Source organism: Polaromonas sp. YR568, from assembly GCF_900116715.1.
Taxonomy (GTDB): domain Bacteria; phylum Pseudomonadota; class Gammaproteobacteria; order Burkholderiales; family Burkholderiaceae_C; genus Polaromonas.
In genome coordinates, this window is the sequence record NZ_FPBM01000017.1 from 1 (window position 1) to 42,533 (window position 42,533).

A 42,533-nucleotide genomic window follows, 5' to 3' on the forward strand; every position below is an offset into this window, starting at 1 on the left:
CGCTGTTTCCGCGATTTTGTTGCCTCAATTCCCAGCCATGTGGCCAGCTTCTCGGCATAGGGATCGAGCTTGCTTGAGCTGACCCGCCTTGGATACTTGGGCTCGCTCTCTTCTGATCGCAGGTGCTTCTTCACTGTGTTGCGAGCCAGGCCTGTACGCCTTGAGATCTCGCGGATGGACATCTGATCTCGCAATGCCCAACGTCTGATGACATTCAATGTCGCCACGTCTATCACTCCTAATTTCCCTCCGCTTTTAAAACAAGCAGAGTAGTGCCTACGTGGGTCAGATTTGGATGGAAATTACTGCGCTAACTGGATCAGATTTCGATGAAATTCAACATGTATGGCCCAAAAATGCTAAATCAATCTGAACAAGCTCTCACGACACCCAATTACGAGGCTTCCGTTTCCCCGGTTAGCCGCTACAGGGGGCACATCCTCGTCGTTGGCTATGGGAATGTTTGCCGCAGTCCCATGGCTGAGCAGGTCATCGCCCGGAGAATGCCTGAGCTGACCGTGGTCTCTGCAGGCTTGAACACGGTGAATGGCCAGATGGCCGATCTCAATTCACGGCAGATCGCGAAGGCTAACAGCTTGAACCTGGAACACCACCGGTCAAAACGGGTCAGTTACTCCCTCTGCAAGAGTGCGCAACTTGTTCTTGCCATGGAAACCGATCTGGCAACGACGCTGAAGTGGCTCTTTCCGATGGCGCACACCAGGATCTTCCGGATTGGCGAATTCCGGGATATCGACGTCGTTGATCCTTACTGCCAGACACGCGATATGTTCGAGCTGGCGTTTCGCCAGATTGAACTGTGTGTCGATGGGTGGATTCCGCACCTTGAAGCCCTGCGCGGCCGCAGCCGTGAGCGGTAAGGCTTCAACCGGCGCGGGCATGGCTTTGTTCCACCAAAAGCACTGCTTCCCGCTTGATCGTTAGTTGATCGTTAGTTGAGCGTTAGAGCGTGTTCCCACCCTCCGCCCGCATTTGCCGCGGGGTGTTGACTCGCCCAATACCGTGTGAGTCTCAAAAAAACTGGCCGCAGCCGCAATCTTGTGCGCGTTCGGCTTCGAGTTTCGAAAATCCGGCCGCCCATGCTCCATGGCGGGCGATAAAACCAGAAAAGGAAAAGGTGTGAAGTTCAGTACGTTCAAGGCGCTCGTTGATTCAAACCGGGTGCAGACGCCGCAGTATGCGCAAGATGAATTGTTGAATCTGATTTCGGCGTGTTTTACCGCTCAACAGAGCGACCTGGCGCGATTGATAGTGCGTGACTTCATCGTGGATGTGGGCTTGCGGCATCTTTGCGATCAGGCGCCAGCGGAGCCTTATCTTGGCGTGGCCGAAGTGCTTCAGGTTGCCCTCAATGAGCGCGGTCGCTCTCAGCAGGAAAACAGTGACTGGGCGCGTGCGATCCAGCTTGCGGCCTTGCACGCCTCCTTGTATCCGTCGCCTGTTCCAGTCAGGGAGAAGCTGGAGAGGGACACCCGTGTGAATCTGCTCGCAAAGTTCATCCGGGGCTTGAGAAGCCGGGGCTATACCGTCACGTTGCCGGATACCGATGGATTGAATGCGGACAACGAAATTGCCCGTATTGCCGCGGATATCGAAAAGTTGTGGAGTAATGCCCTGTGAGTTTCAGAAAAACCCGGCCACCCATGTGCCCTGGGGGGCGGTAAAACCAAAAAAGGAGAAGGTGTGGATTTCAGTACATTCAAAGCGCTCGTTGATTTAAACCAGGGGCAGGTGCAGGGGCAGGGGCAGATTCCGCAGCACACATCAGACGAATTATTGAGCCTGATTCTGGCGTGCTTTACCGCCCGGCAAAGCGATCAGGCGCGATTGATGGTGCGTGACTTCATCGTTGACGTGGGCTTGCGGCATCTGTGCGATCAGGCGCCGGCGGAGCCTTATCTCGGCGTGGCTGAAGCGCTTCAGGCTGCGCTCAGGGAGCGCGGATGCTCCCAGCAGGAAGACAGTGACTGGGAGCGTGCGATCCAGCTCGCATCGCTGTACGCCTTGTTGTATCCGTCGCCTGTTCCGGTCAGCCAGAAGCTGGAAATGAACACGCGTGTGAATGTGCTCGCGACGTCCGTCCTGGGCTTGAGAGGCCGTGGCTATACCGTCACGTTGCCGGATACCGGTGGGGTGGATGCGGACAGCGAAATCGCCCGTATCGCCGCAGATATCGACAAGCTTTCTGCTTCGCTGGGAAGCGCACTGGCGGACAGCGCAGTCGGAGCAATGGTTCGAAGCTATAGCGAGGTGGCGGGCCGCTTTGCAATCGGGCGTCCGGGGCAAACCGTTCAGTTGGGTGCAAAGCCTGATGTCACTCTTGCCTACCTCTATCAACTGGGGTTGCGGTATTTTGACAAGGAGCCGTCGGCTCTCAACCCGCAAATGGCGCTTCGCCAGCTCCAGGATTTACTGACCTGGGCGTCGGCCTTGCATGACCTGACGCTTGGGACATTGGAGTTGATCCATGCGCGGCCGAACGACATCATCGGCATCATTCAGAAGTCGGTGATGTATGACGCCGTGTTCCTGGTCACCCAGGTGAAGCCCGCACATGCGCGGGAATACCTTTTGTGGTTGATGAGCCAGGATGAGCTGGCCAGGCTCAAAGACGCACAAGGCCGCACAGCGGCGCAAGTGCTGGCTGTTGCATTGATGTTGCTGAGCCAATGCGAACGGGTAGCTCCGGATGCATTTACGCCGATAGACGTGCTGGAGGCGGCATATGCCTGCGGGCTTGATCGCGACGAAGCGGCCAGGCTGCTTCAGGACATCTTTATGCATGCCAAAGGTGCAAACCAGGAGCTCAGCTATCCGCCCAAGGACACCCATGTGGACGCCGCGTTTCGGCCCTTACTCGGAGCCGGTGGCCGGCTTTGGATGCAGCCACCTCCCATGGCTGCCAGGGCTATCGTGAATGCCGCGCTGAAATGGTGTGAGGGTAAAAACAAGAACTTTGATGACAAAGTGCTGGGCCCGCTCTTCGAATCATTCGTGCGTGAGAAGCTGAAAGAGCATGGCGTTAACGTGATTCATGGTGACTACAACGAGGCCGGCTCGCAGAGCAGCGAATGCGACGCCCTGGTGGAAACAAACGATGCCATCATGATTCTGGAGCTGAAGACCAAAATGCTGACAAGGCGCGGGCGCGGCGCAGATGGGGTGGTCACTCTCGCGGATCTTTCGCAAGCTATCGTCCGGCCTCAGGCACAGGCGATGGAGCGGCACGCCGTGCTCCAGGAGCGTGGGAGCATGACCCTGAGGTCGAAAGACGGCAAGTCAGTCACAAAAGTCCAGTTGGGGCCGCGCGAAGTCCTGAGGGTTTCTATCACCCGGGGAGATTTGGGAAGCCTTCACGACCGGGCGTTCCTGCAACATTTCTTGCGGGCCGGGTGTGTTTCAACCTTCCAGGCAACGGATCCCAAGCGGCAGGCCGACCTGGACGATTTTCACAAGTACTTCAAGAAATTTGACGCAGCCGCGCTGCGCGCCGGCGAGCGTGATTTAAGCAAGGTCTTCCCTTTCGAGCGCTCGTGGAGTCTCTCGGTGTTTCAGCTGCTACTGCTTCTCGAGCGCACTACCGACAGCGAGAGCTTCTCCCGCGAGCTGCAGCGCAATCGCCGTGTCTTTACACCTATGCGTGACTTCTACACGGAATACGAATTCGCCCTTCAGCTCAGCCAATACCGGGCGAATGCGGCGCCGGCGCCGTGACGGACCCATCGCGCTTCCGTTTCCGCCCACGGCCACCCTAACCGGGCCGGCATGGCGCCGGCCCACTCATGTACGAACAGGTGCTCAGCCCTTGGGCGCCGCCAGCCCGATGATGGCCGACACATTGGGCGCCTTGCCCACGGCCCAGCAGGCGCTGATGAGCTGACTGGTCTGCGCTGCGCCCAGGATGGGGTCCGACAGGCCGTGGAACTTGCCTTCCAGCAGGGCGTCGGTCATGGGGTTTTGCAGGGAGCCGATGGCGTGTTCGACAAACACGTGCACGCGGCGGCCGTCTTTTAAGACCGCCGTTACGTCCACGCTGGCTTCGTCGATGGAGTCGTCGACAGTGGCGACCACCTTGCGGCGCAGCGCCACCATGTCGGGGCGGTTGACGACTTCGTCGGAGAACTCGTCTTCAGCGGCATAACCGAAGGTCAGGCCCGCGGCGCAGCCGTGGTACACGCTGAACTTGGCCTGCAGGCCGTCGGCGGGCTCTTTCTTGCCGGTCAGCTCCAGCACCAGCGAATGCACCTTGAGCTCGATGCGTTCGACCTGGTCGGGCGTGACGCCCTGGCCGCGCAGCTGCGCGCAGGCGTCGATGCTGGGGTGGATCACGATGCCGCAGGCAAAAGGCTTGTAGCTGTTGAAAGAGATTTCAAAACGCTGGCCCAGCTCGCCGGTGATTTCGTTCCAGTCGTTTTTGGTCGAGACGGTCTGCATCATGCCGCGCGGCGCTTCAAGCGCCTTGGGGCTGGCGGTAAAGCCTTTGCTGGCCAGCAGCGCCGACATCAAACCCGCGCGCGCCGCGCCGCCGGGGTGAAAGGGCTTGGTCATGGTGCCGAACTGCTCACGCATGCCGACAGGCTGCGAGGCGGCAATGCCCAGCGCCATGGCGGTTTTTTCAATGTCGAGTTTTAGCAGGCGCGCGCACGCGGCTGCCGCACCCAGCGTGCCGGTGGAGCCGGTGATGTGCCAGCCGCGGTCGTAGTGCTCGGGGTACATCGCGTTGCCGACGCGGCAGGACACGTCGATGCCGATCACCAGTGCGTCAATCACATCGCGCCCGCTGGCGCCGGTGTGCTCGGCCAGAGCCAGCACGGCCGAGGCAACAGGGCCGGCCGGGTGGATGATGGTTTTGAGGTGGGTGTCGTCAAAGTCAAAGGTGTGCGAGGTGATGCCGTTGACCAGGGCCGCGCTGGCCATGTCGACCTTGTCGCTGCGGCCCAGCACGCTGGCCTGCGCCGCCGGTTGCAGCATGTTGACCGCCGCCAGCGCCGCGTCTGCCGCTTCGTGTTTGGCCGCGCCCACGGCGCAGCCCAGCCAGTTCATGAAGGTGCGGTGCGCCTCGTGGTCGACCGCATCGCTCCAGCCGCGTGAGGGATGGGTGGCGACGAACTTCGCGAGGATTTGTGTGACGGGAGGGGCGTTGTGGTCGGCGGCGACCTGGGTATTGCGGGCCATAGATTTCTTCTTTTAGCAGGAGGTCCTGCAAAGGGGTAAGGGATGGTGAAGCGGGGAGGGCGCTGGCCCGCGCCGCAAAGGGCGGCGCAGGCGCGCGGGCGTACCGGCGAAAAAGGGGCGTTAGCTCTCGAGCTGGATATTCCTTTCCTTGGCAAGCTTGGTCCAGCGGGCGATGTCGATCTGCATGAAGGAGCCGAAGAACTCGGGGCTCATCTGCACCAGCTCGATGGCTTCGCTGGAGAGTTTGGTTTTCATGTCGGGCTGCGCCAGCACCTGGGTGAGCGAGTCGCTCAGCGTCTTCACGACGGCCGGCGGCATCTTGGCGGGGCCGACCACGCCGTACCACTGGATGGCGTCAAAGCCTTTGAAGCCGGCCTCTTCCATCGTGGGCACGTCTTTGAGCAGCGGGTGGCGTTTGCGGCCCGTCACGGCCAGCGCGCGCATGCGGTCGCCCTTGAGGTGCGGCAGCGCGGCGGCCAGGCCCGGGAACATGGCCTGGGTTTGTCCGCCGATGAGGTCGTTGATGGCCGGCGCGATGCCGCGGTAGGGAATGTGCACCATGAAGGTGTCGGTGGCCTGCTTGAAGAGCTCGGCCGTCAGGTGGGTGAGCGAGCCGGGGCCGGCTGAGCCGTAGCTCACCCTGCCGGGGTTCTTCTTCAGGTAGTCGATGAATTCCTTGACGGTTTTCGCCGGCACGGCGGAGTTGACGACCAGCACATTGGGCGTTGCGCCAATCATGCCGATGGGCGTGAAGTCCTTGATCGGGTCATAAGGCAGTTTGCGCGTGGCCGGGCTGGTGCCGTGCGTGGCGACGTAGCCCTGCATCAGCGTGTAGCCGTCGGGCGCCGAGCGCGCCGTGGTCTGGCAGGCGATCACGCCGCCGCCGCCGCCCTGGTTGTCGACGACAAAACTCTGGTTGAGGATCTTGCCCCAGCGCTCGGTGACGGTGCGCCCGACCAGGTCGCTGCCGCCGCCGGCCGCGACCGGCACGATGTAGCGGATGGGCTTGTTCGGAAAAGCCGTCTGGGCCAGGGCCAGGCCGGGGGCGTAAATCAGGGCGGGTGCTGCTTGCAGCAGGGTGCGGCGTTTCATGGGTCTTGTCTCCAGGTTGATGCGTGTGAATCAGGAAGGCCGCTTTGCCGGCTTGGGCCGGTCTTCGGGGCGATTTCTGTTCGCGGTGTTGATGAATGGTTAAAAGGTCAGGGTGTTACGGGTTCAGATTCAGAGGTGGCAGAAGTGGCTGTTGTGGTCGTTGTAGGGGTGGCACCTGTGGAGCCTGCGGCGGCCAAGACACCGGCCAATGCGCCGGCTTGTTGCAGCCGCTGGTAGGCGTCGCTCACGTGATGAGACAGCAAGGCCTCGCAGCGCGCGGCATCGGCGTCGCGCAGCGCCTTGGCGATCTCCACGTGCTCGGCAATCGACACCTTCATGCCGATGTCCTTGGAAAGATTTTTCAGGCGCGACAGGTGCAGCTTTTGCACGATGCCGCGGTAAGTCTCAGACAGCTGCCGGTTGCCGGCGGCTTCGACGATGGCCCAGTGAAAGCGCAGGTTCTCCGAGTAGTACTGCTGCACCTCGTGCTGCGAGGCCGCGGCCTGCATGACCTGGTTGGAGGCGTCCAGCAGCGTGGCCAGCGCATTGCGCTCTGCGGCCGGCAGGCGGGCTGCGCAGGCGCCGGCAAAACCGTCGAGCAGGCCGCGCATTTGATAGAGGTCGCGTATTTCGGCGGCGTCGAGCTGGCGCACAAACACGCCCGAATGCTTGCGCGAAATCACCAGGCCCGAGCTCTCCAGCTCACGCAAAGCCTCACGCACTGGCACGCGCGAAACCTGCAGGCGGCTGGCTACGTCCGGCTCGTTGATGCGCTGGCCCGGCACCAGCACGCCCTTGAGGATCATGGCCAGCATGTCGTCGCGAACCAGCTTGGACAGCGGGATGTCGCGCACGGTGTCAAAGTGCCCGGCGGGGGATTCGGTCAGCCAGGGGAGGGTAGCGGTCATGAACGGCATCCGTTATTTCGTATACGAAAACGGGATTTTGCCAGTAAATCGAGCGTGCAAGCCTGTTTGGCCGCATTTGGCGGGCGGCTTTTTGCCAAATCCGGGAAATCGCGCCGAGCATTATTGCAATAGAGAAATAAAGAAGTGCGATATCAGTACTTTATTGAATGAGGCGTAACTTCTAAAGTTGGCGCTCATTTCATTCATATATGTGTTGGCCCGGCTTCACCGGCCGCTCACCCCCACTGTTCAACCTGACTGCCCGCACTTCCATGCCGTTTGCCCTGTTACCTATCCTGTTGCTCTCCGCCGCCGGTTTTACCGTGCTCACCACCGAGTTTTTGATCGTCGGCCTGCTGCCGGCCATGGCGCTGGACCTGCGCGTGACGATTCCGCAGGCCGGCCTGCTGGTCACGCTGTTTGCCTTTACCGTGGCTGCGGCCGGCCCGCCGCTGACGGCATGGCTGTCGGGCGTGGAGCGCAAGCGGCTGTTTGTGGGCGTGCTGGTGGTCATCGGCTTTGCCAATGCGCTGGCGGCAGTGGCGCCCAATATCGGCGTGATGGCGGTCGCGCGCTTTATCCCGGCGCTGATCCTGCCGGTCTTCTGGGCACTGGCCAGCGACACCGCCGTGCAGCTGACCGGCCCGGCGCGCGCCGGCAAGGCGATTTCGATGATCGCCTTCGGCATCGTGGCGGCCACTGTGCTGGGCATTCCCATCGGCACGCTGATCTCTGACGCCTTCGGCTGGCGCAATGCTTTTGCCGCGCTGTCGCTGGTGGCGTTTGCCAAGGCCATGCTGTTGCTATTTTTTCTGCCGCGCATCGCGCAGCCCGATCACAAGTCCTCGATGGCCAGCCAGATCCGCATCCTGCGCGACCCGGTGGTCGTGGGCCATGTGCTGCTGTCGGTGCTGGTGTTCACCGGCATGTTCACGGCCTATACCTATCTGGCCGACATCCTGGGCCGGCTGGCGGGTATTTCCAGCGCGCATGTCGGCTGGTGGCTGATGGGTTTTGGCGCGGTGGGCCTGCTGGGCAATTCGCTGGGCGGGCGGGTGGTGGACCGCAGCCCGCTGGGGGCGACGCTGTTCTTCAGTGTTGTTGTGGCGCTGGCCATGGCGGCCATTCTGCCGGCCCTGGCTTCGCAGTGGGGGCTGGCTGCGGCGCTGGGCGCCTGGGGCATCGCGCAGGCGGCGCTGCTCATCATCTGCCATGTGCGTGTGATGAAGGCGGCGCCTGAAGCGCAGGCCTTTGCGGCCTCGCTCAATATTTCAGGCGCCAATGTGGGCATAGGCCTGGGCGCGCTGGTGGGCGGGCGTGTGATTGACGGCTACGGCCTGGCGCCTGTGGGTGGTGTGGCGGCCGGCGTGATGGTGCTGGCGACGCTGGCCGGGCTGCTGTTGCTCGCGGCCATGGCGGTGGCCCGGTCACGCAGCGCGGCAGCCGTAGCGTGTATCCGTTCGTAAGTGTGCGTGGGATTGGGGCGACAAAGCGCCTGAAATTCAGTGAACAAGTTGGCGTTTTTGGGGACGTTGCCGCCTGTTACAACGGCGCCCCAAGGGCAGGCCGTATTCTCCCGAAAGTTTTTAACCAGAGGAGAAAAGCGCATGTGGATTCGTAGCTTGTTCATGGGGGCCCTGATGGTGGGCGCAACCGCCGCAACGACAGGAGCGGCCGCGCAGGATGCCAAGGGCGGCAAAGACAGTTCGCTCATTTCACGCTATGAAGGCTCGCGGCTGATTGCCTGGCGCAACACGCCGTTTGCCGAGATCAAGCCCCTGAAGCTGTTGACGGAAGACATCGCCAAAGAGAAAAAACTGAACCCCGCGCTCACCGTGGAAGGTGAAGTGCAGGAGCTGTTTTACCTGTCACCCAAAGGCCGCAATGCACTGGAAGTGCAGCGCAACTACGAAGCCGCCCTCAAGCAGGCCGGCGCCGTGCTGGTCTATACCTGTGTGGACGGCGCCTGGGGCTGCCACCGCAGCGGCGGGCCTGCCGGCGACATCTTGCTGAACGGCCCCATCCCTGATTCACAGCGCATCAGCAGCGGCGTGTATGAGGCTTTTGGCGCGCTGTCTACCAACCTGCGCTTCGCGTTGTTCAAGCTGACCCGCGGTGGCGCCGACAGCTACATCACGGTTTATTCGGTGGATGCGCCCACGGACTCCAAACCCTTCGCGGGCTCCGCCGCGACGTATCTGCAGATCGTGCAGCCCAAGGTGGTGGAGACCGGCAAGGTCAGCGTGCTCAACGCCAAACAGATCAGCAGCGGCCTGAGCGCCGAGGGCAAGATTTCGCTTTACGGCATTTACTTCGACACCGGCAAGGCCGATATCAAGCCTGAATCAAAACCACAACTGGTGGAGATGGCGAAACTGATGAAGGACAACGCGGCGCTGAAGGTGTTCATCGTCGGCCACACCGACAATCAGGGCGTCTTTGATGCGAACCAGACACTGTCACAGCGCCGCGCGGAAGCCATCGTGGGCGCGCTGGTCAAGGAGTACAAGCTGGATGCCAAACGGCTGTCGGCGCGCGGCGCAGCGAACATTGCGCCTGTGGCCAGCAACGCCAGCGAAGCCGGGCGCGCGAAGAACCGCCGCGTGGAGCTGGTGGAGCAGTAAAGAAAAAGAGGAGAGAGGAGCGGCGAGGGCGGAATGCCTCGCCGCTTCAGCGCAAAAGGTCGTGTTTACGGCAGACGCTTGTCGTCACGTACTTCGCGCACTTCAACGTCCACCACGTCGCCTGCACGCTGGTTAGCGGCGTTGCCCTGTGCGGGCCCGCCGGGCCACATGCCCTGGGGTGAATAGCGCTGGAAACGGCCAAACACCATGGCGGGCGCCGGCTTGCGGCCGGTGATCAAAGACTTCAGCACGCTCAGCACCACAACGATCAGCGCCGCGGCCAGCAGGCTGAGGGCAAACACGGCGGCAAAGATGCCCAGCACGAGTTTGAGGAAGAAACGCAGAATTTTGCTGATCAAGCGAGGCACCTTTGAAAAGGTTTAAACCTCTCAGATGGAGGCAAAGAGCGGGTTTTCAAGCGGCCTGATAGCTGGATGAATCACCAGCCAAATCACCAGCAAAATCACCAGCAAAATCACCAGCGGATGTGCAGCTTTTCAAACAGCTTGCTTAATACAAACAGCGGCCCGACCCAGAGGTACTGGATGTCTTCAAAAAACGATGGCTTCTTGCCTTCGATCTTGTGGCCGATGAACTGCAATATCCAGGCGCCTACAAAAATCGCGATGCACACTGGCAAGACCAGCGGGCCCATGGCAAACACCACAACCATAAAGGCCGCCGACAGCACCGCCATGGTGATCAGAAACACCACCGACAGCCGGGCGTAGTACACCATGCTGGCGGCGATAAAGGCATAGGCCACATAGGGATGTAGCGCGAACATCATGCCGACCAGGCTCAGCATGATGAGCGGAATGGCGATGAAATGGATCAGTTCGTTACGCGGGTTCTGGTGGCTTTCACCGTAGTGGGCCAGCAGGATATCTACCCGGCGTTCGCCGCCCACCGGGCCGGAGGGGGGAGTGGAGGAATCGGTGGCTGTAGTCATGGGGTGTCTCCTGTGGGCCGGCTCCAGGGGGCCGGCGGGTTCACCAAAGACTTTAATACAGCGCCCGGTTTGTGCAAGGCCCTGCTTTAGGGTGTTTCCCCTTGTTTACTGTCGCCTGGGCAACAGGAAGCAGGGCGTCAGGCCAGCAGCGCCTGGGCAAACTCGCGCGCGCTGAAGGTTTCCAGGTCTTCAAGCTTTTCACCCACGCCGATGAAGTACACCGGCACGGGCCGCAAGCCGGGCGACGCCAGCGAGCGCTCACGTGCCCAGAGCGCGATGGCGGCCAGCACGCCGCCCTTGGCGGTGCCGTCCAGCTTGGTGACGATCAGGCCGGTGAGCTGCAGCGCTTCGTCAAAGGCCTTGACCTGGGTGAGTGCGTTCTGGCCGGTGTTGCCGTCAATCACCAGAAGTATTTCATGGGGGGCTGTTGAGTCTGCCTTTTGCACCACGCGCTTGATCTTGCGCAGCTCTTCCATCAGGTGCAGCTGTGTGGGCAGGCGGCCGGCGGTGTCGACCAGCACTACGTCTTTGCCGCGCGCCTTGCCGGCGCTGACCGCGTCAAAGCTCACGGCGGCTGGGTCGCCGCCTTCCTGGCTGACGATCTCGACGGTGTTGCGGTCGGCCCAGACGCTGAGCTGCTCGCGCGCCGCGGCGCGAAAGGTGTCGGCGGCGGCCAGCAGCACCGAGGCGCCTTCGCTGGCGAGGTGGCGTGTGAGCTTGCCGATGGATGTGGTCTTGCCGGCGCCGTTGACGCCGGTCACCATGATCACGGTGGGCTGGTACTGGCCTATCACCAGGGCTTGCTCCAGCGGCTTGAGCAGGTGGGCGATCGAATCGACCAGGGCGTTTTTGACGGCGACAGGGTGCGTCATGCCGCCTTCCTTGACGCGGCGTTTCACGTCGGCCAGCAGGTGTTCGGTGGCTTTGGTGCCGGCGTCGGCCATCAGCAGCGCGGTTTCCAGGTCTTCATAGAGCGCATCGTCGATGCGGCTGCCGGTGAACACGGTCGAGATGCTGGAGCCGGTCTTGCGCAGGCCGTCCTGCAGCTTGCTGAGCCAGCGTTCGCGCTCAGGCGGCGCGGCCCCGGGAACCGGGATGGCAATGGGGGTGACCAGCGCGCTGCCGATTAATCCGCCACCGGTGGGCGCCGCCTTCGCAGCCGTATCAGATGCCGTAGAGGGCTCCGAAGCAGGCGATGGGGCAGGGGGTGGGGATTTTTTCTTGAAAAAACTGAACATTGGGTATGCTTTGGAGTCCTAGTGGGCTGTTGCACAGTTGCAAAGCAAGGTGCGGCGCCACACAGCTATTCTATGAAACACCCCAGGCAAGCCCTTTTGACCTCCCCAGTACCCCTTTCCCTGTCTTTTTTACGGCTTTCCCGCGCCCCGGCCGCCTTGCTGGCCTTGTGCCTGGGTGCAGCCGCCTTTGCGCAGGCGCCCGCACTCCAGCCGGAAGTCGAGCAGTTCACCCTCGCCAATGGCCTGACGGTCATCGTCAAGCCCGACCACCGCGCGCCCACGGCGGTGCACATGCTGTGGGTACGCGTCGGCTCCATGGACGAGGTCGACGGCACCTCGGGTGTGGCCCATGCGCTGGAGCACATGATGTTCAAGGGCACGCCCACGGTCAAACCCGGTGACTTTTCCAAGCGCGTGGCCGCGCTGGGCGGGCGCGACAACGCCTTCACGGCCCGCGACAACACCGGCTACCACCAGCAGATCCCGGCTGGCAAGCTCGAGGACGTGATGCGGCTGGAGGCTGACCGTTTCGCCCACATGCAGTGGCCCGACGAGGAATTCACGCGCGAGATCGAAGTCGTCAAGGAAGAGCGCCGGCTGCGCACCGAAGACTCGCCGCGCGCCATGCTGTTTGAGCAGGCCACGGCGATCACCTTCCTGGCCGCGCCTTATCGCCGCCCCATCGTCGGCTGGATGAGTGACCTGGACGCGATGACACCCAATGACCTGCGCGAGTTCTACAAGCGCTGGTATGTGCCGGCAAACGCAGCGGTCGTGGTGGCCGGCGATGTGACGGTTGCGCAGGTCAAAAAGCTGGCCGAAAAATACTATGGCGGCATCCCTGCCCGACCGGTGCCTGTGCGCAAGCCGCGCACCGAGCCCGAGCAGGACGGCATGCGCCGCCTGGACTACAAGGCCCCGGCCAGCCAGGCTTATGTGAGCATGTCCTTCAAGGTGCCCAAGCTGGAGCCGGCGGATCTTATGCAGCCAGCTTCGCCGGCCGCCGGCGCACAGCCCTCGCCAACTGCGGCGGCCAGCCGCGATGCATTGGCGCTGACAGTGCTGTCCGCCGTGCTGGACGGCTACGGCGGAGCCCGCCTGGACCGCGCACTGGTGCAGGGCCAGGGGCAAGGCAACGAGCGCGTGGCCGACAGCGCCGGCGCCTCCAGCGGCCTGATCGGCCGCGGCCCGCAGCTCTTTGTGCTCGACGGCGTGCCCGCCGAAGGCAAGACCACGCAGCAGGTGACCGAAGCGCTGCGCCGGCAGGTGGCCTTGGTGGCGCGCGAGGGCGTGAGCGAAGCCGAACTCAACCGCGTCAAAACCCAGTGGGTGGCTAGCGAAACCTACAAGCTCGACTCGGTGGCCAGCCAGGCGCGTGAGCTGGGCTCGAACTGGATACAGGGCCTGCCGCTGGACGGCAGCGCGCGCCTGATCGCCCAGCTGCGCACTGTGACTGCCGCCGAAGTGCAGGCGGTGGCTGCCAAATATTTTGGTGACGACCAGATGACCATGGCCACCTTGCTGCCGCAAGCCGTGGACCCGAACCGCAAACCCCGCAAACCGGCCGTCACCATCCGGCATTGAACGGCCCCGATACCAGAACCTCTCATGACGATTGCTATTAAAAAAAGAGCTGCTTACGCTCTATCTACATGGCTTGCAGCCACTTTTTGCCTGACTTTTCAGGTGGGAGCACTGGCCGCCATCCCGATCCAGCAATGGACGCAGCCGAACGGCGCGCAGGTCTACCTGGTCGAAAGCCCGGCCATTGCAATGGTCGATGTGCAGATCGAGTTTGACGCCGGCGCCCGGCGCGACCCGGCGGCCCAGGCGGGGCTGGCCAGCGTGATGACGGGCATGCTGGAAAAGGGCTTGCTGGCCAAAGACGGCGCACCGGCGATGGATGAGAACGCGTTGAGCGAAGCCTGGGCCGATCTGGGCGCGCAGTTCGGCGCCGGCGCCTCGGCAGACCGCATGTTTTTTTCACTGCGATCGCTCACGGAGCCCGACCTGCTGGACAAGGCCGTGGCACTGGCCGCGCGTGAACTGGCCGAGCCGGCTTTCCCCGACGCCGTCTGGCAACGTGAACGCCAGCGGCTGCAAGCTTCCATCAAAGAGTCCTACACGCGCCCCGGCAGCATCGTCGCCCGGGCCTATGCGCCGGCGGTTTACGGCACGCACCCCTATGGCCAGCAGATCACCGAAGAGACGCTGTCCCGCATCAGCGTGGACGACATGCGCAAGCTTCACGCCGCCAGCCTGGTAGCCTGCCGCGCGCACATCAGCATGGTGGGCGCGGTGACGCGCGCGCAAGCCGACGCGATTGCCACGCGCTTGCTGGCACGGCTGCCGCAAACTTCCTGCGCCAGCTTGCCGGCTATGGCTGAGGTGCCCGAAGTCGCGCCGCTGGCCCAGGCGGATGAAAAACGCATTCCCTTTGATTCGGCGCAAGCGCATGTGCTGATCGGCCAGCCCGGCTACAAGCGCGCCGACCCGGATTACTTTGCGCTGACGGTGGGCAACTACATCCTGGGCGGCGGCGGTTTTGTTTCACGCCTGACGAAGGAAGTGCGTGAGAAGCGGGGGCTGACTTACGGGGTGTACAGCTATTTTTCGCCGGGGCTGCATGCCGGCGCCTTCACCGTAGGCCTGCAGACGCGGCCCGACCAGGCGCCCCAGGCTGTGGCGCTGGTGCGCGACGTGCTGAAAGACTTTGTGGCCAACGGGCCGACCGAGGCCGAGCTGAAGGACGCCAAAGACAATCTCATAGGCGGCTTCGCGCTGCGCATCGACAGCAACCGCAAGCTGCTCGACAACATTTCCGGCATCGCCTGGAACCGCCTGCCGCTGAACTACCTGGACACCTGGACGCAAGAGGTCGACAAGGTCACGGTGGCCGACATCAAGGCCGCGTTCACACGCAAGCTGCAACCCGAAAAAATGGTCACCGTCATCCTGGGCGCTGCGCCATGAAATACACACCTGCATCTGCCCCTGCTAAAACCGTCGCTGCCAAACCCAAAGGCGGCAAGGTGGTAGCCCGCAAAACCGTTCCGCCGGGCGAGATCCGCATCATCGGCGGGCTCTACAAACGCACCAAGCTGCCCGTGCCCAGCAAGCCCGGCCTGCGCCCCACCCCCGACCGCGTGCGCGAGACGCTCTTTAACTGGCTGGGCCAGGACCTGACGGGCTGGCGCTGCATCGATGTGTTTGCCGGCACCGGCGCGCTGGGTTTTGAGGCCGCCTCGCGCGGCGCCACGGATGTACTGCTGTGCGAGCAGGACCCGGCCCTGGCACTGCAGCTCAAGGCGGTGCAGGCCAAGCTCAAGGCCGATATGTGCCGCATTGAGCGTGGCGACGGGTTGAGCGCCCTGAAGCGCGTCTCGCCGGGCAGCCTGCAACTGGTGCTGCTGGATCCGCCGTTTGAATCGGCCTTGTTCGAATCCGCCCTGAAAGCCGCCGCCCAGGCCATAGGCCCGACCGGCGTGGTCTACCTGGAGGCGCCCAAGCCCTGGAACGACGAGGAACTGGCGCCGCTGGGCCTGCAGGTGCACCGCAGCGGCAAGGCTGGGGCGGTGCATTTTCATTTGCTGGCCAGGCCGGGCGCGCTGGAGGGTTAAAACGCCCTGGCCCTCCGCCAGCCTTGCCTGCCTCGTGGTTACAGCAGCGCCCACGGCGCGGAAAAGGGCGGGGCGGGCATAATTCCCCCTATGGCTACCCCCCGCATCGCTGTTTATTCCGGCACGTTTGACCCGTTCACGCTGGGCCACGACGACGTGGTGCGCCGCGCGGCAGGGCTTTTTGACCAGCTCGTTATCGCGGTGGCCGTTGCCCATCACAAGAAAACCCTGTTCACGCTCGACGAGCGCGTCGCGCAGGTGCAAGCCGCCACGCAGGGCATCGCCGGCGTCAAGGTGCTGCCGTTTGACGGCCTGATCATGGATTTTTGCGCCGCCCAGAAGGCCTCGGCCGTGGTGCGTGGCATCCGCAACATCACCGACTTTGACTACGAAGCGCAAATGGCGGCCATGAACCGCAAGCTGCGTCCGGAAGTGGAAACCGTGTTTCTGCTACCCGACGCGCCGCTGCAATGCATCAGCAGCACGCTGGTGCGCGAAATCAGCAAGCTGGGCGGCGATGTCGGCCAGATGGTGAGCCCGGCGGTGGCGTCGGCCCTGGCGGCGGCGCACAAAGCGGGTCAAACCGGCAAAGGGGGCTGACATGGCCCTGATGATCACCGACGAGTGCATCAACTGCGACGTCTGCGAGCCCGAATGCCCCAACCAGGCGATTTACCTGGGCAAGGAAATCTACGAAATCGATCCGCATAAATGCACCGAATGCGTCGGGCATTTTGACGAACCGCAGTGCGTGCAGGTCTGCCCGGTGGCCTGCATTCCCCTGAACCCGCAGCACATCGAAACGCGCGAAACCTTGTGGGAAAAGTACCAGCGCCTGCAGACCGTCATCCCGGTCATCGCGGCCCGGTGAGGCTTGGTTAGCGGCTGGAGGCCTTAATCCTCCGCGTCGGCCTCTGGTGCGGCTTTGCGCGGTGGTTTGGGCCGCGGCGGCGCGCTGGTGTGGATCATCATCGTGGCCTTTTCCATCTCGCCCTTGAGCAATTCCGGCACAGCCTTGATGCAGCGGGTGATGCAGTCCTCAATCGCCACGCGATGCTCCTGTGAGGGCTTTTTCAGCACCCAGTTGACCACCTCGGCCTTCACGCCCGGGTGGCCCACGCCGATGCGCAGGCGCCAGTAGTCGGCGGTGCCCAGTTGCGCATGGATGTCGCGCAGGCCGTTGTGGCCGGCATGGCTGCCGCTGAACTTGAGCTTGACCTGGCCGGGCACGATGTCCATTTCGTCATGCGCCACCAGCACCTCGTCAGGCGCGACCTTGAAAAAACGCGCGAGCGCCGCCACCGATTTGCCGGAGACATTCATGAAAGTCAGTGGCTTGAGCAGCCAGACGTTCTGGCCGTTGATGGTGGTGCGCGCCACCTGGCCGTGGTAGCTCCTGTCCAGGCTGAGCGGGGCTTTGAGCTCATCTGAGAGGGCGTCAATAAACCAGAAACCGGCGTTGTGGCGGGTGGCTTCGTATTCAGGGCCGGGGTTGCCCAGGCCGACAAACAATTTGATCATTTGGAGATTTCCATCCGCCCGATTCTAGGGGCGCGTGTCCTCGGGTCTTTGCAAGCGTGCGGTTCGGGTTCAAGACGAGTCACCCAAGAAAAACGGCCCTTGTCCTGCAAGAGGACAAGGGCCGTGAGCCTTTTCAGGCCTGTGCCGAAAGTGAATTACTTCTTGGCGGCAGGCTTGGCAGCGTCGGCCTTGGCGCCGGCTTTGGCTTCCTTGGCGGCAGCGGCTTTAGCGGCTTTCGGGTCCACCGGTGCGGCTGCGGCAGCGGCTGCTGCGGCATCGGCCTCGGCTTCTTCGGAAACAGCAGACACCGACACCAGAACCGGGTTGTCCTGGCCCTTGGCCACGAACTTCACGCCCTTTGGCAGGGTGATGTCCTTGATGTGCAGCGGCGAGCCCTTCTTCAGGCCCTTCAGGTCGACGGCGATGAATTCGGGGATGTCTGCTGGGAAGCAGGACACGGTCAACTCGGTGATCACGTGGTTGACCAGGCAGTTTTCGGTCTTGACGGCCGGAGACTCTTCTTCACCGCTGTAGTGCACGGGCACTTTCACGGTCATCTTGGTCTTGGCTTCCACGCGCTGGAAGTCGATGTGCAGGATCTGCTGCTTGTAGGGGTGCATTTGCAGGTCGCGCAGCAGAACCTTGTGTTCTTTGCCGGCCAGTTCCATCTCGAGGATGGAAGCATGGAATGCTTCTTTCTTGATGGCGTGGAACAACGCGTTGTGATCGATTTCGATCAGCGTGGGTTCACCGGTGCCACCGTAAACAATACCGGGCGTGCGGCCGGTGATGCGGAGACGGCGGCTCGCACCCGTGCCCTGCTTTGCGCGCTCAAAAGCGACGAATTTCATAATCAACTCCAATAAAGAACGGACCGCGACCAGTCTCGCTCTGCTTTAAAAAGCTGCTTTTGTTTCATGACGAGTCACGAAACGGGGCAGCCGCTTTTTGTTTCAGCTCAAAACAGGTTGTCCTGGTCTGAAAACAAACTCATGACCGACTCTCCACGGGCGATGCGCTGGATGGTTTCAGCGATCAGCGGCGCCACGGAGAGCTGGCGAATCTTCTTGCAGCCTTCTGCATTGGGGCTCAGCGGAATGGTGTTGGTAATCACCACCTCATCGAGTGCGTCGCCCTGGGCGATGCGGTCGATGGCCGGGCCCGAAAAAATCGGGTGCGTGCAATACGCATAAACTTTCTTGGCGCCGCGCTCCTTGAGCACTTCGGCCGCCTTGACCAGCGTGCCGGCCGTGTCGATCATGTCGTCCATGATCACGCAGTTGCGGCCTTCGATGTCGCCGATCACGTGCATCACTTCCGACACGTTCGCCTTGGGGCGGCGTTTGTCGATGATGGCCATGTCGCAGCCCAGCTGCTTGGCCAGCGCCCGGGCACGCACCACGCCGCCCACATCGGGCGACACGACCATCAGGTCGGCGTAATTCTTCTGGCGCAAATCGCCCAGCAGCACCGGCGACGCATAAATGTTGTCGACCGGAATATCAAAAAAGCCCTGGATCTGGTCGGCATGCAGATCCATCGTCAAAACACGCGACACGCCCACGGCCTGCAGCATGTTGGCCACCACCTTGGCCGTGATCGGCACACGCGCCGAACGCGGGCGGCGGTCTTGCCGGGCATAGCCGAAATATGGAATCACCGCGGCGATGCGCTCGGCCGAAGCCCGTTTCAGCGCGTCCACCATGATGAGCAGTTCCATCAGGTTGTCGTTGGTCGGTGCGCAGGTGGACTGCACCACAAACACATCACGGGCCCGGACGTTCTGCTGGATCTCGACGGTCACTTCACCATCCGAAAAACGGCCGACATGGGCTGCACCCAGTGAAATGCCCAGATGCTGGGCGATGTCGGAGGCCATGCTCGGATTGGCATTGCCGGTGAAAACCATGAAATCGGGGTGGTGCGTTTGCATGTGGGGCCCAGCTGCTACAAGGACTTGAACGTGGCTGAAATTTTTATCGAAGCAATATACGCACGGGGGACAACACGTTGCAAGGGGGCTTGGCAGTGAGCGCCGCTTGCCTGGCGTGTTTCCAAAAACACACAGACCCGCTGATACACATCACGCGGGTCTGTCAGGAGTCATGCGGAACCGCTCCGGGCGGTACCGCAACACCGGGGCTTGGCCCTCGGTGAGTAATTTGGCAGGGGTGGAAGGATTCGAACCTGCGAATGCCGGAATCAAAATCCGGTGCCTTAACCAGCTTGGCGACACCCCTACACAGGACAGTTGTTGTTGCCAACAACAGACCTATAAACTTTTCAATTAGGTCGCTTGGAAACGCATTTTCAAGAGCGGTTATTTTACCAACCGGCCAGTGGATGCGCCTCCAAATTACTGCATTTGCGGATTTTCCAGCCATCAGGCAAACCTGATAAGTCCGGCAAATCTGCCTCGTGCAGCAGTTGCGCAAATACAGCACTTCCGGAGCCGGTCATGCGCCCTTGGAGTCCCTTCGTTTTAAGCCAATCAAGCGACTGGCCAATCTGAGGGCATATCTCCTGCGCTACCGGCTGCAAGTCGTTGCGGCCAAATCCGAAATCGAATGATTTCAGCGGGCCTTCAGCATTTGCAGCAAAGCCTTGGATTGTAGCAGTTTCTGTGTCGCGTTTGAGCCCAGGCGCACTGAAAATACCTTGCGTCGGGAGTCCCACGGGTGGTTTGACCACCACGAAGCGGGCCGGCGGTAAGGCCAGGGGCGTGATTTTTTCACCTATGCCCTCGACCCAGGCGTGGCCGCCCGAGAGGAAAAAGGGCACGTCCGCGCCCAGCGACAGGGCGATAGCCTGCAAATCTTGTGGCGGCAGGTTGACGCCCCACAGCCTCTGGAGCGCTAGCAGGCAGCTGGCCGCGTCGGATGAGCCGCCGCCCATGCCCGCTTGCGACGGGATCCGCTTTTGCAGGCCGATATGCACCCCCAGCGAGGTGCCGCATGCGGTCTGCAGCGCCCTGGCAGCCCGCACGGCGAGGTCTTCGGCCGGCAGCAGGTCCGTGCCGGCTGTTTGATCGGGGTCGCCGAGGTCTTCGCGGCTGATTTGGCCATCGTTGCGCAGCTCGAAGTGCAGGGTGTCGCACCAGTCGATCAGCATGAACACCGACTGCAGCAGGTGGTAGCCGTCAGGCCGGCGGCCGGTGATGTGCAGGAAGAGGTTGAGTTTGGCTGGCGCGGCGACGTCGTAAAGAGCTTTGAGCGGCCGGGTGGCGCTTGAAACTGGCGCAGAGAGGGGCGCAGAAAAGGTCATGACAGGACGGCGGAACTAGCGGCGGGCGACGACAAGCGGATGCGAGGCGGGATTATTGGTCGAGCACAACACGCAGGTCGGCTTGCGGGGCGGGCTCGGTTCTTTTGGCTGAAATGCGGCCTTCCTTGTGGCGCGAAAGATCGGCGGACCAGCCGCTGGCGCTGGCGGGCTCGCCCTGCAGCCAGGCAAACAGCGCCGCCACCGGAACGGAGGCGCCTGTGGCCCGGGCCATCAATTCATCCACCGAAGAAAAGCGGTGCACCTTGCCGTTGCCTGAGTCCAGCACGGCTTCGCCGGGCGACCAGCGCAGCACGCCCAGCACGCTGCCCAGCGGGCTGATCAGCGAGAGTTCGCCCTGCTCGGGCTTGCCCTTGAGCTCAAAACTGGCGGAAAAAGACTGGGGGGGCTCGCTTTGGACCTGCAGGCTGATGCGGCCGGTCCAGAGCTCATTTTGCAAGTCATTTTGGCCTGTTGCCCTCGGCACTTGTGCGCAACCAGCTATCAAAAAAATAGCAAGCATGCCGGCGCATGAAGAGGCCCATTGCGCCAGGCGCACGCGAAAAAAGATCGGCAAGGTATGACTTCCGGTTTACAGCTTTACGCGCAGGCGCTTGAGCGTCTCGAGCAGCGTTTCGTTTTCAGGGTTGAGCAGCCGGCCTTCTTTCCAGATGACGAGGGCGCGGTCGCGCTGGCCCATGGCCCAGAGCACTTCACCGAAATGCGCCGCGATCTCGGCATCGGGCTTGGCCTTGTAGGCGGCCTCAAAAATCTGCACCGCTTCGGCGTTGTTGCCCATGCGGAACTCCACCCAGCCCAGGCTGTCACGGATGAAAGGGTCGGCGGGGGCGAACTCGAGCGCCTTCTTGATCAGCTCGCGCGCTTCCGGCAGGCGCACATTGCGGTCTGCAAACGAATACCCCAGGGCGTTGTAGGCGTGGTGGTGGTCGGGCTTGACCTGGATAACCTTTCGGAGCAGGCGTTCCATGCCGTCCAGGTCGCCAATCTTTTCAGCCATCATGGCCTGGTCGTACAGCAACTCGGTATCGTCCGGGGCTTTAACCAATGCTTGTGCCAGCACGTCGTGGGCCAGCTTGTATTGCTTGAACTCGCGCAGCAGGCCTACTTCCGCGTTCAGTTTCAGCCTGGTATCCGCCGGGCTGCGCTCGGGCAGCGCCTGCAGCAGGCGGCGGCCTTCTTCCAGCTTGCCCTGGCTGGCCAGGATGGAAGCGCGGCGGGTTTGCGCCATCGCCAGGTCGGAGGAGTTTTCGATTTTGGCCAGCCAGCTTTCGGCCGCCGCGAAATCCTTGCGCTTTTCGGCCACCTGAGAGAGCGAGAGATAGGCCTGGGCCAGGCCCCGGTTGCGCTCGCCATCAGGGGATTGCTTCTGGGCCAGCGCGACATACCGTTCAAGCGAAGCCTGCGCCGGCGCCAGCTGGTTGTCTTGCAACTGCAGGGAGCCCAGCACCAGCCAGCCCTCGGGCAGATCAGGCTTGTCGCGCGTGACTACCAGCAACTGGGCGCTTGCCTCGGCGTAGCGCTGGCTGTCGAGCAGGGCCCGGGCATAGCCCATGCGGATCTCGGGCATGGCTTTGGGGTTGCCTTCAAAGTAATTGCGGACCACGGCCTCGGCTTCGGGCAGTTTCGGGTCCATCAGCTCCAGCGCCACCAGCGCGGGGCCTTCCGTACGGGGTGCGGCTGTCTGGCCGCGCTGGGCGGCGGCCAGTGCGCCGTTGCCGTCGCCTGCTGCCAGACGCATGCGCGCCACGGTCGTCCAGGCGGCGCCGGCGGTTGCGGGGTTGCCCAGGTAGTCCGTCAGTGCAGTTTCAACAACCGTGCTGGCCAGTTTTTTGTCTGTGACCCGGGCATAGGCGCGCGGCACTGCGGCAAGGACCGCGGCCCGTTCGATGTCGGGTGCGAGCCGGATTTCGGTCTGCAAGGGCTCGGCCGTGTCGGCGATCCGGTTGAGCGCCACCAGGATTTGCAGGACATAACGGTTGGCTTCGCGCGAATTGGGCTGGTCCTGCTTCCAGGCCCGGGCCGCCTGCAGGGCGGCTTCGCCCGAACGGGACTGCAGGGCGATGTCCGTGGCGCGCTGGTAAAGCTGGGCGTCGCCTGTTTTGCGGGCGGCATCCAGCATGAGCTCGAAGCCCGCAGCGGGCTCGCCGTCCTGCAAGGTCATTTCGCCGACCAGCAACTGGTAGAAAAGGGCGCCGTCCAGCATCGAGGAGGGCGCTGCTTCCTGGGCCGCTTTGGCCTCGGCGAGCGTCGAAGGCGCCGCCAACAGGGGCTCGGCTGGTTGCGCCAGAGCCAGGGGTGCCGCGAGCCACAGGGCGCTGAGGCCAAAGCCAAGTTTTTTCTTCATCGAACCATGATAATTGATGCTTCCCGGCGATGCTCCCGCTTTACGCTGCGGGCTGTATGCCCTTTACCGGTCTTTTACCGCCTGTGGCCGCCGTCACCCCCGATTCAGGCGGCATTCAGAGTCTCAGGGGCTTGTGTGGACTGACCGGGCCCCAATTTGCGAACCTATGCCTGAACTGCCAGAAGTTGAAGTCACCCGCCTGAGTTTTGCGGACCGCATCGCGGGCGCCCGCATTGAGAGCGTCCAGATGGGCAAGCCCCTGCGCTGGCCCCTGGGCTGCCAGCCCGCGCTGCTGGTCGGCCAGCAGGTGCTGGCGGTGCGCCGGCGCGGCAAGTACCTGCTGGTGGACCTGAGCGAGGGGCTGCTGATGATTCACCTCGGCATGTCCGGCAGCGTGAGTTTTGGCGCTGGCTTTCCGGCGCTGGGCAAGCACGATCACTTTGAAATGATTACCAGCCTGGGAACCCTGCGGCTGAACGATCCTCGGCGCTTCGGCGCGGTGGTCTATGCCCGCGATGAAAACACCCCTGGCGCCCAAAAACTGCTGGGCCGGCTGGGCGTGGAGCCGCTGAGCGACGCTTTTGACGCCGCCGGCTTTCACCAGGCGCTGAAACTGCGGAACACGGCCATCAAGCAGGTGTTGCTGGGCGGCGCGGCCGTGGTGGGCGTCGGCAATATTTATGCGTCCGAGGCGCTTTTCCTGGCGGGCATACGCCCCACGACCCGGGCCAGCAAGATCAGCAAACCGCGGGCGGCCTTGCTCCATGGCGCCATCCGGCAGGTGCTGGCACAGGCTGTTACAAAAGGCGGGAGCACCCTGCGGGACTTTTCGAATGCGCAGGGCGAATCGGGCTATTTCCAGCTGGAGGCCATGGTGTATGACCGCGCGGGCCAGCCGTGCCGGGTGTGCGCAACCCCCGTCAAAAGCATCCGCCAGGGCCAGCGTTCGACGTTTTATTGTGTGAGTTGCCAGAAGCCCTGAGCTGATGCTACGTACACGCTCCAATGGCTCTTTCGGGTGCGCGATGCTATATTGACCGACCAACACGACGGACCACCGATGTCTTTTAACGAACAATTTGACCAGCACGGCGCATGGCGGCGCGAATTTGCACTGCGCCTGAAGCTGCTTGCCGAGTGGATGAAAGATCACGACTTGCTTGATGCGGCAGTCGAGGAGCGTCTGCAGCGGCTTGAGTCCCAGGTGCGTTCCGACAAAGTCATGGTGGCTTTTGTTGCCGAATTTTCGCGCGGCAAGTCCGAGCTGATCAATGCGATCTTTTTTGCCGGCTACGGCCGCCGCATCATGCCGGCCAGCGCCGGCCGCACGACCATGTGCCCGACAGAGCTGGGTTACGACGCGGACGTGCCGCCTTGCCTGCGCCTGCTTCCCATCGAAACGCGCCTGCAAAAGCAGGCACTGATGGAATGGCGCGCAGTGCCCGAGAAATGGACGCGCCTGGACCTGGACGTCAACGACCCGGCGCAACTGGCGCAGGCGCTTGAAAAGGTAGCTGAAGTCCGGCACGTCACCAAAGACGAAGCCCGTGCGCTTGGTTTCTGGCATGACAACAGCCCAGAAGACAACCCGCTGACCGGCGCCGACGGTCTGGTCGAGGTGCCCAAGTGGCGCCATGCACTCATCAACATCGCGCACCCCTTGCTCAAGCAGGGCCTGGTCATCCTCGACACGCCCGGCCTGAACGCGATCGGCGCGGAGCCTGAGCTGACCGTCAGCCTGATCCCGCAGGCGCATGCGGTGGTGTTCATTCTGGCCGCCGATACCGGCGTCACCAAGTCCGACCTGTCGATCTGGCGCGAGCACCTGATCACCGATGGCGACGGCACGGATGCGCGCCTGGTGGTTTTGAACAAGATAGACACCCTGTGGGACTCCCTGAGCACGCCGGAGCAGATACAGGCACAAATCGACAAGCAGCGCGCCACCTCTGCCGAGATTCTCGGCCTGCCTGAAAGCCAGGTCATTCCCGTTTCTGCCCAGAAGGGCCTGGTGGCCAAGGTCACTCGCGACAAGAAGCTGCTGGAAGCCAGTCACTTGCCGGCGCTTGAGCTTGCGCTCGGGCAAGGCGTCATGGGCCAGCGCCAGAAAATTTTGCGTACGGCGGTGGCCGGCGGTATTGGCGAGCTCAGGACGGAAGCCGGACGTGCCATGCATATCCGCCGGCGCGACCTGGCCGAGCAGATGATCGAGCTGCGCGGTTTGCGGGGCAAGAATATCTCCGTGATCAAGCACATGCGCAGCCGCATCGAGCAAGAACAGTCCGAATTCGACACCAGCGGCGCGAAGATTCAGGCGGTGCGCTCGGTTCATCTCAAGCTCCTGCGCGAAGTATTCAACCTGCTCAGCACGCCGACCCTGAAAGCCGAACTGGCGGAGTTGACGAATGCGCTGAAACAGCCGGGCATCAAGCTGGGCGTCAAAAAGGCCTATGGCCAGACTTTCTCGCGCCTGCGCGAGGGCTTGCAAAAAACCCAGATCCTCAGCGGCGAAATCCAGTCCATGCTGACGGCTTCTTTCCGCCAGCTCAATGCGGAGTTCAGTTTTTCGCTGCAGGCGCCCAAAGAGCCTGAGCTGGTTCGCTACGAACACGACCTGGAATTGATAGAGCGCAGCCACCTCCAGTACCTGGGTGTCGGCAATGTGCTCAAGCTTTCACAACCCGAATTCTCCGAGCGTCTGGTGCGCGCGCTGGCGACGCGCCTGCGTGTGGTCTACGAAACCGCCCTTGGCGAAGTAGAGCTCTGGAACAAGTCGGCGGCATCGCAACTGGATGCGCAGCTGCGCGAGCGGCGCCGCAATTTCGGGCGCAGGCTGGAGGCCATTGAGCGCATTCAGCAAGCCGCATCGGGGCTGGACGAGCGTATCGCCGAGATCGACCAGCAGGAGAGCGTGCTCAATGAGCTGGATACCAAGCTCACCGAGTTGACCGCGCACCTGATGGGTGGCCCTTCAGCGCAGGACAACGCGCAGAGCGCCAGCAAGGCTGCCGCTGAAGCCGCGGCCCTGCCCGAGGCCGCCTGAGCGTTGCCGGCAGGACTCCCAGTTTTCCCGCGTCTTCGTCCTTCCAAGGCGCAGAGCCGGCGATGAAGCAAGCCGCCCCACAAACCCTGTCCGGTTTCTCCTCGGAGATCGTCCGCTGGCAAAGCACACACGGGCGCAATACCCTGCCCTGGCAGAACACGCGCGACCCCTATCGTGTGTGGCTGTCCGAAATCATGCTGCAGCAGACCCAGGTCGCGACGGTTCTCGATTACTACGCCCGCTTTCTTGCGCGCTTTCCCACGGTCGCTGAACTCGCCGCCGCGAGCGAAGATGAGGTACTCGGTTTGTGGAGCGGGCTGGGCTACTACAGCCGCGCGCGCAACATGCATCGCTGCGCAAAAGATGTCATGGCCCTGCATGGAGGGCGCTTTCCAGGCACCGCCGAGCAGTTGCAGACTTTGCCCGGCATAGGCCGCTCAACCGCCGCCGCCATTGCCTCTTTCTGCTTCGCGGAGCGCGTCGCTATCCTCGACGGCAACGTCAAGCGGGTGCTCACGCGGGTGTTGGCGTTTTCCGCCGACCTTGCGCAAAGCGCCAATGAAAAAGCGCTGTGGAACGAGGCGACGGAGCTGCTGCCCAGGCGGGATTTGGCCAACGCCATGCCGCGCTACACCCAGGGGCTGATGGACCTGGGCGCGACGATTTGCGCGGGCCGCCAGCCGCAGTGCCTGCTCTGCCCCGTGCAGAAGCTGTGCAGCGGTTTTGCCGAGGGCGACCCCGGGAAATACCCCGTGAAGACACGCAAGCTCAAGCGCAGTGCGCAGGGCCTGAGCCTGCTCTGGGCGCAGCGGCCCGACGGTTCGGTGTGGCTTGAAAGACGCCCCGGCCGCGGCGTCTGGGGTGGCCTGTATTGCCTGCCCGTTTTTGACAGCGACGATGAGTTGAAGGCGGTACTGCCCGCTTCCTTGCAATCGCGGCTTGACCCTTTGCCGCAGTTTGTGCACGTGCTCACGCACAAAGACTTGTACCTTTCGCCGTGGGTCGCGGGTTTTGGTGCCAGCCAGGCCCTGCCAAAGACCATGGTGTCGGAAGAACGGCCCGGTGCCTGGTTCGGCCCCGACGCCTGGCCCGCTTTGGGCCTGCCGGCGCCCATACGCAAGCTGCTTGCCGCCTAGGCTCCGGGCGGTTAGCCGGCGTCCAGTTCGCGGTGCCGCTTCAGCGTGCGCCAGTGGGGGCTGAAAGCAGCCGCAAGTTGTTCAACCAGGTAAACCGAGCGGTGCTGGCCGCCGGTGCATCCGATGGCGACCGTCACGTAGCTGCGGTGATCGCGCACCAGCGCATTCAGCCAGTGGTTGAGAAACTGCTCGATGTGCCTGAACATGTCGCCGACCTCGGAGTGCGCTTTGAGGTAGTTGGCTACGGGCTCATCCAGCCCCGTCAATTGGCGCAGGCCGGACTCGTAGTGCGGGTTGGGCAGCATGCGCACATCGAAGACGTAGTCGGCGTCCAGGGGTACGCCCCGCTTGAACGCGAAGGACTCGAACACCAGTGTTAGCTGCGTGATGGGCGCGGAAATCAGCGATTTCACGTAGCCCTGCAGCTGCGAGGACCGGATCATGCTGGTATCGAGCACATGGGCCTGCTCGCGCATTTCGCCGAGCAGCTCGCGCTCCAGCTCGATGGCGTCGACCAGCGCGCGGTGCTGGTCGGAGGCATCGATGCGCGACAAGGGGTGCAGCCGGCGCGTTTCCGAAAAACGGCGCACCAGGGTTTCCGTGTTGGCATCCAGGAAAAGCGACTGCACCACCACGCCTGAATCGCGCAACTGCCGCAGCTGCTGGGGAACGAGGGGCAGCGAGGTCGCGCTTCGCACATCCATCGCAATCGCTACCTTGGAGGCGCCATGTTGCTGCTCCAGTGCGACGAAGGGAGTCAGCAGTTCGGGGGGGAGGTTGTCGACGCAGTAATAGCCGGCATCCTCCAGCGCATGCAGGGCCACGGATTTACCGGAACCGGACATGCCGGTGATGAGGACCATCTCCAGGCTTGCCATCACTCGCCCAGCATTTCCTTGGCGTGCGCCAGTGTGGTGCCCGAGAGCCGCTCGCCGCCTAGCATACGGGCTACTTCAGCCACGCGCTGCTCTCCATTGACATGGTCTACTGTGCTGAGTGTGGCGCCGTTTTCGGCCCGTTTGGCGACCACAAGGTGCTGGTCGGCGCACGCCGCCACCTGGGGTAAGTGAGTCACCGCCATGACCTGGCGGTCTTTGCCCAGCTGTTTCATCAGGCGGCCGACGGTCTCTGCAACCGCGCCTCCAACACCCGAATCGACCTCGTCGAATATGAGTGTCTGCGCCTGCCCCAGCTGGCTGGTGGTGACTGCAATGGCCAATGCAATGCGCGACAGCTCGCCGCCGGAGGCGACTTTGCCTACAGGCCGTGGTGTGCTGCCGCTGTGGCCTGCCACCAGGAATTCGGCTTGCTCAAGCCCATGCTGGGCCGGTTGTTCAAGTTTGCTCAGGGCAACGTCGAATTTTCCGCCCTGCATGCCCAGGCCTTGCATGGCCTGGGTAATGGCCTTGGCAAGCTTGGGTGCGGCCTTGCCGCGCGACCTGGATATCTGGCCGGCTTCTTCAAGGTAGGCTGACTTTGCCTGGTTCTCGTTTCTTTCCAGTTGCGCCAGGTCAGCCGCCTCGTCGAGTTTTTGCAGCTCTGCCAGCCAGGATGCAAGCAACTCGGGCAGTTCTGCCGGTGTGCGTTTGTAGCGGCGAGCCAGGCTGACCCACAGGGAAAGACGCTCGTCCAGTTCCGCCAGGCGCTGGGGTTCCAGTTCGGCGTGCCTGGCGTAGCCGTTCAGCGAATGGACTGCGTCTTCCATCTGGGCCATGGCGCTGTTCAGCACTTCGACGATTCCCTTGAATTCGGGCTCGATGTGCTCCTGGCTTTGCAGTGAAGTGATGGCTCGTCCCAGCAATGCGGTGCCGTTTTCGTCGGCGTCCTGCAATGCGTCGACGGCGGTTTGCACGGCATCGCGCAAGGCTTGCGCATTGGACAGGCGTCCGTGCTGGGCATTGAGTTCGTCCCACTCGTCAGCACCGGGCGCCAGCTTGTTCAGCTCGCCGATCTGCCAGGAGAGGCGCTCGCGTTCGCGTTGCAGGTTGTCTTGCGCATCGCGCGCGTCGCTGAGGGTTTTTTGGGCCAGGCGCCACTGCTGCCAGAGGCGGGACAGCTCCGCGGTGGAGACGTCTGCATAGGAATCAAGCAGGCCGCGCACCGCATCGGGCCGCGTCAGGCTCTGCCAGGCGTGCTGGCCATGAATATCCACCAGCTGATCGGCGATCTCCTTGAGCTGGCCTGCGGTCGCTGCGCTGCCGTTGATCCAGGCGCGGCTTTTGCCTTGCGCATCAATGGTTCTGCGCAGCAACAAGGTATCGCCGCTGTCGAAACCGGCTTGTTCCAGCCAGGGGGCCAGGCCTGCCGGGCTGTCGAATTCCGCGCTGATTTCACAACGCGCAGCACCCTCGCGCACCACGCCGGCGTCGGCACGGGCCCCCAGGGCGAGCTGAAGGGCGTCAATCAGGATGGACTTGCCTGCCCCGGTTTCCCCCGTGAGCACCGTGAATCCGCTGGACAAGTCCAGTTCGAGTTCATGGACGATCACAAAATCGCGAAGTGAAATGCTTTTTAGGCTCATAACTTGGATCCGGGCCGTTCAGGCCCCGCCTTCATTCCAGTGAAGCTTTTTACGCAGCGTATCGAAATAGCTCCAGCCCTTGGGGTGCAGGAAGCGCATCTGGTGTTCCGAGCGCCGCACAGTAATACGGTCGCCGTGCAGCAGGCTGGCCAGGGATTGCATGTCGAAGTTGGCACTGGCGTCCCGGCCCGCCACCACTTCAATCGTGATTTCCCCGGAGTCCGACAGCACGATGGGCCTGTTGGAGAGGGTATGCGGGGCAATGGGCGCCAGCACCCATCCTGCGATGGAGGGATGCAGCAGTGGGCCGCCGGCAGAGAGCGCATAAGCGGTGGAGCCGGTCGGCGAGGCGATGATCAGGCCGTCCGCGCGCTGGTTCGCCACAAAACGGCCGTCTACCTCGACACGAAGCTCCACCATGCCGGCAGTTGCGCCGCGGTTGACGACAACATCATTCATGGCGGTGGCGCTGAAGACGCAGCGGCCGTCCCGCACCACCTTGGCCTGCATCATCCAGCGGCGGTCTTCCTCGTATTCGCCGCGCAGCATGGGGATGAGCGTGTTCTGGTAGTCCTCAAAGGCAATATCGGTAATGAAGCCCAGCCGGCCCTGGTTGATGCCCACGAGGGGGATGCCGAATTGGGCCAGCAGCCTGCCTATACCCAGCATGGTGCCGTCGCCGCCGACCACCAGGGCCAGGTCGCAATGGGCGCCGATGCCGGCCGCGTCAAGGGTCGGAAACTGCGTCAGTCCGGTATTGCTGGCGGTGTCCTGCTCGATCGCCACATCGCAGCCCTGGGTGCCCAGGAACAGCGCGATATCCTCCAGTGCCGACCGGGAACCTTGTGCGTGGTACTTGCCGATCAGTGCGACATGGCGGAATTGCGACTTCATCGGCAAATTACATCACAACACGGTGACCGAAGCTTCGTAGAATGTCACCATGCTTGATGATCGTGCCCGGTTGCTGCTCAAAGCGCTGGTTGAACGCTATATCGCCGACGGCCAGCCGGTGGGCTCACGCACGCTGTCGAAAGCCTCGGGGCTTGAACTGTCTCCCGCCACCATCCGCAATGTGATGAGCGACCTGGAAGAGCTGGGCCTGATTGTCAGCCCCCACACCTCGGCGGGCCGCATACCCACTGCGCGGGGCTACCGGCTCTTCGTCGACACCATGCTGACCACGCAGCGCGACCCCTTCACCGGGCCAGGCCAGATCAGCGCCCCCCGCTTGGCGCCCGACCAGCCGCAAAAGGTGCTCAGCAGCGCGGCGCATATGCTGTCAAGCCTGTCGCAGTTCGTCGGCGTGGTCATGGCGCCGCGGCGCACTTCGGTGTTTCGCCATATCGAATTTTTGCGGCTGTCCGAAAAGCGTTTTCTGGTGATCATCGTCTCGCCCGACGGTGACGTGCAGAACCGTGTCATCTTCACCGAGGCCGATTACACGCAATCCCAACTGGTGGAAGCGGCCAACTTCCTGAATTCGCATTACGCCGGTATGGCCATTGAAGAGGTGCGTGAGCGCCTGCAGAACGAAGTGGAAGCGCTCAGAGGCGAAATCGCCGCACTGATGCAGGCGGCCGTCAAGGTCAGCTCCGAAGCCATCGAGTCGCGGGATGAGGTCGTGATTTCCGGTGAGCGAAACCTGCTGGCTGTCAGCGATTTCTCCGGCGACATGGGCAATCTGCGCAAGCTGTTCGACCTTTTCGAACAAAAAGCGCAGCTGATGCGCCTGCTCGACGTCTCAAGCCGCGCCGAGGGCGTGCGGATTTACATCGGCGGGGAAAGCCAGGTCATCCCCTACCAGGAACTGTCGGTGGTGACCGCTCCCTACGAGGTTGATGGACAGGTCGTGGGCACGCTGGGCGTGATCGGCCCCATGCGCATGCCCTACGAAAAAATGATCCAGATTGTCGACATCACCTCCAAACTGGTCAGCACCGCCCTCAGCCATAGCAAGTAGGCCCTTACAATTGCCCTCTTGTGTGGGGCGTTAGCTCAGTTGGTTAGAGCAGAGGACTCATAATCCTTTGGTCGAGTGTTCAAGTCACTCACGCCCTACCATTTAAATAAGCTATAATTTGAGGCTTAGCGGCTGTAGCTCAGTTGGATAGAGTACTTGGCTACGAACCAAGGGGTCGTGGGTTCAATTCCTGCCAGCCGCACCACTTTTAAAGTGATTTAAATAGCCTAGAGGCGTAAGCCTCTAGGCTATTTTTCTTTCCGGAAGGGCTTTTAGGCCCCGCTTCCTGGCATTTCCTAAAGCGCGATAGTGGTTTTTCCTAGGGCCACATCGCCTCGGGCGGGCTGTACGCTCATCGGAGGCTACGCTATTCTTGAAGCTTCTTCCGGAGGAGAGACATGGATTCATCGAATGTCGAGGACCACGGCGAGTGGCTCAGTTTTGGCTTGACGCACGCGGGAAAGACCATCCCGGTCAGGATTTCCCGTGAGGCGATGGAAGAGTTCTTCGGGGCTGCGTCAGGGCCGGATTCCCTGAAAAAAGCCTATGAACTGGATGCCGAAATGATTCACGCCCGGGCCGTCGATCTGGTCGTGGCGGGGGTTGCTTACACGCCGGACAATCCCCTGGTGCTCAAGGTGGAAGATTTCTAGAAGCATTCACGGCCGGCAGCCATGAATGCTATGGTGGCCGGAGCATGAACAAAGCCTTTACCAAAGAAACCGAGCCGGACGACGACGAACCGGCGCTTGCGCCCCTGCCTGCGGGCGGCAAAAACTACATTACGCCCCAAGGCTACGAGCGTCTGCGCAGCGAGCTGCTGGACTTGATTGATAACGAGCGCCCCAAGATGGTGGACGTTGTCCATTGGGCTGCCAGCAATGGCGACCGCTCCGAAAACGGCGACTATCACTACGGCAAAAAGCGTCTGCGTGAGATAGACCGGCGCATCCGTTTTTTGACACAGAGGCTGGAGATTGCCGAGATCAGCGATCCCTCCATCCATCACGGCCGTGACCAGGCTTTCTTTGGCGCCACCGTGACCTACGCCGATGACAGCGGCACGGAGCGCACCGTGACCATCCTGGGGATCGATGAGGCCAACAGCGCTTTGGGTCAGATCAGCTGGATATCGCCTGTCGCCAGGGCCTTGCTCAAGGCAAAGGTGGGTGATGAAGTGAGCCTGCACACCCCCCAGGGCTTGCAGACGCTTGAGATCTTGACGGTGGACTATCCGGCCCCCGGCAAGACGGTGGGTTAGCCGGTCGATTTGGCCCGTTGCACTCTTAGTACAGAAGGGGTGCGTTTCACACTTCGCAAGGCGGAAGCCAGGTGTATGCGGTCACGCACAGCCACACCGAAGCGGAGGTCGGTGGCGTCGTGTGAAGGCTCCTGCTGCATGTCTACGTGAGTGATGTCAGCCTCGGCACTGGCCAGCGCGGCAGCTACGCGCGCCAGCACTCCCTTGCCGTTGGAAACAGTCACCAGCAAATTGGTCTCAAAGGTGCGCACCGGCTCGTCGGACCAGTCCACGGCGATGAAGCGCTCACTGTCACGGTGTTGCAAGCGCTTGGCAACCGCGCAATCGTCTGTATGTATGACCAGGCCCTCGCCGCGGCCCAGGTAGCCGACGATGCCGTCACCGGGAATCGGCCGGCAGCAGGGCGCAAACTGCACCGAAGCGCCTTCGCTCCCGTCGATCACCAGCCCGCCCTGCGAGACCGACTCATGGGCGGTATAGCGCTCGCGGCTCATCAGCAGCGCATTGGGTTTTTCGCCGGTCTCGGCAAGCAGGGTCACGATGCGTTTGGCCACCATGCTGGCAATCCGCTTGCCCAAGCCGATGTCGGTCAGCAAATCTGCACGGGAGCGGTTGCCGGTAAAGCGCAGGATCTTTTCCCAGGTGGCGTGATGAGCCTCGTCGTCTTCCGGAAGGCGCTCACGCTCAATACCTTCGGCCCGCAAGGCCTGGGCCAGCATTTTTTCGCCCAGATCCTGCGATTCTGAAAGCGCCATGGTTTTCAAGTGATGGCGTATCTTGGAGCGCGCCTTGCCCGTGCGAACAAAGCCCAGCCAGCCTGGGTTAGGGCTGGAGACGGAGGCGGTGATGATCTCGATCACGTCACCGTTGTGCAGCTCGGATCGCAGGGGCACCTGCTCGCCATTGACTTTGGCTGCGACGGCGCGGTGCCCCACATCGCTGTGAATGGCGTAGGCAAAGTCCACAATGGTTGCGCCGCGCGGCATGGCCATGATCTGGCTCTTGGGCGTAAAAACGTAAACCGCTTCGGGGAAGAGATCGATCTTGACGTGATCCCAGAATTCGGCGGCATCCCGGGTTTCATGCTGGATGTCCAGGAGCGATTGCAGCCACTGCGCTCCCAATCGCTGCGAAGCGTCACCATCAGGGTCGGTGGCCTTGTATAACCAATGCGCGGCGACGCCGGATTCCGCCACCACGTGCATGGCCTCGGTACGCATCTGGAACTCGATGTTGGTGCCGAAAGGGCCAACCAGCGTGGTGTGCAGCGACTGGTAGCCGTTGATTTTCGGAATTGCGATGTAGTCTTTGAACTTGCCGGGCAGGGGTTTGTAGAGTTGGTGCAACACCCCCATGGCCGTATAGCAGGCGGTAAGGTCTTTGACGATCACCCGGAAGCCATATAAGTCAGTCACCTGCGCAAACGACAGGTGTTTTTCGTCCATCTTCCTGTAGATGGAGTAAAGCGTCTTTTCGCGGCCCGAGATGTGCACAGGCACGTGCGCATTGTCGAAGGCAGACTCGACTTCTCCCTGCACCCGCTTGATCACATCGCGCCTGCGGCCGCGGGCCCGTTGCAGGGCCTTGGTCAAGGTGGCATAACGCCAGGGGTGCAGATGCTGAAAAGACAGGTCCTGCAGTTCCCGGTAAGTTGTGTTCAAGCCCAGGCGGTGTGCTATGGGCGCGTAGATATCGAGGGTTTCACGCGATATGCGCGTCCACTTGGCGCGTGGCACGTCACCCAGGGTGCGCATGTTGTGCGTGCGGTCTGCCAGCTTGATCAGGATGACCCGGACATCCCGCGCCATTGCCAGCAGCATTTTCCGGAACGACTCGGCCTGGTTTTCTTCTCGCGTGTTGAATTCCAGCTTTTCAAGCTTGGTGAGCCCGTCCACCAGCTCGGCGACAGGCGCCCCAAAACGCTCTATGAGTTCCGGCTTTGTGACCCCACAGTCCTCAATGGCGTCATGCAGCAGCGCGGCCATGAGCGCCTGCGCGTCCAGTTTCCACTCCGCACATTGCTGTGCAACGGCGATCGGATGGGTAATGTAAGGTTCGCCGCTGTTGCGCAACTGGCCCAAATGGGCCTCATCGGCAAAGCGATAGGCGCGGCGCACGTTCTCGATGTCGGCGGCGCTCATGTAGTCCAGCTTGGCGGTCAGCGCAGCAAAACTGGCCGCTGCGGCGTTGGCGGCTGCAGGGGTCGATTTGCTGGAAATGACGGGCGAAAGCATGGCGCTCATGCCTTAAATGTATCGCGGCGAGGATAAAAGGTAAAAAAAGTGGACTTTATGGGGCCAGAAATGAAAAAAGCACCGCCAGGCGGTGCTTTTTATCGAGCCAAGCTTTGAATCAGGTGGGTACTTTTTTCAGCATTTCCAGGCCGATCTTGCCTTCGGCGATTTCGCGCAGGGCGGTGACGCCTGGCTTGTTCTTGCTTTCGATCTTGGCGGCGTGCCCTTGGCTGAGCATGCGTGCGCGGTACGTGGCGGCCAGAACGAGCTGGAAGCGGTTCGGGATTTTCTCGAGGCAGTCTTCGACGGTAATGCGGGCCATGGTGATCTCCGGTGTGATCGATAAGGTGAAAAGCGATGAAATCAGGGAATTTGAAGGGCCTGGAAGGTCTCGGCACGGGCTCGCCGCTGGGCCGAAAACTTGAGCCGCTGGGCATGCACAATGGTTTTCAGGTCGAAAACTGCCCGCTCAAACAACTCATTGATTATAACGAAGTCGAATTCCCGGGCTTGGGCCATCTCAAGCGCGGCATTTTTAAGCCGTAATTCGATGACTTCCGCCGTGTCTTCACCGCGCCGCTGCAGGCGGGAGCGAAGTTCTTCCCAACTGGGCGGAAGGATGAAAATCAGCACCGCATTGGCAAAAATACGCTTGATGTTGATGGCGCCCTGGAAATCGATTTCCAGAATTACATCGGCGCCATGGGCCACCCGCTCCTCAATGGTTTGCCGGGACGTGCCATAGCGGTGACCGTGCACATGCGCCCATTCCAGGAAGGCGTCGCGCTTCACCATGCCATCGAAATCTTCCGGTGACAGGAAAAAGTACTCCCTGCCGTGCTTTTCCTGGCCGCGAGGCGGGCGGGTGGTGTGCGACACCGAAGGCTGGATACGTGAATCCAGCTCCATCAGGGCCTTCACCAGGCTGGATTTGCCCGCCCCGCTGGGGGCGGCTACTACAAAGAGATTTCCGGGGTAGTCCATGCGTACTGTGCGTTTATTGCTATAGGTTTTGTAGTAAATGGCGCATTACTCGATGTTCTGGACCTGCTCGCGGATCTGCTCGATCAGCACTTTCATGTCGACAGAAATACGGGTGAGCTCCAGGGACGCGGACTTGGAACCCAGCGTATTGGCTTCACGGTGCAGTTCCTGAATCAGAAAGTCGAGGCGTTTGCCCAGCTCCCCGCCGCTTGAGAGCAGGCGGTCGATTTCATCCAGGTGAGACGAAAGGCGGGTGATCTCTTCGGCTACGTCAATCCGGATGGCAAAGGCGGTGGCTTCGGTGAGCGCCCTGTCCTGGGCGATTTCTGGCAGGGCGGTGCTGTCGGACAAGGCCATGGCCTCTTTCCAGCGCTCCAGAAAGCGGTTTTTTTGCTGCTCCACCAGTTTTGGGACCATGGGTACCGCCAGCGCGGCCAGCGCCCGCAGCTGCGCCGTACGGTCAAGCAGCATCTGAGCCAGCCGGGCGCCTTCGCGCTCACGGGCTGCCATCAGCTCCTTCAAGGCATTTTTGGCCAGTTTGAGCAGTTCGTCACTGTAGTCGTGAGGCTTCTTGTCTTCATTGGTGGCGATTCGCAGGATATCCGCCACGCTCAGCGCCGCTGCCTGGGGCAGCCAGGATTTGATGCTGTCTTCCAGGGAGCCCAGGCGCTGCAATGTGGCAGACGAAGGCGCACGCAAGGTGCCGGCCGAGGTGCTTTCGAGGGACACGCGGACTTCCACCTTGCCCCGCTTGAGCTTGCCGGTAAGCAACTCACGCAAGGCTGGCTCCGCCTGCCGCAGTTCATCGGGAAGCCGAAAGGCCAGATCCAGAAACCGGCTGTTGACGGAACGTATCTCGACGCCTAAACGGGAACTGGCATCCGCACCCGAATCAGTTTCCGGGGCGGATTGCGCCATGCTCGATTGCACGGCTGCGTAACCCGTCATGCTGTAAACTGACATTTGTAAATACGCTTTACTAGAGAGAGAACAAGACCAGGCTGACATTGTCATGTCTGCCTCATCCCAAATTATGTCAAAGGTCAAGCCCGCACCATTGCCGCCCGACACCGTGATTGGTGGCTATCGTGTTGTGCGAAAACTTTCGGCCGGTGGTTTCGGCGTAGTTTACTTGGCCGTCGACAACGAAGGCCAGCAGGTAGCCATCAAGGAATACCTGCCGTCTTCTCTGGCAAGCCGCTCCCCGGGCGAGTTGTTGCCGCAAGTGCAGCCTGAAAAGCTCTCCTTGTACCGCCTGGGGCTCAAAAGCTTCTTCGAAGAAGGCCGCTCGCTGGCCCAGATTGCGCACGGATCCGTGGTGAGCGTGCTGAATTTCTTCCGCGAGAACGAAACCGTCTACATGGTGATGAATTACCTGGAAGGCGGCACGCTGCAGGACTTCATCATCACCGCCCGGGAGCTGAAAAAGCAGAAAGTGTTCCGCGAATCAACGATTCGCTCGCTTTTTGACGAAATTCTGCGCGGGCTGCGCATCGTGCATCAGCACAAGATGCTCCACCTGGATATCAAGCCGGCCAATATTTTCATCACCGACGACAACCGCGCCGTGATGATCGACTTCGGCGCCGCCCGTGAAGTGCTGAGCAAGGAAGGCAATTTCATTCGCCCGATGTACACCCCCGGCTTTGCCGCACCCGAGATGTACCGCCGGGATTCGTCCATGGGCCCGTGGACCGACATTTATGCCATTGGCGCCTGCATTTACGCCACCATGCAGGGCTATCCGCCCAACGATGCGCCGCAGCGTCTTGAAAAAGACCGTTTGTCGCTTGCCCTGTCCCGTTTGCGTGGCGTCTATTCCGATAACCTGATTGAGGTTGTAGAGTGGTGCATGTCGCTCGATCCCCTGTCACGCCCACAGTCGGTTTTTGCCCTGCAGAAAGAGCTGAGCCGGGAAGGCGAGCGCCGCTACACCAAGCTGACCGTCAGCGAAAAGGTCCGCCTGCAGTTCGACAACATGGTGTCCGACACCAAAAAAACCGCGCGTAAGGCCACTGGCTTTGCGACGAAATTCAAATGAAATTCTCAGTCTTTCAGGTGAGCCGAAAAGGCGGGCGCGAGAAAAACGAAGACCGCATGGGCTATTGCTACACGCGCGAATCGGGCTTGTTCGTGCTGGCAGACGGCATGGGCGGCCACCCCGAAGGCGAGGTGGCGGCGCAGCTGGCGCTGCAGACCATCTCCGCGCTCTACCAGAAGGAAGCGCGCCCCGTCATTGAAGACACGACCGAATTCCTGTCGACCGCCCTGATGGCGGCGCATCACCAGATCATTCGTTATGCCAGTGAAAAAGGCATGCTCGACACGCCCCGCACCACGCTGGTAGCGGCCATTTTGCAAGGCACCGGCGCTACCTGGGTGCACTGCGGCGATTCCCGCCTGTATGTGGTGCGTGACGGCGAATTGCTGACGCGTACCCGCGACCATTCTTACCTTGAGCAGCAAAGCGCCGGCGTGATCAAGCTGGAGCGCGTCAATCGCAACATTCTTTTCACCTGCCTGGGTTCGCCCACCAAGCCCGTCTTTGACGTGGCAGGGCCCGTCACCCTGCAGCAGGGCGACAAGCTTTTGCTGTGCTCCGACGGCCTTTGGGGCAGCCTGAGCGACGCGGAAATTGTCCGCCACCTGGCCAGCAAAGGCGTGTCGGATGCCGTGCCTGATCTGGTCGAAAACGCCTTGCGTACCGGTGGCGAGCACAGCGACAACGTCACGGTGTTGGCCATGGAATGGGAAACACCCGACGCCTTCGAGTCGACCCGGGGCGTGTCTACCGACAGCATCATGGACGGGGTGTTTGCCTCGACCATCCAGGCCGGCGTGCTCGATTCCGTGGTGGATGACCTTGATGAAGCGACCATCGAAAGATCGATCGCCGAGATCAACGAAGCCATACGCCGCTCCGCCGCCAAAAAGGCCTGACACCTCCTGTTGCGGGTTCAGGCCTCAGCGCAGGCGCCGTTTGGCGCCGTTTCCGTTTTTCCCCGTATTTCTTATTCGCCTACCTGTCCGGCACTTCGCCAGAAAGCCATCCATCATGAGTCAGTTTGAACGAAGCGGCGCGCGCGCAGCCGATGCATTGCGCGCTGTGCGCATTACCCGCCACTACACCGTCCATGCCGAAGGGTCGGTGCTGATCGAATTCGGCGGCACAAAAGTGCTTTGCACCGCCTCTGTCGAAGAAAAAGTCCCCGGCCATAAAAAAGGCAGTGGCGAAGGCTGGGTGACGGCCGAATACGGCATGCTGCCGCGCGCCACACATACCCGCAGCGACCGCGAGGCCGCCCGCGGCAAACAAAGCGGCCGCACCCAGGAAATCCAGCGCCTCATCGGCCGCTCGATGCGCACGGTGTTTGATTTGAAGAAGCTCGGTGAACGCACGATTCACCTCGACTGCGACGTCATCCAGGCCGACGGCGGCACCCGCACGGCCAGCATCACCGGCGCCTTCGTCGCCGCGCAGGATGCAGTGAATACCTTGATCGCCAGCGGCAAGCTCCAGCAAACCCCCATCATTGACCACGTGGCCGCCATTTCGGTCGGCATCGTGCAGGGCACGCCGCTGCTCGATCTTGAATACACCGAAGACTCGGCCTGCGACACCGACATGAATGTCGTCATGACCGGCGCCGGCAACTACGTGGAAGTGCAGGGCACGGCCGAAGGCGCGGCGTTTTCGCGTAAAGAGATGGATGCGCTGCTGGTGCTGGCCGAAAAAGGCATCAAGGAGCTGGTCGGGCTGCAAAAGGCTTCGCTATCAAACTAGTAGCTGCTTGCGCTCGTATCTATTGGCCTGCAGCCACTTTTTGCTTATGAAAATCGTCCTCGCATCAAATAACAAGGGCAAGCTCGCCGAGTTGAAGGCGATGCTGGCTCCGCTGGGGGTGGCGCTCGTCAGCCAGGCCGATCTGGGCTTGCCCGAGGCCGAAGAGCCGTTTCGTACTTTTGTGGAGAATGCGCTGGCCAAGGCCCGACAGGCCTCCCGTCTCAGTGGCCTGCCGGCGCTGGCAGACGATGCCGGTTTGTGCGTCGACGCCTTCGGCGGCCTGCCGGGCGTAGACACGGCCTTCTACGCCACCCAGTTCGGCTATGAAAAGGGCGATGACAACAACGTCAAGGCTTTACTTGAGCAAATGGCCGGTTTGACCGAAGCATCCCAACGCCGCGCCGCGCTGGTCAGCACGCTGGTGGCGGTTCGCTCGGCGGAAGATCCTGAGCCCTTGATCGCTTCGGGCCGCGTGGTGGGGCAGATCGCGCCTGAACCATTGGGTGTCAATGGCTTTGGCTTCGACCCGGTGATGTTTATTCCCGAATTCGGCAAAACGTTTGCGCAATTGCCGGTCGAGGTCAAAAATGCCAACAGCCATCGCGGCAAAGCGGCCCGGCAAATGATTGAACTCATGCGCGAGCGTTGGCTTTAGCCGCCCGCCGCCCACGTCATCCCCATTACCCGTCATGGCTCAGCAAGACATCCAGCATTACATGCGTAGCGGCACGCTGCAGCTTGCGGCTTTGCCGCCGTTGTCGCTGTATGTGCATTTGCCGTGGTGCCTCAAGAAATGCCCCTACTGCGACTTCAACTCGCACGAGGCTGTCGGCGAGATGCCCGAGCAGCGTTATATCGACGCCGTCGTTGCTGACCTTGAAGCCGCGCTGCCCCTGATCTGGGGCCGTATGGTGCACAGCATTTTTATTGGTGGCGGCACACCCAGCCTGTTTTCTCCCCAAGCCATAGACCGTTTGCTCGCCGACATCCGCGCGCGCCTGCGGCTGGAAGCCGACTGCGAGATCACGCTGGAAGCCAATCCAGGCACTTTCGAGAAAGACCGCTTCAAGGCCTTTCGCCAGGCCGGCGTGACGCGCCTGTCGGTCGGGGTGCAGAGTTTTGACGACAAGCACCTCAAGGTTCTGGGCCGCGTGCATGATCGCGCCCAGGCCATCGCTGCCGTGGAAGAAGCTGCGCAGGCATTCGACACCTTCAATCTCGACATCATGTATGCGCTCCCCGGCCAGACCATGCAAAGCCTTGAGCAGGACATGCGCCAGGCATTGGCGTTGCAGCCGCCTCACATCTCCATCTACCACCTGACGATTGAGCCCAATACCTACTTCGCCAAGTTCCCGCCGGTGGTCCCCGAAGAAGACACGGCCTACGCCATGCTCGACAAAATCACCGAGATGACCGGCGCCTCGGGGCTGCAGCGCTATGAGGTGTCAGCGTATGCCAAACAGGGGCATCGCTGCTTTCACAACCTCAATTACTGGAACTTCGGGGACTATCTGGGCATAGGCGCCGGCGCGCATAGCAAACTCAGCTTTGCGCACCGTGTGGTGCGGCAGGTGCGTTACCGTGAACCGAAGCTCTACATGGAAAAGGCCCTGGCGGGCGATGCGGTGACGCAGGAAACCGAAGTCAGCCGCGCCGACTTGCCGTTTGAGTTCATGCTCAATGCCTTGCGGCTGCGGGACGGTTTCAAGCTGCAGGACTTTGCGGAAAAAACGGGCCTGCCTTTTACCGCCATTCAGAAAGGCCTGGAAGAGGCCGAGCGCAAAGGATTTATCGAACGCGACTTTGCCCGCGTCAAGCCCACGGAGCGCGGTTTTGATTTTTTGAACGACCTGCAATCACTCTTTCTGGCCGATTAAACCGCCCAAGCGATCCATGGAAACTCCAGCCATTATTTTTCTTGTTGTCAGCTGCGCGATCAGCTTTGGGCTGGGGCGGCTCTTTGTGCACTTTCGCGATAAAAGACGCGAGAAGGCGGCCCGGGAACGCGAAGCCCTGGCATTGCGCAACCGCCCGCCCGAACCCGAGGCCCTGAACAAAGCCAAACGCAAGCGGCAACTTCAACAGGCTGAGAAGGAAGACGGCAAGGGCCGCAAGCGCTGACAGAAGAATTTGTCAGCGGCCGCCGGATTGATCCCGGCTGCCTTGCGCGCTACTCAGCCGCAGTTGACGCGCAACACGCGGCCGGTATTGTCCACAGACAGGTTCAGGCGCTCCGCATTGAACTCCATCGTCACGACCTGATCGGGCTTGAGCACCCGGCTTGTTTTGGCCCCAGCCCGTGCGCGGGCATCACTTTCCAGCGCGGCATCCACAATCCGCCCCACGGCAAATTGCGCAGGGGCTGCATTGCATCGTGTGGCCACAGGTGTAGGTGCGGGGGCCGCCTCAGCGCCTGAAGAGGCCGTGCTGCCGCAGGCTGACATGAAGAGTGGAGCAATGATGGCAAGGGTCGCAATGGCTAAGCGCATGGTGATGTCCTTTCAAAAGAGTAGCGGCCGAGTACCGGCCGGGCCCGGTTGTCGAGAGCTTACCGCCGCGCAATGGCAAGGTAGTCGGGTGACTCGCCGGTATTTTTTGTAGGTGCAGGCCTTTGCCGGCAGGCAGGGCAGGCACTTCAGAGGGCTGTTCCGCGGCTTTGGCGGAACTGAAGGATAACCATCGAATAACCACCAGCAGTGGCCTGATAGTGATCAAAACCCTTGATTTGCCAGTGGCGGAAGCGGTGGCTTAAGAACAACACTTTAAGGCCCGGAACTCCCGGGCTTTTTCTTTGGGCTGCGCAATTTGCGCCATTTTTTTGCCCGAA

At 61.8% G+C, this 42,533-nt stretch carries 43 protein-coding genes, 3 tRNA genes and 1 pseudogene; 24 read left to right on the forward strand and 23 right to left on the reverse strand.

What is annotated here, in order from left to right:
- Positions 1 to 236 (reverse strand): annotated as a pseudogene (locus BM408_RS21945) (IS21 family transposase); the annotation flags it as partial.
- Between the two features lie 93 nt (positions 237 to 329).
- Between BM408_RS21945 and BM408_RS21950 the strand changes: the two are divergent.
- The 3 genes from BM408_RS21950 to BM408_RS21960 all read left to right on the forward strand — a co-directional run bounded on the left by BM408_RS21950 (position 330) and on the right by BM408_RS21960 (position 3,735).
- The gene (locus BM408_RS21950) at positions 330 to 881 is read left to right on the forward strand and encodes an arsenate reductase/protein-tyrosine-phosphatase family protein (protein ID WP_092132767.1); all 552 of its coding nucleotides are present in this window, start codon (positions 330 to 332) and stop codon (positions 879 to 881) included.
- A 226-nt stretch (positions 882 to 1,107) separates the two neighbouring features.
- Positions 1,108 to 1,641, forward strand: a complete 534-nt coding sequence (locus BM408_RS21955) for a hypothetical protein (RefSeq protein ID WP_175541877.1) — start codon at positions 1,108 to 1,110, stop codon at positions 1,639 to 1,641.
- 63 nt (positions 1,642 to 1,704) lie between these two features.
- A complete protein-coding gene (locus BM408_RS21960) occupies positions 1,705 to 3,735 on the forward strand; it encodes a hypothetical protein (protein WP_092132770.1) in 2,031 nt (676 codons plus the stop codon).
- Between the two features lie 84 nt (positions 3,736 to 3,819).
- Here the strand turns inward: BM408_RS21960 and BM408_RS21965 are convergent, their stop codons facing one another.
- From BM408_RS21965 to BM408_RS21975, 3 genes are all read right to left on the reverse strand, one after another.
- A complete protein-coding gene (locus tag BM408_RS21965) occupies positions 3,820 to 5,196 on the reverse strand; it encodes an MmgE/PrpD family protein (protein ID WP_092132772.1) in 1,377 nt (458 codons plus the stop codon).
- 120 nt (positions 5,197 to 5,316) lie between these two features.
- Entirely contained in the window at positions 5,317 to 6,288 is a 972-nt protein-coding gene (locus BM408_RS21970) for a Bug family tripartite tricarboxylate transporter substrate binding protein (protein ID WP_092132773.1), read from the reverse strand.
- A 107-nt stretch (positions 6,289 to 6,395) separates the two neighbouring features.
- On the reverse strand, positions 6,396 to 7,196 hold the full coding sequence (locus BM408_RS21975) for a GntR family transcriptional regulator (protein WP_092132825.1): 801 nt from the start codon (positions 7,194 to 7,196) through the stop codon (positions 6,396 to 6,398).
- Between the two features lie 272 nt (positions 7,197 to 7,468).
- Between BM408_RS21975 and BM408_RS21980 the strand changes: the two genes are divergently transcribed.
- The gene (locus BM408_RS21980) at positions 7,469 to 8,662 is read left to right on the forward strand and encodes an MFS transporter (protein WP_092132827.1); all 1,194 of its coding nucleotides are present in this window, start codon (positions 7,469 to 7,471) and stop codon (positions 8,660 to 8,662) included.
- A 141-nt stretch (positions 8,663 to 8,803) separates the two neighbouring features.
- Positions 8,804 to 9,820: an OmpA family protein gene (locus BM408_RS21985; protein WP_092132775.1), complete on the forward strand. Its 1,017-nt coding sequence runs from the start codon at positions 8,804 to 8,806 to the stop codon at positions 9,818 to 9,820.
- Positions 9,821 to 9,885: 65 nt separating this feature from the next.
- Here the strand turns inward: BM408_RS21985 and BM408_RS21990 are convergent, their stop codons facing one another.
- The 3 genes from BM408_RS21990 to ftsY all read right to left on the reverse strand — a co-directional run bounded on the left by BM408_RS21990 (position 9,886) and on the right by ftsY (position 12,010).
- Positions 9,886 to 10,179 carry a hypothetical protein gene (locus BM408_RS21990; RefSeq protein ID WP_092132776.1) on the reverse strand — a complete coding sequence of 98 codons (294 nt, stop codon included), beginning with the start codon at positions 10,177 to 10,179 and terminating at the stop codon, positions 9,886 to 9,888.
- Positions 10,180 to 10,295: 116 nt separating this feature from the next.
- Complete coding sequence (locus tag BM408_RS21995; protein WP_092132778.1) at positions 10,296 to 10,772, reverse strand: Mpo1 family 2-hydroxy fatty acid dioxygenase; 477 nt, start codon at positions 10,770 to 10,772, stop codon at positions 10,296 to 10,298.
- Between the two features lie 137 nt (positions 10,773 to 10,909).
- Positions 10,910 to 12,010, reverse strand: a complete 1,101-nt coding sequence (ftsY, locus tag BM408_RS22000) for a signal recognition particle-docking protein FtsY (RefSeq protein ID WP_092132779.1) — start codon at positions 12,008 to 12,010, stop codon at positions 10,910 to 10,912.
- 72 nt (positions 12,011 to 12,082) lie between these two features.
- On the opposite strand from ftsY, the gene BM408_RS22005 reads away from it, so the two are divergent.
- The 5 genes from BM408_RS22005 (at position 12,083) to BM408_RS22025 (ending at position 16,501) form a co-directional block, all read left to right on the forward strand.
- Positions 12,083 to 13,594 carry a M16 family metallopeptidase gene (locus tag BM408_RS22005; RefSeq protein WP_092132781.1) on the forward strand — a complete coding sequence of 504 codons (1,512 nt, stop codon included), beginning with the start codon at positions 12,083 to 12,085 and terminating at the stop codon, positions 13,592 to 13,594.
- Positions 13,595 to 13,618: 24 nt separating this feature from the next.
- Positions 13,619 to 14,983, forward strand: coding sequence for a M16 family metallopeptidase (locus BM408_RS22010; protein ID WP_092132782.1), 1,365 nt, complete (start codon positions 13,619 to 13,621; stop codon positions 14,981 to 14,983).
- Positions 14,980 to 15,630 carry a 16S rRNA (guanine(966)-N(2))-methyltransferase RsmD gene (gene rsmD, locus BM408_RS22015; protein WP_092132784.1) on the forward strand — a complete coding sequence of 217 codons (651 nt, stop codon included), beginning with the start codon at positions 14,980 to 14,982 and terminating at the stop codon, positions 15,628 to 15,630. Before BM408_RS22010 ends, rsmD begins: the two co-directional genes overlap by 4 nt.
- A gap of 90 nt (positions 15,631 to 15,720) precedes the next feature.
- Positions 15,721 to 16,230, forward strand: coding sequence for a pantetheine-phosphate adenylyltransferase (coaD, locus tag BM408_RS22020; RefSeq protein WP_092132785.1), 510 nt, complete (start codon positions 15,721 to 15,723; stop codon positions 16,228 to 16,230).
- 1 nt (position 16,231) lies between these two features.
- Entirely contained in the window at positions 16,232 to 16,501 is a 270-nt protein-coding gene (locus tag BM408_RS22025) for a YfhL family 4Fe-4S dicluster ferredoxin (protein ID WP_092132787.1), read from the forward strand.
- A 23-nt stretch (positions 16,502 to 16,524) separates the two neighbouring features.
- On the opposite strand, the gene pth is transcribed toward BM408_RS22025, so the two are convergent.
- The 7 genes from pth to BM408_RS22060 form a co-directional block, all read right to left on the reverse strand.
- A complete protein-coding gene (pth, locus tag BM408_RS22030) occupies positions 16,525 to 17,151 on the reverse strand; it encodes an aminoacyl-tRNA hydrolase (protein ID WP_092132788.1) in 627 nt (208 codons plus the stop codon).
- Positions 17,152 to 17,306: 155 nt separating this feature from the next.
- The gene (locus BM408_RS22035; protein WP_092132828.1) at positions 17,307 to 18,002 is read right to left on the reverse strand and encodes a 50S ribosomal protein L25/general stress protein Ctc; all 696 of its coding nucleotides are present in this window, start codon (positions 18,000 to 18,002) and stop codon (positions 17,307 to 17,309) included.
- 107 nt (positions 18,003 to 18,109) lie between these two features.
- A complete protein-coding gene (locus BM408_RS22040) occupies positions 18,110 to 19,084 on the reverse strand; it encodes a ribose-phosphate pyrophosphokinase (protein WP_092132790.1) in 975 nt (324 codons plus the stop codon).
- Between the two features lie 230 nt (positions 19,085 to 19,314).
- Positions 19,315 to 19,391 (reverse strand) — tRNA-Gln (locus BM408_RS22045).
- An 85-nt stretch (positions 19,392 to 19,476) separates the two neighbouring features.
- The gene (gene ispE, locus BM408_RS22050; protein ID WP_092132791.1) at positions 19,477 to 20,415 is read right to left on the reverse strand and encodes a 4-(cytidine 5'-diphospho)-2-C-methyl-D-erythritol kinase; all 939 of its coding nucleotides are present in this window, start codon (positions 20,413 to 20,415) and stop codon (positions 19,477 to 19,479) included.
- Between the two features lie 52 nt (positions 20,416 to 20,467).
- Entirely contained in the window at positions 20,468 to 20,872 is a 405-nt protein-coding gene (locus BM408_RS22055; RefSeq protein ID WP_254774915.1) for an outer membrane lipoprotein LolB, read from the reverse strand.
- A 132-nt stretch (positions 20,873 to 21,004) separates the two neighbouring features.
- The gene (locus BM408_RS22060; RefSeq protein ID WP_092132793.1) at positions 21,005 to 22,777 is read right to left on the reverse strand and encodes a tetratricopeptide repeat protein; all 1,773 of its coding nucleotides are present in this window, start codon (positions 22,775 to 22,777) and stop codon (positions 21,005 to 21,007) included.
- 166 nt (positions 22,778 to 22,943) lie between these two features.
- Here BM408_RS22060 and mutM point away from each other — a divergent pair, with 166 nt between their 5' ends.
- From mutM to mutY, 3 genes are all read left to right on the forward strand, one after another.
- On the forward strand, positions 22,944 to 23,759 hold the full coding sequence (mutM, locus tag BM408_RS22065; RefSeq protein ID WP_092132794.1) for a bifunctional DNA-formamidopyrimidine glycosylase/DNA-(apurinic or apyrimidinic site) lyase: 816 nt from the start codon (positions 22,944 to 22,946) through the stop codon (positions 23,757 to 23,759).
- Positions 23,760 to 23,837: 78 nt separating this feature from the next.
- Complete coding sequence (locus tag BM408_RS22070; RefSeq protein WP_092132796.1) at positions 23,838 to 25,820, forward strand: dynamin family protein; 1,983 nt, start codon at positions 23,838 to 23,840, stop codon at positions 25,818 to 25,820.
- A gap of 62 nt (positions 25,821 to 25,882) precedes the next feature.
- Positions 25,883 to 26,956, forward strand: coding sequence for an A/G-specific adenine glycosylase (gene mutY / locus BM408_RS22075; RefSeq protein WP_092132798.1), 1,074 nt, complete (start codon positions 25,883 to 25,885; stop codon positions 26,954 to 26,956).
- Between the two features lie 11 nt (positions 26,957 to 26,967).
- Here the strand turns inward: mutY and rapZ are convergent, their stop codons facing one another.
- The 3 genes from rapZ to BM408_RS22090 are packed head-to-tail and all read right to left on the reverse strand — an operon-like array spanning position 26,968 to position 30,371.
- Positions 26,968 to 27,834, reverse strand: a complete 867-nt coding sequence (rapZ, locus tag BM408_RS22080; protein ID WP_092132799.1) for an RNase adapter RapZ — start codon at positions 27,832 to 27,834, stop codon at positions 26,968 to 26,970.
- Positions 27,834 to 29,477 (reverse strand): DNA repair protein RecN, encoded by a 1,644-nt coding sequence (recN, locus tag BM408_RS22085; protein WP_092132801.1) that lies wholly within the window; start codon positions 29,475 to 29,477, stop codon positions 27,834 to 27,836. Before recN ends, rapZ begins: the two co-directional genes overlap by 1 nt.
- An 18-nt stretch (positions 29,478 to 29,495) precedes the next feature.
- Positions 29,496 to 30,371 (reverse strand): NAD kinase, encoded by an 876-nt coding sequence (locus tag BM408_RS22090; protein ID WP_092132802.1) that lies wholly within the window; start codon positions 30,369 to 30,371, stop codon positions 29,496 to 29,498.
- Positions 30,372 to 30,420: 49 nt separating this feature from the next.
- Between BM408_RS22090 and hrcA the strand changes: the two genes are divergently transcribed.
- The 5 genes from hrcA (at position 30,421) to greB (ending at position 32,701) form a co-directional block, all read left to right on the forward strand.
- Positions 30,421 to 31,440, forward strand: coding sequence for a heat-inducible transcriptional repressor HrcA (hrcA, locus tag BM408_RS22095; protein ID WP_092132804.1), 1,020 nt, complete (start codon positions 30,421 to 30,423; stop codon positions 31,438 to 31,440).
- Between the two features lie 24 nt (positions 31,441 to 31,464).
- Positions 31,465 to 31,541 (forward strand) — tRNA-Ile (locus tag BM408_RS22100).
- Between the two features lie 27 nt (positions 31,542 to 31,568).
- Positions 31,569 to 31,645: transfer RNA gene (locus BM408_RS22105), tRNA-Arg, on the forward strand.
- Positions 31,646 to 31,838: 193 nt separating this feature from the next.
- The gene (locus BM408_RS22110) at positions 31,839 to 32,093 is read left to right on the forward strand and encodes a hypothetical protein (RefSeq protein WP_092132805.1); all 255 of its coding nucleotides are present in this window, start codon (positions 31,839 to 31,841) and stop codon (positions 32,091 to 32,093) included.
- Between the two features lie 44 nt (positions 32,094 to 32,137).
- Entirely contained in the window at positions 32,138 to 32,701 is a 564-nt protein-coding gene (greB, locus tag BM408_RS22115; RefSeq protein ID WP_092132807.1) for a transcription elongation factor GreB, read from the forward strand.
- Here greB and BM408_RS22120 read toward each other — a convergent pair.
- From BM408_RS22120 to BM408_RS22135, 4 genes are all read right to left on the reverse strand, one after another.
- Positions 32,698 to 34,944: a RelA/SpoT family protein gene (locus BM408_RS22120; RefSeq protein WP_092132809.1), complete on the reverse strand. Its 2,247-nt coding sequence runs from the start codon at positions 34,942 to 34,944 to the stop codon at positions 32,698 to 32,700. The genes greB and BM408_RS22120 overlap by 4 nt on opposite strands.
- A gap of 109 nt (positions 34,945 to 35,053) precedes the next feature.
- Positions 35,054 to 35,257: a DNA-directed RNA polymerase subunit omega gene (gene rpoZ, locus BM408_RS22125; protein WP_092132810.1), complete on the reverse strand. Its 204-nt coding sequence runs from the start codon at positions 35,255 to 35,257 to the stop codon at positions 35,054 to 35,056.
- Between the two features lie 41 nt (positions 35,258 to 35,298).
- Positions 35,299 to 35,919, reverse strand: a complete 621-nt coding sequence (gene gmk, locus BM408_RS22130) for a guanylate kinase (RefSeq protein ID WP_092132812.1) — start codon at positions 35,917 to 35,919, stop codon at positions 35,299 to 35,301.
- A gap of 45 nt (positions 35,920 to 35,964) precedes the next feature.
- Positions 35,965 to 36,882, reverse strand: coding sequence for a YicC/YloC family endoribonuclease (locus BM408_RS22135; RefSeq protein ID WP_092132813.1), 918 nt, complete (start codon positions 36,880 to 36,882; stop codon positions 35,965 to 35,967).
- A 70-nt stretch (positions 36,883 to 36,952) separates the two neighbouring features.
- On the opposite strand from BM408_RS22135, the gene BM408_RS22140 reads away from it, so the two are divergent.
- The 6 genes from BM408_RS22140 (at position 36,953) to BM408_RS22165 (ending at position 41,827) form a co-directional block, all read left to right on the forward strand.
- Positions 36,953 to 37,960, forward strand: a complete 1,008-nt coding sequence (locus tag BM408_RS22140; RefSeq protein ID WP_092132815.1) for a serine/threonine protein kinase — start codon at positions 36,953 to 36,955, stop codon at positions 37,958 to 37,960.
- A complete protein-coding gene (locus BM408_RS22145; protein ID WP_092132816.1) occupies positions 37,957 to 38,859 on the forward strand; it encodes a PP2C family protein-serine/threonine phosphatase in 903 nt (300 codons plus the stop codon). Before BM408_RS22140 ends, BM408_RS22145 begins: the two co-directional genes overlap by 4 nt.
- A 115-nt stretch (positions 38,860 to 38,974) precedes the next feature.
- Positions 38,975 to 39,703 carry a ribonuclease PH gene (gene rph, locus BM408_RS22150; protein ID WP_092132818.1) on the forward strand — a complete coding sequence of 243 codons (729 nt, stop codon included), beginning with the start codon at positions 38,975 to 38,977 and terminating at the stop codon, positions 39,701 to 39,703.
- Positions 39,704 to 39,749: 46 nt separating this feature from the next.
- Positions 39,750 to 40,358 carry an RdgB/HAM1 family non-canonical purine NTP pyrophosphatase gene (gene rdgB, locus BM408_RS22155; protein WP_092132819.1) on the forward strand — a complete coding sequence of 203 codons (609 nt, stop codon included), beginning with the start codon at positions 39,750 to 39,752 and terminating at the stop codon, positions 40,356 to 40,358.
- A gap of 34 nt (positions 40,359 to 40,392) precedes the next feature.
- Positions 40,393 to 41,583, forward strand: a complete 1,191-nt coding sequence (gene hemW, locus BM408_RS22160) for a radical SAM family heme chaperone HemW (protein WP_092132821.1) — start codon at positions 40,393 to 40,395, stop codon at positions 41,581 to 41,583.
- Between the two features lie 16 nt (positions 41,584 to 41,599).
- Entirely contained in the window at positions 41,600 to 41,827 is a 228-nt protein-coding gene (locus BM408_RS22165) for a hypothetical protein (protein WP_092132822.1), read from the forward strand.
- Positions 41,828 to 41,880: 53 nt separating this feature from the next.
- Here BM408_RS22165 and BM408_RS22170 read toward each other — a convergent pair whose 3' ends face one another.
- Entirely contained in the window at positions 41,881 to 42,195 is a 315-nt protein-coding gene (locus BM408_RS22170) for an I78 family peptidase inhibitor (RefSeq protein ID WP_092132824.1), read from the reverse strand.
- Positions 42,196 to 42,341: 146 nt separating this feature from the next.
- The coding region (locus BM408_RS23095) for a hypothetical protein (protein WP_217649455.1) at positions 42,342 to 42,533 on the reverse strand (192 nt) is incomplete at its 5' end.

Excerpts from the sequence above, each read along its gene's own strand:
- BM408_RS21950 (WP_092132767.1), top strand. The coding sequence starts at position 330 with ATGAAATTCAACATGTATGGCCCAAAAATGCTAAATCAATCTGAACAA.
- BM408_RS21955 (WP_175541877.1), top strand. The coding sequence starts at position 1,108 with ATGGCGGGCGATAAAACCAGAAAAGGAAAAGGTGTGAAGTTCAGTACG.
- BM408_RS21965 (WP_092132772.1), bottom strand. The coding sequence starts at position 5,196 with ATGGCCCGCAATACCCAGGTCGCCGCCGACCACAACGCCCCTCCCGTC.
- BM408_RS21970 (WP_092132773.1), bottom strand. The coding sequence starts at position 6,288 with ATGAAACGCCGCACCCTGCTGCAAGCAGCACCCGCCCTGATTTACGCC.
- BM408_RS21975 (WP_092132825.1), bottom strand. The coding sequence starts at position 7,196 with ATGACCGCTACCCTCCCCTGGCTGACCGAATCCCCCGCCGGGCACTTT.
- BM408_RS21980 (WP_092132827.1), top strand. The coding sequence starts at position 7,469 with ATGCCGTTTGCCCTGTTACCTATCCTGTTGCTCTCCGCCGCCGGTTTT.
- BM408_RS21985 (WP_092132775.1), top strand. The coding sequence starts at position 8,804 with ATGTGGATTCGTAGCTTGTTCATGGGGGCCCTGATGGTGGGCGCAACC.
- BM408_RS21995 (WP_092132778.1), bottom strand. The coding sequence starts at position 10,772 with ATGACTACAGCCACCGATTCCTCCACTCCCCCCTCCGGCCCGGTGGGC.
- ftsY (WP_092132779.1), bottom strand. The coding sequence starts at position 12,010 with ATGTTCAGTTTTTTCAAGAAAAAATCCCCACCCCCTGCCCCATCGCCT.
- BM408_RS22005 (WP_092132781.1), top strand. The coding sequence starts at position 12,083 with ATGAAACACCCCAGGCAAGCCCTTTTGACCTCCCCAGTACCCCTTTCC.
- BM408_RS22010 (WP_092132782.1), top strand. The coding sequence starts at position 13,619 with ATGACGATTGCTATTAAAAAAAGAGCTGCTTACGCTCTATCTACATGG.
- rsmD (WP_092132784.1), top strand. The coding sequence starts at position 14,980 with ATGAAATACACACCTGCATCTGCCCCTGCTAAAACCGTCGCTGCCAAA.
- coaD (WP_092132785.1), top strand. The coding sequence starts at position 15,721 with ATGGCTACCCCCCGCATCGCTGTTTATTCCGGCACGTTTGACCCGTTC.
- BM408_RS22025 (WP_092132787.1), top strand. The coding sequence starts at position 16,232 with ATGGCCCTGATGATCACCGACGAGTGCATCAACTGCGACGTCTGCGAG.
- pth (WP_092132788.1), bottom strand. The coding sequence starts at position 17,151 with ATGATCAAATTGTTTGTCGGCCTGGGCAACCCCGGCCCTGAATACGAA.
- BM408_RS22035 (WP_092132828.1), bottom strand. The coding sequence starts at position 18,002 with ATGAAATTCGTCGCTTTTGAGCGCGCAAAGCAGGGCACGGGTGCGAGC.
- BM408_RS22040 (WP_092132790.1), bottom strand. The coding sequence starts at position 19,084 with ATGCAAACGCACCACCCCGATTTCATGGTTTTCACCGGCAATGCCAAT.
- ispE (WP_092132791.1), bottom strand. The coding sequence starts at position 20,415 with ATGACCTTTTCTGCGCCCCTCTCTGCGCCAGTTTCAAGCGCCACCCGG.
- BM408_RS22060 (WP_092132793.1), bottom strand. The coding sequence starts at position 22,777 with ATGAAGAAAAAACTTGGCTTTGGCCTCAGCGCCCTGTGGCTCGCGGCA.
- mutM (WP_092132794.1), top strand. The coding sequence starts at position 22,944 with ATGCCTGAACTGCCAGAAGTTGAAGTCACCCGCCTGAGTTTTGCGGAC.
- BM408_RS22070 (WP_092132796.1), top strand. The coding sequence starts at position 23,838 with ATGTCTTTTAACGAACAATTTGACCAGCACGGCGCATGGCGGCGCGAA.
- mutY (WP_092132798.1), top strand. The coding sequence starts at position 25,883 with ATGAAGCAAGCCGCCCCACAAACCCTGTCCGGTTTCTCCTCGGAGATC.
- rapZ (WP_092132799.1), bottom strand. The coding sequence starts at position 27,834 with ATGGCAAGCCTGGAGATGGTCCTCATCACCGGCATGTCCGGTTCCGGT.
- recN (WP_092132801.1), bottom strand. The coding sequence starts at position 29,477 with ATGAGCCTAAAAAGCATTTCACTTCGCGATTTTGTGATCGTCCATGAA.
- BM408_RS22090 (WP_092132802.1), bottom strand. The coding sequence starts at position 30,371 with ATGAAGTCGCAATTCCGCCATGTCGCACTGATCGGCAAGTACCACGCA.
- hrcA (WP_092132804.1), top strand. The coding sequence starts at position 30,421 with ATGCTTGATGATCGTGCCCGGTTGCTGCTCAAAGCGCTGGTTGAACGC.
- BM408_RS22110 (WP_092132805.1), top strand. The coding sequence starts at position 31,839 with ATGGATTCATCGAATGTCGAGGACCACGGCGAGTGGCTCAGTTTTGGC.
- greB (WP_092132807.1), top strand. The coding sequence starts at position 32,138 with ATGAACAAAGCCTTTACCAAAGAAACCGAGCCGGACGACGACGAACCG.
- BM408_RS22120 (WP_092132809.1), bottom strand. The coding sequence starts at position 34,944 with ATGAGCGCCATGCTTTCGCCCGTCATTTCCAGCAAATCGACCCCTGCA.
- rpoZ (WP_092132810.1), bottom strand. The coding sequence starts at position 35,257 with ATGGCCCGCATTACCGTCGAAGACTGCCTCGAGAAAATCCCGAACCGC.
- gmk (WP_092132812.1), bottom strand. The coding sequence starts at position 35,919 with ATGGACTACCCCGGAAATCTCTTTGTAGTAGCCGCCCCCAGCGGGGCG.
- BM408_RS22135 (WP_092132813.1), bottom strand. The coding sequence starts at position 36,882 with ATGTCAGTTTACAGCATGACGGGTTACGCAGCCGTGCAATCGAGCATG.
- BM408_RS22140 (WP_092132815.1), top strand. The coding sequence starts at position 36,953 with ATGTCAAAGGTCAAGCCCGCACCATTGCCGCCCGACACCGTGATTGGT.
- BM408_RS22145 (WP_092132816.1), top strand. The coding sequence starts at position 37,957 with ATGAAATTCTCAGTCTTTCAGGTGAGCCGAAAAGGCGGGCGCGAGAAA.
- rph (WP_092132818.1), top strand. The coding sequence starts at position 38,975 with ATGAGTCAGTTTGAACGAAGCGGCGCGCGCGCAGCCGATGCATTGCGC.
- rdgB (WP_092132819.1), top strand. The coding sequence starts at position 39,750 with ATGAAAATCGTCCTCGCATCAAATAACAAGGGCAAGCTCGCCGAGTTG.
- hemW (WP_092132821.1), top strand. The coding sequence starts at position 40,393 with ATGGCTCAGCAAGACATCCAGCATTACATGCGTAGCGGCACGCTGCAG.
- BM408_RS22165 (WP_092132822.1), top strand. The coding sequence starts at position 41,600 with ATGGAAACTCCAGCCATTATTTTTCTTGTTGTCAGCTGCGCGATCAGC.
- BM408_RS22170 (WP_092132824.1), bottom strand. The coding sequence starts at position 42,195 with ATGCGCTTAGCCATTGCGACCCTTGCCATCATTGCTCCACTCTTCATG.